Annotated in this window: 74 protein-coding genes and 1 pseudogene (1 of these 75 only partly in view); 67 read left to right on the forward strand and 8 right to left on the reverse strand. The window is 62.9% G+C overall.

Annotation, left to right across the window (positions count from 1 at the left end; genetic code table 11):
• The first annotated feature begins 131 nt into the window (after window positions 1-131).
• The 64 genes and pseudogenes from B5D52_RS06890 to B5D52_RS07195 all read left to right on the forward strand — a co-directional run bounded on the left by B5D52_RS06890 (window position 132) and on the right by B5D52_RS07195 (window position 43,391).
• On the forward strand, window positions 132-491 hold the full coding sequence (locus B5D52_RS06890) for a helix-turn-helix domain-containing protein (RefSeq protein ID WP_016148000.1): 360 nt from the start codon (window positions 132-134) through the stop codon (window positions 489-491).
• Entirely contained in the window at window positions 488-679 is a 192-nt protein-coding gene (locus B5D52_RS06895) for a hypothetical protein (protein WP_016148001.1), read from the forward strand. The genes B5D52_RS06890 and B5D52_RS06895 overlap by 4 nt, the downstream gene beginning before the upstream one ends.
• 13 nt (window positions 680-692) lie before the next feature.
• Complete coding sequence (locus tag B5D52_RS06900; protein WP_016148002.1) at window positions 693-965, forward strand: hypothetical protein; 273 nt, start codon at window positions 693-695, stop codon at window positions 963-965.
• On the forward strand, window positions 953-1,795 hold the full coding sequence (locus tag B5D52_RS06905) for a hypothetical protein (protein ID WP_016148003.1): 843 nt from the start codon (window positions 953-955) through the stop codon (window positions 1,793-1,795). The genes B5D52_RS06900 and B5D52_RS06905 overlap by 13 nt, the downstream gene beginning before the upstream one ends.
• Complete coding sequence (locus tag B5D52_RS16335) at window positions 1,792-1,971, forward strand: hypothetical protein (protein ID WP_016148004.1); 180 nt, start codon at window positions 1,792-1,794, stop codon at window positions 1,969-1,971. The genes B5D52_RS06905 and B5D52_RS16335 overlap by 4 nt, the downstream gene beginning before the upstream one ends.
• A complete protein-coding gene (locus B5D52_RS06915) occupies window positions 1,968-2,666 on the forward strand; it encodes a DUF6273 domain-containing protein (RefSeq protein ID WP_016148005.1) in 699 nt (232 codons plus the stop codon). Before B5D52_RS16335 ends, B5D52_RS06915 begins: the two co-directional genes overlap by 4 nt.
• Window positions 2,659-2,997: a 3'-5' exonuclease gene (locus B5D52_RS16690; protein WP_016148006.1), complete on the forward strand. Its 339-nt coding sequence runs from the start codon at window positions 2,659-2,661 to the stop codon at window positions 2,995-2,997. Before B5D52_RS06915 ends, B5D52_RS16690 begins: the two co-directional genes overlap by 8 nt.
• Entirely contained in the window at window positions 2,972-3,370 is a 399-nt protein-coding gene (locus B5D52_RS16695; protein WP_016148007.1) for a 3'-5' exonuclease, read from the forward strand. Before B5D52_RS16690 ends, B5D52_RS16695 begins: the two co-directional genes overlap by 26 nt.
• Window positions 3,371-3,375: 5 nt before the next feature.
• Entirely contained in the window at window positions 3,376-4,776 is a 1,401-nt protein-coding gene (locus B5D52_RS06925; protein WP_016148008.1) for a DNA cytosine methyltransferase, read from the forward strand.
• Between the two features lie 5 nt (window positions 4,777-4,781).
• Window positions 4,782-5,048, forward strand: coding sequence for a hypothetical protein (locus B5D52_RS06930; protein WP_016148009.1), 267 nt, complete (start codon window positions 4,782-4,784; stop codon window positions 5,046-5,048).
• 12 nt (window positions 5,049-5,060) lie between these two features.
• Complete coding sequence (locus tag B5D52_RS06935) at window positions 5,061-5,735, forward strand: cell wall hydrolase (RefSeq protein WP_016148010.1); 675 nt, start codon at window positions 5,061-5,063, stop codon at window positions 5,733-5,735.
• Window positions 5,732-5,887 (forward strand): hypothetical protein, encoded by a 156-nt coding sequence (locus tag B5D52_RS06940; RefSeq protein WP_016148011.1) that lies wholly within the window; start codon window positions 5,732-5,734, stop codon window positions 5,885-5,887. The genes B5D52_RS06935 and B5D52_RS06940 overlap by 4 nt, the downstream gene beginning before the upstream one ends.
• Complete coding sequence (locus tag B5D52_RS06945; protein WP_016148012.1) at window positions 5,877-6,503, forward strand: host-nuclease inhibitor Gam family protein; 627 nt, start codon at window positions 5,877-5,879, stop codon at window positions 6,501-6,503. Before B5D52_RS06940 ends, B5D52_RS06945 begins: the two co-directional genes overlap by 11 nt.
• 12 nt (window positions 6,504-6,515) lie before the next feature.
• A complete protein-coding gene (locus B5D52_RS06950) occupies window positions 6,516-7,316 on the forward strand; it encodes an ERF family protein (protein WP_016148013.1) in 801 nt (266 codons plus the stop codon).
• Window positions 7,316-7,741, forward strand: coding sequence for a single-stranded DNA-binding protein (locus B5D52_RS06955; protein ID WP_016148014.1), 426 nt, complete (start codon window positions 7,316-7,318; stop codon window positions 7,739-7,741). The genes B5D52_RS06950 and B5D52_RS06955 overlap by 1 nt, the downstream gene beginning before the upstream one ends.
• A 74-nt stretch (window positions 7,742-7,815) precedes the next feature.
• Entirely contained in the window at window positions 7,816-8,673 is an 858-nt protein-coding gene (locus B5D52_RS06960; protein WP_016148015.1) for a hypothetical protein, read from the forward strand.
• A complete protein-coding gene (locus tag B5D52_RS06965) occupies window positions 8,585-9,559 on the forward strand; it encodes an ATP-binding protein (RefSeq protein WP_242825647.1) in 975 nt (324 codons plus the stop codon). Before B5D52_RS06960 ends, B5D52_RS06965 begins: the two co-directional genes overlap by 89 nt.
• 14 nt (window positions 9,560-9,573) lie before the next feature.
• Window positions 9,574-10,095: a DUF7768 domain-containing protein gene (locus B5D52_RS06970; RefSeq protein ID WP_016148017.1), complete on the forward strand. Its 522-nt coding sequence runs from the start codon at window positions 9,574-9,576 to the stop codon at window positions 10,093-10,095.
• A gap of 5 nt (window positions 10,096-10,100) precedes the next feature.
• Window positions 10,101-10,778 (forward strand): Holliday junction resolvase RecU, encoded by a 678-nt coding sequence (locus B5D52_RS06975; protein WP_016148018.1) that lies wholly within the window; start codon window positions 10,101-10,103, stop codon window positions 10,776-10,778.
• A complete protein-coding gene (locus B5D52_RS06980; protein ID WP_016148019.1) occupies window positions 10,775-10,966 on the forward strand; it encodes a hypothetical protein in 192 nt (63 codons plus the stop codon). The genes B5D52_RS06975 and B5D52_RS06980 overlap by 4 nt, the downstream gene beginning before the upstream one ends.
• A pseudogene (locus tag B5D52_RS06985) lies at window positions 10,963-11,572 on the forward strand (MT-A70 family methyltransferase). The gene B5D52_RS06980 and the pseudogene B5D52_RS06985 overlap by 4 nt, the downstream one beginning before the upstream one ends.
• Window positions 11,532-11,906: a hypothetical protein gene (locus tag B5D52_RS06990; RefSeq protein WP_016148022.1), complete on the forward strand. Its 375-nt coding sequence runs from the start codon at window positions 11,532-11,534 to the stop codon at window positions 11,904-11,906. The pseudogene B5D52_RS06985 and the gene B5D52_RS06990 overlap by 41 nt, the downstream one beginning before the upstream one ends.
• A 19-nt stretch (window positions 11,907-11,925) precedes the next feature.
• A complete protein-coding gene (locus B5D52_RS06995) occupies window positions 11,926-12,291 on the forward strand; it encodes a hypothetical protein (RefSeq protein WP_016148023.1) in 366 nt (121 codons plus the stop codon).
• A 35-nt stretch (window positions 12,292-12,326) separates the two neighbouring features.
• Window positions 12,327-13,040, forward strand: a complete 714-nt coding sequence (locus B5D52_RS07000; RefSeq protein WP_016148024.1) for a hypothetical protein — start codon at window positions 12,327-12,329, stop codon at window positions 13,038-13,040.
• A 55-nt stretch (window positions 13,041-13,095) separates the two neighbouring features.
• Entirely contained in the window at window positions 13,096-13,464 is a 369-nt protein-coding gene (locus B5D52_RS15900) for a hypothetical protein (protein WP_016148025.1), read from the forward strand.
• Window positions 13,461-13,862, forward strand: a complete 402-nt coding sequence (locus B5D52_RS07010) for a nucleoside triphosphate pyrophosphohydrolase family protein (RefSeq protein ID WP_016148026.1) — start codon at window positions 13,461-13,463, stop codon at window positions 13,860-13,862. The genes B5D52_RS15900 and B5D52_RS07010 overlap by 4 nt, the downstream gene beginning before the upstream one ends.
• Complete coding sequence (locus tag B5D52_RS07015; protein ID WP_016148027.1) at window positions 13,855-14,118, forward strand: hypothetical protein; 264 nt, start codon at window positions 13,855-13,857, stop codon at window positions 14,116-14,118. Before B5D52_RS07010 ends, B5D52_RS07015 begins: the two co-directional genes overlap by 8 nt.
• Window positions 14,111-14,365, forward strand: coding sequence for a hypothetical protein (locus B5D52_RS07020; protein WP_016148028.1), 255 nt, complete (start codon window positions 14,111-14,113; stop codon window positions 14,363-14,365). The genes B5D52_RS07015 and B5D52_RS07020 overlap by 8 nt, the downstream gene beginning before the upstream one ends.
• Window positions 14,366-14,377: 12 nt before the next feature.
• Entirely contained in the window at window positions 14,378-15,766 is a 1,389-nt protein-coding gene (locus B5D52_RS07025) for a site-specific DNA-methyltransferase (RefSeq protein WP_016148029.1), read from the forward strand.
• A 13-nt stretch (window positions 15,767-15,779) separates the two neighbouring features.
• Complete coding sequence (locus B5D52_RS07030) at window positions 15,780-16,286, forward strand: DUF1492 domain-containing protein (RefSeq protein ID WP_016148030.1); 507 nt, start codon at window positions 15,780-15,782, stop codon at window positions 16,284-16,286.
• Window positions 16,287-16,487: 201 nt separating this feature from the next.
• The gene (locus B5D52_RS07035) at window positions 16,488-17,141 is read left to right on the forward strand and encodes a hypothetical protein (protein WP_016148031.1); all 654 of its coding nucleotides are present in this window, start codon (window positions 16,488-16,490) and stop codon (window positions 17,139-17,141) included.
• Window positions 17,142-17,449: 308 nt separating this feature from the next.
• Entirely contained in the window at window positions 17,450-18,019 is a 570-nt protein-coding gene (locus tag B5D52_RS07040) for a hypothetical protein (protein WP_016148032.1), read from the forward strand.
• A complete protein-coding gene (locus tag B5D52_RS07045) occupies window positions 18,003-19,925 on the forward strand; it encodes a phage terminase large subunit family protein (protein ID WP_016148033.1) in 1,923 nt (640 codons plus the stop codon). Before B5D52_RS07040 ends, B5D52_RS07045 begins: the two co-directional genes overlap by 17 nt.
• A 15-nt stretch (window positions 19,926-19,940) precedes the next feature.
• Window positions 19,941-20,204 carry a hypothetical protein gene (locus B5D52_RS07050; protein WP_016148034.1) on the forward strand — a complete coding sequence of 88 codons (264 nt, stop codon included), beginning with the start codon at window positions 19,941-19,943 and terminating at the stop codon, window positions 20,202-20,204.
• Between the two features lie 156 nt (window positions 20,205-20,360).
• Entirely contained in the window at window positions 20,361-21,965 is a 1,605-nt protein-coding gene (locus B5D52_RS07055) for a phage portal protein (RefSeq protein ID WP_016148035.1), read from the forward strand.
• The gene (locus tag B5D52_RS07060) at window positions 21,952-23,160 is read left to right on the forward strand and encodes a head maturation protease, ClpP-related (protein WP_016148036.1); all 1,209 of its coding nucleotides are present in this window, start codon (window positions 21,952-21,954) and stop codon (window positions 23,158-23,160) included. Before B5D52_RS07055 ends, B5D52_RS07060 begins: the two co-directional genes overlap by 14 nt.
• Complete coding sequence (locus B5D52_RS07065) at window positions 23,160-23,537, forward strand: head decoration protein (RefSeq protein ID WP_016148037.1); 378 nt, start codon at window positions 23,160-23,162, stop codon at window positions 23,535-23,537. Before B5D52_RS07060 ends, B5D52_RS07065 begins: the two co-directional genes overlap by 1 nt.
• A gap of 18 nt (window positions 23,538-23,555) precedes the next feature.
• Window positions 23,556-24,626 carry a major capsid protein gene (locus B5D52_RS07070; protein ID WP_016148038.1) on the forward strand — a complete coding sequence of 357 codons (1,071 nt, stop codon included), beginning with the start codon at window positions 23,556-23,558 and terminating at the stop codon, window positions 24,624-24,626.
• Window positions 24,627-24,699: 73 nt separating this feature from the next.
• Window positions 24,700-25,092, forward strand: a complete 393-nt coding sequence (locus B5D52_RS16090) for a collagen-like protein (protein WP_016148039.1) — start codon at window positions 24,700-24,702, stop codon at window positions 25,090-25,092.
• A 22-nt stretch (window positions 25,093-25,114) separates the two neighbouring features.
• Entirely contained in the window at window positions 25,115-25,540 is a 426-nt protein-coding gene (locus B5D52_RS07080) for a Rho termination factor N-terminal domain-containing protein (RefSeq protein WP_016148040.1), read from the forward strand.
• Complete coding sequence (locus B5D52_RS07085; RefSeq protein WP_016148041.1) at window positions 25,540-25,863, forward strand: head-tail joining protein; 324 nt, start codon at window positions 25,540-25,542, stop codon at window positions 25,861-25,863. The genes B5D52_RS07080 and B5D52_RS07085 overlap by 1 nt, the downstream gene beginning before the upstream one ends.
• Window positions 25,864-25,876: 13 nt before the next feature.
• Entirely contained in the window at window positions 25,877-26,494 is a 618-nt protein-coding gene (locus B5D52_RS07090) for a hypothetical protein (protein ID WP_016148042.1), read from the forward strand.
• A 47-nt stretch (window positions 26,495-26,541) separates the two neighbouring features.
• Window positions 26,542-28,053, forward strand: a complete 1,512-nt coding sequence (locus B5D52_RS07095; protein ID WP_016148043.1) for a hypothetical protein — start codon at window positions 26,542-26,544, stop codon at window positions 28,051-28,053.
• Complete coding sequence (locus tag B5D52_RS07100) at window positions 28,053-28,565, forward strand: phage major tail tube protein (protein ID WP_016148044.1); 513 nt, start codon at window positions 28,053-28,055, stop codon at window positions 28,563-28,565. Before B5D52_RS07095 ends, B5D52_RS07100 begins: the two co-directional genes overlap by 1 nt.
• A 66-nt stretch (window positions 28,566-28,631) precedes the next feature.
• Window positions 28,632-29,039, forward strand: a complete 408-nt coding sequence (locus B5D52_RS07105; RefSeq protein ID WP_016148045.1) for a hypothetical protein — start codon at window positions 28,632-28,634, stop codon at window positions 29,037-29,039.
• A 112-nt stretch (window positions 29,040-29,151) separates the two neighbouring features.
• Window positions 29,152-31,263 (forward strand): phage tail tape measure protein, encoded by a 2,112-nt coding sequence (locus B5D52_RS07110; protein ID WP_016148046.1) that lies wholly within the window; start codon window positions 29,152-29,154, stop codon window positions 31,261-31,263.
• Complete coding sequence (locus B5D52_RS07115) at window positions 31,235-31,459, forward strand: tail protein X (protein ID WP_016148047.1); 225 nt, start codon at window positions 31,235-31,237, stop codon at window positions 31,457-31,459. Before B5D52_RS07110 ends, B5D52_RS07115 begins: the two co-directional genes overlap by 29 nt.
• Window positions 31,460-31,468: 9 nt before the next feature.
• The gene (locus B5D52_RS07120; protein ID WP_016148048.1) at window positions 31,469-32,389 is read left to right on the forward strand and encodes a phage late control D family protein; all 921 of its coding nucleotides are present in this window, start codon (window positions 31,469-31,471) and stop codon (window positions 32,387-32,389) included.
• 2 nt (window positions 32,390-32,391) lie between these two features.
• Window positions 32,392-32,802: a hypothetical protein gene (locus B5D52_RS07125; protein WP_016148049.1), complete on the forward strand. Its 411-nt coding sequence runs from the start codon at window positions 32,392-32,394 to the stop codon at window positions 32,800-32,802.
• An 18-nt stretch (window positions 32,803-32,820) separates the two neighbouring features.
• Window positions 32,821-33,372, forward strand: a complete 552-nt coding sequence (locus B5D52_RS07130) for a hypothetical protein (protein WP_016148050.1) — start codon at window positions 32,821-32,823, stop codon at window positions 33,370-33,372.
• 14 nt (window positions 33,373-33,386) lie between these two features.
• Window positions 33,387-33,662: a hypothetical protein gene (locus tag B5D52_RS07135; protein ID WP_016148051.1), complete on the forward strand. Its 276-nt coding sequence runs from the start codon at window positions 33,387-33,389 to the stop codon at window positions 33,660-33,662.
• A 14-nt stretch (window positions 33,663-33,676) separates the two neighbouring features.
• Entirely contained in the window at window positions 33,677-35,068 is a 1,392-nt protein-coding gene (locus B5D52_RS07140) for a baseplate J/gp47 family protein (RefSeq protein WP_016148052.1), read from the forward strand.
• Window positions 35,069-35,716 (forward strand): phage tail protein I, encoded by a 648-nt coding sequence (locus B5D52_RS07145; protein ID WP_016148053.1) that lies wholly within the window; start codon window positions 35,069-35,071, stop codon window positions 35,714-35,716. It abuts the gene before it with no gap.
• A gap of 15 nt (window positions 35,717-35,731) precedes the next feature.
• Entirely contained in the window at window positions 35,732-36,481 is a 750-nt protein-coding gene (locus tag B5D52_RS07150) for a hypothetical protein (protein ID WP_016148054.1), read from the forward strand.
• Window positions 36,482-36,484: 3 nt separating this feature from the next.
• The gene (locus B5D52_RS07155) at window positions 36,485-36,739 is read left to right on the forward strand and encodes a hypothetical protein (protein WP_016148055.1); all 255 of its coding nucleotides are present in this window, start codon (window positions 36,485-36,487) and stop codon (window positions 36,737-36,739) included.
• A gap of 13 nt (window positions 36,740-36,752) precedes the next feature.
• The gene (locus B5D52_RS07160; protein ID WP_016148056.1) at window positions 36,753-37,151 is read left to right on the forward strand and encodes a four helix bundle protein; all 399 of its coding nucleotides are present in this window, start codon (window positions 36,753-36,755) and stop codon (window positions 37,149-37,151) included.
• A 319-nt stretch (window positions 37,152-37,470) separates the two neighbouring features.
• Complete coding sequence (locus B5D52_RS07165; RefSeq protein WP_143149519.1) at window positions 37,471-38,733, forward strand: reverse transcriptase/maturase family protein; 1,263 nt, start codon at window positions 37,471-37,473, stop codon at window positions 38,731-38,733.
• A gap of 35 nt (window positions 38,734-38,768) precedes the next feature.
• Window positions 38,769-40,310, forward strand: coding sequence for a DUF6273 domain-containing protein (locus B5D52_RS16500; protein WP_413813322.1), 1,542 nt, complete (start codon window positions 38,769-38,771; stop codon window positions 40,308-40,310).
• 33 nt (window positions 40,311-40,343) lie between these two features.
• A complete protein-coding gene (locus B5D52_RS16095) occupies window positions 40,344-40,508 on the forward strand; it encodes a hypothetical protein (RefSeq protein WP_016148059.1) in 165 nt (54 codons plus the stop codon).
• Complete coding sequence (locus B5D52_RS16100) at window positions 40,505-41,257, forward strand: carbohydrate-binding protein (RefSeq protein WP_016148060.1); 753 nt, start codon at window positions 40,505-40,507, stop codon at window positions 41,255-41,257. Before B5D52_RS16095 ends, B5D52_RS16100 begins: the two co-directional genes overlap by 4 nt.
• Window positions 41,254-41,574 (forward strand): hypothetical protein, encoded by a 321-nt coding sequence (locus B5D52_RS07180; RefSeq protein ID WP_016148061.1) that lies wholly within the window; start codon window positions 41,254-41,256, stop codon window positions 41,572-41,574. The genes B5D52_RS16100 and B5D52_RS07180 overlap by 4 nt, the downstream gene beginning before the upstream one ends.
• Before the next feature lie 14 nt (window positions 41,575-41,588).
• Entirely contained in the window at window positions 41,589-41,921 is a 333-nt protein-coding gene (locus B5D52_RS07185) for a hypothetical protein (protein ID WP_016148062.1), read from the forward strand.
• Window positions 41,918-42,232: a phage holin, LLH family gene (locus B5D52_RS07190; protein WP_016148063.1), complete on the forward strand. Its 315-nt coding sequence runs from the start codon at window positions 41,918-41,920 to the stop codon at window positions 42,230-42,232. Before B5D52_RS07185 ends, B5D52_RS07190 begins: the two co-directional genes overlap by 4 nt.
• A 163-nt stretch (window positions 42,233-42,395) precedes the next feature.
• Window positions 42,396-43,391 carry an N-acetylmuramoyl-L-alanine amidase gene (locus tag B5D52_RS07195; protein WP_016148065.1) on the forward strand — a complete coding sequence of 332 codons (996 nt, stop codon included), beginning with the start codon at window positions 42,396-42,398 and terminating at the stop codon, window positions 43,389-43,391.
• A 113-nt stretch (window positions 43,392-43,504) separates the two neighbouring features.
• On the opposite strand, the gene B5D52_RS07200 is transcribed toward B5D52_RS07195, so the two are convergent.
• The gene (locus B5D52_RS07200) at window positions 43,505-44,305 is read right to left on the reverse strand and encodes a hypothetical protein (RefSeq protein ID WP_147535117.1); all 801 of its coding nucleotides are present in this window, start codon (window positions 44,303-44,305) and stop codon (window positions 43,505-43,507) included.
• A 107-nt stretch (window positions 44,306-44,412) separates the two neighbouring features.
• Between B5D52_RS07200 and B5D52_RS07205 the strand changes: the two genes are divergently transcribed.
• The 3 genes from B5D52_RS07205 (at window position 44,413) to B5D52_RS07215 (ending at window position 46,121) form a co-directional block, all read left to right on the forward strand.
• On the forward strand, window positions 44,413-44,655 hold the full coding sequence (locus B5D52_RS07205) for a helix-turn-helix domain-containing protein (protein ID WP_016148067.1): 243 nt from the start codon (window positions 44,413-44,415) through the stop codon (window positions 44,653-44,655).
• Between the two features lie 110 nt (window positions 44,656-44,765).
• Window positions 44,766-45,017, forward strand: a complete 252-nt coding sequence (locus B5D52_RS07210; protein ID WP_016148068.1) for a helix-turn-helix transcriptional regulator — start codon at window positions 44,766-44,768, stop codon at window positions 45,015-45,017.
• 54 nt (window positions 45,018-45,071) lie between these two features.
• On the forward strand, window positions 45,072-46,121 hold the full coding sequence (locus B5D52_RS07215) for an IS30 family transposase (protein WP_016148069.1): 1,050 nt from the start codon (window positions 45,072-45,074) through the stop codon (window positions 46,119-46,121).
• Between the two features lie 119 nt (window positions 46,122-46,240).
• Here B5D52_RS07215 and B5D52_RS07220 read toward each other — a convergent pair whose 3' ends face one another.
• From B5D52_RS07220 to secA, 7 genes are all read right to left on the reverse strand, one after another.
• Window positions 46,241-47,065: a DUF975 family protein gene (locus B5D52_RS07220; RefSeq protein WP_016148070.1), complete on the reverse strand. Its 825-nt coding sequence runs from the start codon at window positions 47,063-47,065 to the stop codon at window positions 46,241-46,243.
• Window positions 47,066-47,089: 24 nt separating this feature from the next.
• Window positions 47,090-49,129: a VanW family protein gene (locus B5D52_RS07225; RefSeq protein WP_016148071.1), complete on the reverse strand. Its 2,040-nt coding sequence runs from the start codon at window positions 49,127-49,129 to the stop codon at window positions 47,090-47,092.
• A gap of 217 nt (window positions 49,130-49,346) precedes the next feature.
• Window positions 49,347-50,450, reverse strand: coding sequence for a redox-regulated ATPase YchF (gene ychF, locus B5D52_RS07230; protein ID WP_016148072.1), 1,104 nt, complete (start codon window positions 50,448-50,450; stop codon window positions 49,347-49,349).
• A 95-nt stretch (window positions 50,451-50,545) separates the two neighbouring features.
• Complete coding sequence (locus B5D52_RS07235; protein ID WP_016148073.1) at window positions 50,546-51,352, reverse strand: sulfite exporter TauE/SafE family protein; 807 nt, start codon at window positions 51,350-51,352, stop codon at window positions 50,546-50,548.
• 29 nt (window positions 51,353-51,381) lie between these two features.
• Window positions 51,382-51,939, reverse strand: coding sequence for a hypothetical protein (locus tag B5D52_RS07240; protein WP_016148074.1), 558 nt, complete (start codon window positions 51,937-51,939; stop codon window positions 51,382-51,384).
• Between the two features lie 71 nt (window positions 51,940-52,010).
• Complete coding sequence (locus tag B5D52_RS07245) at window positions 52,011-53,129, reverse strand: FprA family A-type flavoprotein (RefSeq protein ID WP_016148075.1); 1,119 nt, start codon at window positions 53,127-53,129, stop codon at window positions 52,011-52,013.
• Window positions 53,130-53,228: 99 nt separating this feature from the next.
• Window positions 53,229-54,222 carry the 3' portion of a preprotein translocase subunit SecA gene (gene secA / locus B5D52_RS07250; protein ID WP_016148076.1) on the reverse strand. 1,754 nt of this gene lie beyond the right edge of the window, so only the last 994 of its 2,748 coding nucleotides appear in the window; its start codon lies off the right edge, out of view — the gene reads right to left on this strand; it ends in the stop codon at window positions 53,229-53,231.

Genomic DNA, 54,222 nt, shown 5'->3' on the forward strand with positions numbered 1-54,222 from the left:
GTGCTCCGAGCAGCTTTTCCGGGAGGAGCTGGCCCTCATTCTGGCCCGCTGAAAAATTTTTTAGACTTTTTTAGCATTTACTCTTGACAAACGGCAACGCCCCCATTATTATTAAATGCACAGAGACTCACATGAGTCGCCTGTGCATTTTCTTTTTATATCGACCCCAAAAGACGGAGGTGAGACCGACGGGAAAATACCGCTACCTGACCTTCGAGGACAGGAAAAAGATCGAGGCGTGGTACTTGATCGGAGACCGCCCCGCCGACATCGCGGCCCGCCTCTCCGTTCACTACACAACGATCTACAAAGAGCTCCAGCGCGGCGCGACCGGCGAGCTGGACGCAAACCAGCGCGAGGGGTACAGCGCAGAGCTGGCCGAGAGGCGGCTCCGTGAGAGCTTCAAGCGCAGAGGCAAGAAAGCGGTCGCAAAGCCAAACAGCCAAGGACCCCCGGCACAGCCGGGCCGAAGAAAGGAGTGCTCAGCATGAGAAGCAGAAAGAATAACACGACCCTGACACGAAAGGTGGACAAGTGGAACGCCAGAAAGGTGTGGCTCATTAAACGCTACGCCGACGGCCACTACGCCATCAATCAAGAAGTCGGCGGTCGTGTTTTTTATTCCCGCTTCCAGCGGGCCACCAAGGCACAGATCGCGGCGATCTTCGCCTGCTGCTGAGAGGGGGGTACGCATGAACACCGTGCCAAAGTTCAACACCTCGTTGCTCTGCCGGGCTTCCTTCCCGGCCGAGCTGGAGGACGACGGCGGCCGCTGCATCGTGGAGGTGACGGTCTACCGGCTGAACGCCGTGGCCGTCCACACCTTCCTGCTGGACGGGCCCGATCCGCTGCTGCGGCACCTCGGGCTCCCCGAGACCGACACCTACATCACCAAGCACGACATCGACGACCTCGTCACGGTCGTCCGCATCATCAGAGAGGAGGCACCAGCATGGCAGCATTGAAAGAGATCGCCCGAGATGTCGCCAGTGAGATCCGCGACGGGATCGGCTGGGTGATCGTCTACCGCACCGGCCGCTCGTGGCACAGCGTCACCCTGTATAGCGACCTCGGCAACAACGAGTGGGAGACGGACGACATCAACGACGCCCTCGAGGCCCTGCGCCTCGACCCGAGGGCCGTGGCTCTGAACGGCTACTACCTCGGTCACTTCGGCGACATGACCATCGAGGACATCGCCGCCGGCATCCGCTACCACTACGAGCGCGGCACCAACGCGCTCGCAGATGATGACATCCTCGCACAGGCCCGGGCCGACATCGAGGCGGCCCGGCAGCAGGCCACCGAGGCTGGGCTTCCCTTCAGCGAGCGTCTGGTGGATGGCCCGGAGGACGAGCTCAACCCCTACATATACGACGGCAGCATGACCGCCGAGGACTACAACGCCATGCAGGCGGCCAGAGAAGCGCACACAGCTCTCGCCGAGGTCGTGACAAGCCATTACCCCGACGCCACCGAGGAGGCCATCGAGCGCATCGCAGAGGCCGCCGGGAGCATGAATATCAGCCCGGAGACCATGCAACGGATCCTCGGCGCCTTCGACAAGATCGCGGAAGCCATCAAGGCGATCGGCGAGTGGGCGGCTCGGGCCATCAGAACGCTCGCGGACTTTTTCACCGAGTCGCTCGACGACTTCATGCTGCGCCGTGCCCCGCCTAAGTGGCGCCACTACGCGCTCCACGCAAAGCGGGCAAGAGTCCGCAAGAAGTACAAAGACAGGATCCGGCGCGCCTTCTTTGCCTCGATGGCTTCGGAAGGAGGTGGGAGCTCGTGACAGCCAAGTGCGTCGGCTGCGGCCTTCACTGGAATGTGAGCATATACCAGAAAATCCCCCGCAGCGGCTACATCTGCCCGCATTGTGAGAGCCGGCTGCGCGCCGGCGAAACCTTGCCAAATAAACAGGCCGACCAGAGTGGCCGTCCGCAGAAAATGAAAGGAGCAAAACCATGAAGAAAGCCCTCGAGACTGCCGCCCGCGGCACCGTTTTCCCCTACGCCGGAGAGAAGTGGGTCGCGCTGGAGCACGAGGCCGGCGGCCGGACGCTCTGCCTGCGCCTCGACCTGATCCCGGACAAGCCCTTCGACGAGAACAACCGCAACAACTTCGCCATCTCCAGCAGCAAGGAGTGGATGAACGGCCCCTACCTCGACAACCTGATCGACGCCGTCAAGGGCCCGCACGCCTTCCTCACCACCGAGCTCGACCTGACTGCCGACGACGGCCTGAAGGACTACGGCACCTGCACCGTCACCATCTTCTCGCTGACCGTCGACCAGTACCGGCGCAACCGCGATGTCATCCCCAACGCAGACGACTGGTGGTGGCTCTCGACCGCATACAGCACCGCGGCCAATGGGTACGAGCATAGCGCCCGCTACGTCAGGGTCGATGGCACGCTGAACTGGAACTACGCCTACTACGGCAACTGCGGTCTGCGCCCCGCTTGCTATCTGGACTCCGATCTCCTGATCCCCGTCGACGACGAGGACGCCGGCATCGGCCCGCAGGAGGCCGGCACCATCGTCGCAGAGCTGGTCGAGCAGTTCGGCGGCACCTATGCCACCGGGGAGCAGTTCACGGCCGAAGTCTCCTTCCTGCTCGGGAAGCTGCGGGCGCTGCGGGAAGCGGAGGTGGCCCATGAGTAACCTCTCCAGCCTACTCGACCACTACAAGGCCCTCGTCATCTTCGACACGGAGACCAGTGGCCTCGACCCGGAGGACGACCAGATCATCGAGCTCGCAGCCCTGCGCGTGGAGCGCACCACGGCCGGAGCCCTGCGGATCGCCGGAAAGATGGACACCTTCATCAAACTGCCGGAGGGCGAGCAGCTCCCCGAGAACATCGTCGCCCTCACCGGCATCACCGACCGGCTGCTGGAGACCGAGGGCGTGCAGAGCGGAACGGCCGTCAGCCGCTTCCTCAAGCTGGTCAAGCCCCGGCCCCGTCCTGATGATCGCCCACAATGCACAGTTTGACGCCTGTTTTCTGAGGGAGCTGCTGCGGGGCTTCAAACCCGGCCACCTCGACTGGCTGGACAGCCTCACGGTCTACAAAGACCGGCGCGCCTATCCTCACAAGCTCGCCAACGCGATCATCGCCTACGAGCTGGAGGACAAGGTGCAGAACAGCCACCGGGCCATCGACGATGTGCTCGCCCTGTTTGAGGTACTGAAGGCCATGGACGAGGAACGGGACGACCTCGCCAACTACGTCAACCTGTTCGGCTACAACCCCAAGTACGGCGTCAGCGGCCACCGGATCACCGGCGTGCGCTATGAGCCGCAGGGCTTCAACAAGACCATCACCCGACCGGAGCAGACGCTCCCGGCCCGCACAAGAAGGAAGTGAAATGAATGATAAAGATTTTGATCGGCGGCTCTCCGTGTACCTACTGGAGCGTCGCACAGAAAAAAGGGCGAGAGGTCGAAGCTGAAGGGCTCGGCTGGGAGCTGTTCAGAAACTACCTGATCGCAAAGGAAAAATTCAAGCCCGACTTTTTCCTCTATGAGAACAACAAGAGCGCCGCGCAACCCATTAAAGACCAAATCAGTCACGAGCTCGGCGTGGATCTCATGCACATCAACAGCGCCCTCGTGAGCGCGCAGAACCGTCAACGCTTTTATGCCTTCAACTGGAACGTCGACCAGCCTGCGGATCGCGGCATCATGCTGAAGGACATCCTCGAGACGACCACCTCCGAAAAGGGGTACGAGCTCAGGGCTCCGGCGGTCGGAGTCGGATGCAGGAACAGACGCGAGGACGACGGAAAACTGTACCGACGCTTCGAGACCAGCGGCATCCCCAAAGCCAATGCCCTGACGACCGTGCAGACCGACAGCATGGTTGCCGAGCCCATCAGGATCGGCACCATAGGAGAGGCTCAAGGCGCCGCATGGCGCGGGCGAGACAATGGCTCTGCATACGAGGTAAGAACCGACGGCAAAGCCAACGCCCTCACGGCATCGGGACATCAGAGCAGGCTCGTCGTCACCAACCAAAACGGCGAAGATCTGCCGGTCTATGAGGTGGTCAACGGAGAGATCGAGATCAAGGGGAAAAAGTACCCGATCAAACTGCCGGACGGCTACTACGTCATCAGAAAGTTCACGCCAACAGAGTGCGAGCGTCTCCAAACTCTCCCGGATGGCTATACATCGGCAGTCAGTGCAACTCAAAGATACCGCGGGCTCGGGAATGGCTGGACGGCTGAGGTCATCATCCACATCCTCACGGGAGCTCTGAAGGACGTGCCGAGGGACGAGGAGATCGTCGTCCTCTCCATGTATGACGGCATCGGCACCGGGCGCTACTGCCTCGATAAAATGGGCTTTACGAATGTAACCTACTACGCCTACGAAATCGACAAGCCCGCCATGACCGTCGCGCTCAGCAACTACCCCGACATCATTCAGCTCGGCGACGCCTTCGACCTTCGCCGCGATGACTGGGCGCTCGGCAAACGCTTCGAGCACACCACAGAGCAGAAGGCTGAGACGCCCGAAAACCCTGACCAGACGACAGACCTCTCGGACGCCCCCGAGGAAATCAAGGAGCAGATCATTGAAAATGATCGAGCACTGAAGGAGAAGGACGACACCGCCCTCGCCCTGCTCCCTGACGGCTTCGACGTGGTCGACCAGCTCTCTGAGCTTCTCGCCGAAAGGAAGAAGCTACACATCATCGACGAGGAAAACCTGCGCTACAACTGCGACATCATCGCGCTCGAGTACGCAATAGGCACACTCAGGAGGTGAAGAACATGACCCCGGACATCACCATCACGAGTGAGGAGCTGCGTGAGCGCGTCGAGGAGTACCTCGGCCGCTGGATCCCCGACAGCCTGTGGGAACGCTCTGAGCCATACGCCCGCAGGAAGCTCGACCTCTGCCGGGAACGCAACCCGGAGATCGACTACTACAACGACGAGTACCTCGTCCTGCTGACCGCCGATACCGTAAAGGAGACCGAGTTCAGCGACTACACCCTCGCGGCCTGCGAGGCCATCATGGCGGCCCGGGGCCAGTGAAAGGAGAAAACCATGGAAGCAGCAAAAGAAAGAGCCGCCCGCTGCAACCGGGCGACCCCTGCGAGAACATCCGGCAGCTCTCCAGCGCACGGATCCCGCACCCAAAGTATAGCACACCGCCGGCGCCGTGCCAAGACCCGGATCCGGCAGGCGTCCGTCCTGATGGCGGCCGCCGCCATCGTCGCCGGCATCGTCATGGTCATCTCGAGCGTGACAACAGAAAGGCCGGCGGCTTCGGACGCAGCGCCAGAACGTCCGGCGGCCGTCGTCACGACGCCCGCGGAAAGCGCGCAGACGACAGATCAGACCGAGCCGACCGTCCGCTTCTATCTCAGCGCCAGCGAGCGTGACACCGTCGAGCGCGTCGTCATGGCAGAGGCCGGCGGTGAGAGCTTCGAGGGGCAAATGCTGGTCGCTCAGTGTATTCTCAACGCGGCCGAGAAAGAGGGCGTGCAGCCCTCTGAGGCCGTCGTGATTTACAGCTATACCAGCAACAGACCAGGCCCCACGCAGAGCGTCAAGGACGCCGTCGCGGCCGTATTCGACCGCGGCGAGGTCGCTATCGACGCCCCTGTCATGTACTTCTACAACCCGGCGCTCGTGACGAGCACATGGCACGAGAGCCAGATCTTCGTTGCTGAGGTCGGCGGCCATCGCTTTTTCGCAGAAAGGAGCCCAAACGAATGAGACCCGCAACTGATATGAAGCCGGGCGAGATCCTGCACTTGCGCAACGGCTACACCGTCGAGCTCGAGAGCGTCAAGCCCGTCACCTGCGGCGTCATGCTGACCTTTAAGGCCAGCGCGCCAGACAGAAAGGAGAACCACAATGAGCGATAAGACCACCGCGGCCATCGCCGCAGAGCAGCAGGCGGCCGCCGCAGAGGCCCCGGCCGAGGTGCTGCCAGCCGTCACCCTCGACGAGCTGGAGCAGGTCGACCTCGGCACCGTGCAACAGGGCGAGCGCGCCCCCTTCCGTATCACTGACGACCGCTGCGCCGACTGGGCCATCCGCAAGATCGCCGAGGAGCGCAGCGAGTACAACCGCCTGAAGGAGCTGGCCGACCAGCAGAAGGCGGCCATCGAGGAGAAGGTCGAAGCCGCCCGCCGGCGCATGGAGAACGGCACCGCCTTCCTGACCTCCTGCCTCGCCGACTTCTTCAACACCGTGCCACACAAGACCACCAAGACGACCGAGAAATACCGGCTGCTCTCCGGCACCCTGACCCTCAAGAAGGGCACCGTCAAGGCCACGGTCGACGACGCCAAGCTGGTGCCGTGGCTGCGCGAAAACGGCTACGGCGACCTCGTCAAGGTCGAGGAGTCGGCCAAGTGGGGCGAGCTGAAGAAGCTTCTCGCCTACACCGGCGAGATCGCCACCATCCAGAGCACCGGCGAGATCGTGGAGGGCGTCACGGCCTACGAGACCCCGGCCACCTTCACGGTCGACATCTAAAGGAGGTGCCACATGGCAACTGAGACCAAAAAGCCGGAGGCGGCCGCTGCTGCGGCCCCTCCCATCGAGGCCCGCTGTCTGACGCTCCGGCAGAAGCTCGTCGAAATGCGGAAAGCCTGCCCGGAGATCGTGAAGAAGCAGCACAGCGACGGCGTCAGCTATAAGTACGCCAAGATCTACGATGTGTGGGAGAAGATCACCCCCATCATGAACGAGCTCGGCGTCGACTTCGAGGTCGTCGGCGAGAAGGCCACGCGCTACGCCGAGAACGGCGACCCGGTCTACTGGATCACCATGCAGACCAAGACCTACAAGGGCGACAAGCTCATGTTCCTTTACGAGGCCGACCTGACGATCCGCTGGATCAACCTCGACAACGACGACGAGACGCTGGAGGCCGTCGTCCACGCCCTCGGCTGGAACGACGACCCGGCCAAGGCCAAGGGCGCCGCCCACACCTATGCCCTGAAATACTACCTGTTCGAGAAGTTCAGCATCGACCAAGGCGAGGACGACCCCGACAACAGCGACTTCAGCGCGCAGGGCAAGGGCCCCGGGGGCACCTCTGGCGGCTCCAGACAGGGCCAGCAGCGGCAGGGGCAGGGCTCCGGCCGACTGTCCGACGCGCAGCTCACCCGGCTCTACAAGAAGGCAGAGGCCGCCGGCATGAGCAAGGAGCGCACCAACGCCCGGATCCTCGAGAAGTACAAAAAGCAGGATCCGGCCACACTGAGCCGGCAGGAGTACGACGAGATCTGCAACTCTCTCGACGCCGCTGCCGCGCAGCATAAGCAGCAAGGAGGGCAAGGCTGATGTATAACCACATAGGACTCCAAGGGCGGCTGACGGCCGATCCTGAGCTCAGACACACACCGAGCGGCGTGGCGATCACCAGCTTCCGGCTCGCCAGCGATACCGGCCGAAAGACCAAGGACGGGAAGAAGATCACCAACTTCATCGACTGCGTCGCGTGGCGTGCGCAGGCCGAGTTCGTCGGCAAGTACCTCAGCAAGGGCCGGCTCGTCCTCGTGGAGGGCGAGATCACCAGCCGCAATTATGACGACAAGGACGGCAACCACCGCAAGGCCACCGAGATCACCGTCGACTCTGTCCACTTCTGCGACAGCAAGAAGGACAGCCAGAGCAGCGGAGGTGACTTCGCAGACGCCGGCGGCTACCCGGACAGCTCGGGAGACTTCACCGAGGTGGATGACGATGGCGGGGATCTGCCCTTCTAAGCGACCGCCGGACAACCGGCGTCCGACCAAAACCAAGCCAAAGACACGCGACCGCATAGAAGGAGGTGACGACCGTGGCATGGCTGCAAGTGCATCAGACGCTCAAAGACCACCGCAAGCTCTTTGACGCCGCCGACGAGCTGGAGATCACCCCGCCGCACATGATGGGGCTGCTCGTTTCCTTCTGGCTGTGGGCCCTCGATAACGCCCCCAAGGGAGACCTCGCCGGCATCACTCCCCGCATGATCGCCCGGGCGGCACAATGGGACGGAGACCCCGAAAAGCTGGCCGAAACGCTGATCCGGGCCGGCTGGATCGACGAAAATGAGGACGGCGCGCTCGAGATCCACGACTGGTACGAGTACGCCGGCAAGCTGATTGACCAGCGGCAGGCCGAGAAAGAGCGGTCGGCCCGCCGCCGTGCTGCCGCCGCTTCGTCTGCGGACGACACGCCGGGAGACCCCGCACCGACCGACGAGCGACCGGCGGCCGACCAAAAGGCGACCGGCGGCAAGAGTAGAGTAGACCAGAGTAGAGTAAAGAAAGGGAGTGTGACACCCCCTACCCCCTCTGACGAGGGGAGTGGCGCGGCGAAGAAGTCGGCCATCGAAACCCGGTTTGACGAGTTCTGGAGTGCCTACCCGAAGAAGGTGGGCAAGCAGTACGCCCTCAAGGCGTGGAACAAGATCAGACCAACGGCCGAGCTGCACGAGGCCATCATGCAGGCCATAGGCACGCAGAAGCGCAGCGAACAGTGGCGCCGGGAAAACGGCCGCTTTATTCCCAACCCGGCCACATGGCTGAACGGGGGCTACTGGGAGAACGGCGAGGAGGTGAGCGCGGATGCAGTCGATCAGCGAGATCCTCAGCATGGGCCCGAGACCGGCCGAGACTGGGGCAAGGGCTTCAAGCCGGCAGACGATGACGAGTGACGAGCCTGACGACCGCTGGATCTGGAGCAACGACGAGCGCGTCGCCGGCCTGCCGGACACCCCTGAGCCCGTCCGCTGCGAGTTCTGCGGGGCCATGAGATACCACAAGGGCTTCAAGTTTGGCGACCGCATCATCTGGCCGCCCTACGGCGCCGAGCGTTGCACCTGCCCGCAGGCCGTGAAAGCCTACGAGGAGGAAAAGGCCGCCAAGGCCGCCGAGGAGGAGGAAAAGCAGAAGGCCGAAGCCGAGCGCAAAATGCGGGAGCGCATCAGTCGCATCGTCGGCGAGTCTGGCATGGGCGACCGCTTCCTGCGGCGCACCTTCGACACCTTCCAGATCACCGACGACAACCGGCGCGCAGCCGCAGCGGCCCGCAGGTATGCCGACAGCTTCGACAGCCTGCTCCCCCGGCCCGGGGCTCCCGAGCCCGGCCGCAACGGCCTGTTCATCGCAGGCCCGCCGGGCACCGGCAAGACACACCTCGCCGCAGCCATCGCCAACCACCTGATCGCGCAGGGCCGGCCGGTCGTCTGCATGACCATGATCGACCTGCTGGAGCGCATCAAGCGCACATTCTCCAAGCGCGACACCGACGAGGGCAGCGTGCTGAAGATCTACAAGACCGTCCCGCTCCTCGTCATCGACGACATCGGCAAGGAACCGCCGACCGAGTGGGCGATCTCCACGGTCTACAACATCATCAACGGCCGCTATGAGGCATACCTGCCGACCATAGTGACCACCAACTACGACACCGAGGCCCTGATCGGGCGCATGACCCCGCGGGAGACGCGGGACGACATGACCGCCCGGGCCACCATCGACCGGCTCATGGAGATGTGCAGGGCGATCACCCTCACCGGCCAGAGCTGGCGCCAGAGATAGGAGGACACGACCACATGAAAAAGGTTTACATCTGCTCCCCCTGCCGCGGGGACTACGAGAACAACATCCAGCGGGCCAAGGAGTTCAGCCGGGCCGCCGTGGAGCGCGGCTGCATCCCCATCACCCCGCACATCTACCTCACGCAGTTCATGGACGACACCAACCCGGCCGAGCGCGAGGCCGCCCTCAAAATGGGCCGCGAGCTGGTGCTGATGTGCGACGAGCTGTGGGCCTTCGGCCTCGACTGCCCGACCGCCGGCATGGCCGCCGAGATCGAGCTGGCCCGGGAGCGAGGGATCCCCGTGCTCAACGGCTTCAAGGCCATCAGCGAGATCCCCGAGGCCGAGAAGCGGGACGAGGATCCGCAGGACGCCGGCAGCGTCGTCGTCCGGGTGCCGGCCTTCAGGGCTATGGCTCGCTGCAACGAGCACATGAACCACGGGCCCATCAGCATCGAGCTGGACGGCCGGATCATCTTCGACCTCGCCAAGCACCTGAAGGACAAGCCGGGCAGCCGGATCGAGATCGGCGGGTGATAGCCATGGCAGACAATCCCAAGAAAAACGCCGAGGGCTACAACGACCCGACCCCATACGAGGCAGAGAAGCACATCCGGGCGCAGATCCGAGGCCAGCGCGCCCGGGCTGCCGGCAACTACTTTGAGGCGATGATCTCCGGCTCCTGCGACTACTACCGCGACCGGGGGCTCGCCAAGATCGAAAAGACGCCGGAGCCTATGAAACCCCTCGGGCCGAAAAACCGCAAGGGCCAGTTCCTCGCCTGCTACACCAAGCAGGCCCAGCCGGACTACGGCGGCACACTGAAGGGCGGCCGGAGCGTCTACTTCGAGGCCAAGCACACCGACGACGACCGCATCGAGTTCAACCGGCTGACCAAGGAGCAACGGGACGATCTCGAACACCACCACAAGCTCGGCGCCGTCGCCTTCGTCCTCGTCTCCATGGGCCTGACCGAGTGCTTCCGCGTCCCGTGGCCCGTCTGGCGGGACATGGCCGCCACCTACGGCCGCAAGTACATGACCCGGGACGAGCTGAAGCCCTACAAGGTGCCGGTCGTGGCCGGCTTCGTGAAGTTCCTCGACGGCCTGCCCCCGGATGTGGTCACAGTGAAAAGCCTGAGCCCCGAGGAGCTCGAGCGCCTGAAGCAAGAGCTGCAAAAGCAGCCGTTTATCATCACCGTCAGGGAGGCGCAGCCATGAAGGACACCGTCGACAGCAGGGCCGTGAAGATCGCGGCCACCATCATGCAGGCGGCCGGCCTGTGCCGCTACGACTCCATCGCCAAGTGCCAGCGCATCAGCGTGGACTCCATCACCTGCGAGAGGTGCATCCGGGCATGGCTGCTCTCCAAGGCCAAGAAGGAGCTCGAAAAGGAGGAGACGACATGATCCCGCTCCCCGACAAGAAGTACAGCATCATCTACGCGGATCCCCCGTGGAGCTACCAGAACAGGGGCACCCGGGCCGCAGCTTCCAAGCACTACGACACCATGACCATCGAGGAGCTCAAGAAAATGGGCGTCGGAGCTGCGGGGGGGTATTGCTAACAGCGACTGCACCCTCTTTATGTGGGCGACCTTCCCCATGCTCCGCGAGGCCCTCGATGTGATCGAGGCGTGGGGCTTTACCTACAAGACCATCGCCTTCAACTGGGTGAAACAGAACAAAAACGGCGCCGGCCTGTTTTGGGGGCTCGGCAACTGGACGCGCAGCAACTCGGAGATCTGCCTCCTCGCTGTGAAGGGCAAGCCGAAGCGCGTGAGCGCCAGCGTGCATAGCGTCCTTCTGTCCCCTGCCCGGCAACACAGCCAAAAGCCGGCCGAGATCCGCGACAGGATCGTCGAGCTGATGGGAGACCTGCCTCGGATCGAGCTTTTCGCTCGAGAGGCTGCTCCCGGATGGGACGCATGGGGAAACGAAGCGCCCGCAGCCAGCGCCAGAGAGGAGGAAACCGATGGACAGAACAACCAAAGAGACCCGGCGCCAGAGCTATGACGCTGTGCTCCCCAAGAGGGAGAAGCGCTGCCGGCTGATCCTCGAGACCCTCGGCGGCCGGCAGATGACCGCCAGCGAGATCACCGAGGAGCTCGTCGCCTCGGGCCAGATCCCCTACTTCAACCGCAACTATGTGGCCCCGCGCCTCACCGAGATGAAGCAGATGGGGATCCTCGAGACGGTCGGCCGCAGGAAGGCCACCCGCTCGGACGCCACCGAGGCCGTGTGGGCCCGGGCGCAGCAAGTCAAGGAAGCAGACCGGCAGGCGGCCGCGCCGGCCGACAACCCCGCCACCGGGCCGGAGCAGATGACGCTCCTCGGCCCCGGGGCCTGACAGGAAGGAGAGAAACAAGATGAACGAAAACCGCGACAGCATCATGCGCATGGCCCGCGGCGCCTTCGAGGAGCGCGTCGACTACGAGATGGACAAGGTGATCCAGAACATCCTCGACCCCAACACCAAGGCCACCGCCAAGCGCAAGATCACCCTCACCATCGAGCTGACGCCGGACGACGAGCGCCGGCAGATCCAAGTCTCGGTGACGGCCAAGAGCACCCTCGCGGCCACCAACCCGGTCGCCACCTCGCTCTATGTCACCGGCGACGCCAACGGCGAGCTCGTCGTGGCCGAGATGGTGCCGCAGGTGCCCGGGCAGCTCAACATGGACGGCACGCAGCAGGAGCAGCCGAAGCTCCTCAAGCTCGTCAGCCACGCATAAGCGCATAAATATTCATTCACAAGGAGGACAACACCATGCTCGCCAAAATGATCGACAAAATCGTCAGCCTGAAGGAGACCAAGACCTTCGAGATCGGCGGTCAGACCTACACCGACGGCCACCTCACCCGCATCCCGCCCCATGTCGACCGGCCCGAGGCCATCAGCGTCAGCGGTCTGGACGGCATCTGCAAGCTGATCCGCACCGAGCTGGGGAAAGTCGGCACGACCATCATGGTGCAGGCCAAGAGCTACAAGAGCGTCGAGGTCATGACCACCTACCTGCCGGACTTCTCCCGCAACATCCTCTACCGCGCCGAGGCCGACGCCCCGGGCCTCTATACCGGCTTCCGCAGCCGTGAGGTCGCCCTGATCGAGCTGCGCAGCCTGTTCATCCCCAACGAGGGCACGGCCTACCTGCTCGACCTGCTGAGCCGGATGACGGACGAGAACAGCGTCAGCACCAAGGACAACGGCGTCACGCAGACCGTGGAGGCCCGGCAGGGCGTGGCCCTCAATGCTCTGGTCGATGTGAAGCCCCGCGTCCTGCTGCGGCCCTTCCGCACTTTCCTCGAGGTGGAGCAGCCCGAGAGCGAGTTCCTGCTGCGCGTGCACCCCGAGGAGGGCATCGGCTTTTTCGAGGCCGACGGCGGGATCTGGAAGCTCGAGGCCAAGAAGAACATCGCCGACTACTTCAACACCAACCTCGCCGACCTGATCGAGGCCGGAAAGGTCGTCATCATGCAGTAAGGACACCGGCCGGGCGGGCTGCGGCCCGCTCGGCCATTAAGAGAGGAGCAGCACAATGAACAACAACAGCAACAACAACGGTAGCGCCGGCGGCGGGATCGGCTTCTGCGGCCTGCTGACCATCGCCTTCATCGTCCTGAAGCTCACCGGCGTCATCTCATGGAGCTGGCTGTGGGTACTGGCCCCCATCTGGATCCCCGCGGCCATCGTCCTCGCCGTGCTGCTGGTCGTCCTGATCGTCGTCCTCGTGAAGGAGGGCGTCCAGCAGACCGAGGAGAAGCAGCGCCGGCAGGAGCGCAGCCTCGGCATCGACGAGCAGGCCCGCCACTACGGCCTCGAGCGCCAGCCCGGGGAGACCGACCTCGAGCTGAAGAAGCGCATCGCCTTCCTCAAGCAGGCCGAAAGGAGGGTCGGGAACAGATGATGGACGAAAGAGAACGCCGTGACATTATGCTGCGGGCCATTCGTCGCTACGGAGAAGCCGCTCAGATCGACATGGCCGTCGAGGAGATGGCCGAGCTGACCAAGGCCCTCTGCAAGGTCAAACGGGCGACGCCCGGGGCCACCACCACCGCAGCCATCGTCAACGTCATCGAGGAGATCGCGGATGTCCAGATCATGCTCGACCAGCTCCGGCTCATATTTGCCCGCAGCACCGACGAGGTCGAGGAGGACAAGCTGCGCCGGCTGCTCGGACGGCTCAACAGCTACGCGGAGTCCAACCTACACGACTGGCTGAACAAGCAGCCCGAGCCGGGGATCTGGTGCCGCACGGTCGGCTCCGGGGCTCAGCCCCGTGAAGGAGGTGCCCCGGATGAATAAGGCAACCTGCCGCGGCTGCGGCGCCCCTATCGTGTGGATTAAGACGCCCGCCGGGAAGGCCATGCCCTGCGACCCGGCGCCGGTCTATTACAAGGCCACGCCAGACGGCAAGGATAAGGTCGTCACCACCCGGGGCGAGGTAGTGAGCTGCGAGATCGTACCCGGGGCCAACGCCACCGACGCCGGCTACCGGCCACACTGGGCCACCTGCCCGCAGGCCGACCGCTTCAAGAGAGGAGGCCGCCACCATGAATAGAGACAAGGCCCGCGAGCTGCTGGAGAAAGAGCTGCGGATCCGGCCGACCGTGAAGGCGAGCGCGATCTTCACCGGCAAGCATGGGAGCATGGGCTTCCACGCAGGCCGCTTCTATGCCGTCACCGTTGTAAAGCGCAAGGGCGAGGTCGTGCTGATCGCTCCAGACGACGGCCTCAAGTGCCCCTACTCGTCCCTCGACGCCATGCTCCGAAACTGGCATATACTCCTTGTAATATTCAACAGGTAAAGGAGGAAACCGATGGGAAAAGAGAAACCCCAACCGCAGGCCGGCCCCGAGCTGGCCGAGTATGTCACCACCGCGAAGCCTAAAGCCTACGCCGACGGCGTCCCCGTGTTCTGCGCCCACGACGCCATCGTCCCGCTGAAGGATCTGCGACCCAACCCGAAAAACCCGAACCAGCACCCGCCGGAGCAGATCAAGCTCCTCGCGTCGATTATAAGGGCCACCGGCTGGCGCGGCCCCATCACCGTCAGCAAGCGCAGCGGCTTCATCGTTAAGGGCCACGGCCGCATGATGGCCGCCGAGCTGGGCGACATGGCCGAGGCGCCGGTCGACTATCAGGACTACGCCAGCGAGGCCGAGGAGCTGGCCGACCTGACGGCCGACAACCGCATCGCGGAGCTCGCCACCACCAACAACAAGCTCCTCGCGGAAGTGTTCGCCGACCTCGACACCGGCGAGATCCCGTTCATGCTCTCCGGCTACACCGAGGAGGACTACGGGAACATCGTGACGGCCCTGTCCGAGGCGCTGCACACTGAGGAGCCCAAGGGCGACCCCGACGCCGAGATCCCGCCACCGGCCGAGCCCGTCACCAAGTACGGCGACCTGTGGATCCTCGGCCGGCACCGCGTCCTCTGTGGGGACTGCACACACCCCGAGGATCGCGCCCTGCTGCTGGACGGGGCCAAGCCAGAGATCCTGCTGACCGACCCGCCCTACTGCTCCGGCGGCCAAAAGGAGGCGCAGAAGTCGACCGGCAGCATCGGCACCGAGCGCAAAGACGGCAAGGCCCCGAAGATCGCCAACGACATCCTCAGCACCCGGGGCTACCAAAACCTGATACGGGCGGCCCTCACCGACATCCCGTGCCTCTATGCCTACATCTTCACCGACTGGAGAATGTGGGTGTACCTGTTCGACCTCGTCGAGGCTGCCGGCTTCGGCGTCAAGTCGGAGCTCGTATGGGACAAGGGCACGCCGGGCATGGGCGTCGGCTGGCGCTCACAGCATGAGCTTATACTGTTCGCCGCCCGGGCCGCCACACACTTCGACGGCCACAAGGGGTACGGCAACGTCCTGAGCGTCTCCCGCTCCGGGAATGAGCTGCACCCAACGCAGAAGCCGGTCGAGCTACTGGAGAAGCTCGTCGACAACACGGACTTCGCCCGGGGCGTCTACGACCCCTTCGGCGGCTCCGGCACCACGCTGGCCGCCTGCGAGGCATACGGCCAGCCATCCTACATCATGGAGCTGACGCCGGCCTTCACGGATGTCATCGTCAAGCGATACATCAGAATAACAGGAAAACAGAATGTGCGCTGCGTCCGTCAAGGCCGGGAGCTCTCGCGTGAGGAGATCGCCGGGATCTTCGACCCTGACGAGGAAGGAGGTGGACAGGAGTGACGCCCTGACCTGAATGAGCGACAAGCCGATCACTCACGACATCAAGGAGCGGCTCGGGAAATACACCCGCCTGCTCCGTGAAATAGATAACCAGTACGAGCGCCTCGGTCGCATGGAGATCTCCATGGCCGCGCCGCCCGGCCCTGACATGACGGGTATGCCACGGGGCTCCGGCACACCGACCGACCGCACCGGGATGATGGTGCTGCGGAAGATGGAGCTCGAGGAGCAGATCAAGGAGCGCCTCGCCGAGGAGCGCGAGGAACGCGCCGCCCTCGAGGCGATGATCCGGCAGGTGGAAAACCCTGACGAGCGCGCCGTGCTGCGGCTGCGCTACTTCGACCGGGCAGACTGGGACGGGATCTGCGCCGTCCTGTTCAGTGATCGGCAGGACTACCTCGAGAGGATAGACAGCTACCAGAACAGGACATACAAGGCCCACGGCCGCGCTCTGCTGCGGATGGCCGAGATCCTGAAGGAAACAGAGGCCCCGGCAGTAAAGGGAAGTAAAAGGCGGTAAAGGGAAGTAAAATCCATTGAACGGCAGTAGCGCCCTGTGCTACACTGTACCATGTCGAAAGACCGCCGGACACCCGGACAACGCCGGGGAGCCGTCCGACGGACACCCGCCCAACAACCGAACAACGACAGCGAGAAAGCCGTCGGGCAACCACAAGAAGCCCGGCGGCTTTTTTCTTTTCCCCTGAAGGAGGTGACGACCATGGCGGGCGGCAGCATATCCATCCAGATCGAAAACCTGCGGCAGCTCGTCGCAGACGTGCAGGCCATTGAGGCCGGCGGCCGCAAGGCCATCAGCAGCACCGTGAAGGACGTGAAGGCCCGGGCCCCAGGCTGGATAGCACAGGAGGTCACGGCAGTCTACAACATCAAGAAGGGCGAGATCACGCCGTCCAGTGGAGGCAAGCCGAAGAAGATGGCGGGCAGCATCCGCATCACAGGCGAGACCATCGAGGAGCTCACCCTCGTCTACAAGGGCCGACTCCTGACCCCTGTGCACTTCGGCATGACGCCCAAGGCCCCGCCGGCTGGCAGGAGCTACACCCTGAAGGCACAGATCCTCAAGGGCAGCAAGAAGGTCATCGGCCGCTACAAGAACACCCGCACCAAGGGCGGGCCATACTCGCAGCGGTCTCACTGGATCCTCATGGGGACAGGCAACACCAAAGCCGACGGCACGAGCTGGATCCCATTCCAGCGCATGAGCAAGACCCGCACCGACATCCAGAAGATGACCACCATCTCGGTGCCGCAGATGATAACCAGCGACCGCACCAACGAGGCCATCATGCTGAGGCTCAACACCGAGACGGCCAAGCGCCTCGACCACCACATGAAGCGAGCCCTCGGCCTGTGACCCACGGGCCGCCGCCACGGCCAGCAGGACGCCCGCCAAGGCGGCCGGGCACGCGAGGGCAAGCCCAACACACACGCGCAGGAAAACGCGCCGCAAAGGGCACACAGAGGCCCCACACGGCCACGCAGAGCGGCCGAAGGTACTGTGACGCACCCCTAACGCCTGCGGTGCTGGCGAGCCCAAAAAACGCGCAGACTCCAAAAAGTTTTTCCGGGCCGTTTCGCTTCGCCCGGGGCCTGCGCCGATCATTTTCCTGACCTCACGAAAATGGTGGGGGCACGGCAGCACGACAGAAAGGAGGGGACGCCATGCCGAACACCAACACCAAGCTCGTCGACAGCAAGACCATCGCAGCCCTGTTCGAGTTGACTCCCCGCCGCATCCAGCAGCTCACCAAGGAGGGCATCATCACGGCCACCAAGGAGGGCAACGCCAACCGCTACGACCTGCTGCCGACGATCCAGAAGTACATCAGATACCTGACGGCCAAGGCCAACGGCCGGGAGCCGTCCAAAAAGGACGCCGAGATCGAAGGGCGCCGGCTCGAGGCCGAGGCCGACCTCAAGCGCAGCAAGGCAGACATCGCCGCGCTCCAGCTCAAGGAGCTCGAGGGCACCATGCACCGCAGCGAGGATGTCGAGGCCGTCATGACCGATCTCGTGTATAGCATCAGGTCAATGCTCGTGGCTCTGCCCGGGCGTCTGGCCGTGGATGTCTCCAGCGCGGCCACCGCTGCGGAAGCGTCCGACATCATCCGCGCCGAGGTCTACAAGATCCTCGAGGAGCTGGCCGGCTACAAATACGATCCCGAGGTCTATGCGCGGCGGGTAAGGGATCGGGAGGGATGGAGCGAGCTCTCCGATGACGCGGACGACTAAGAAGGCCGCCGCGAAGCTCAACGCCGCCATCTCGGGGGCGATCAAACGCTTCGCCCCGCCCGAGAGCCTGACCGTGGACGAGTGGGCCGACAAGCACCGCCGCCTCTCCCCTGAAAGCTCGGCCGAGGCAGGCCCGTGGCGCACCAAGCGCACCCCGTACCTCGAGGAGCCCATGCGGGCCTTCACGGATCCGAAGGTGCACAAGATCGTCATGGTCGCCGCGTCGCAGGTCGGCAAGTCGGAGCTCGAGCTCAACATCATCGGCTACATCATCGACCAAGACCCCGGCAGCATCCTCTATGTGCACCCTACCATCGACGACGCCCGGAAGTTCAGCCGGCTGCGTGTCGCTCCCATGATCCGGGACAGCAAGCCCCTGAAGGCAAAGGTGCACGATGTCAAAGCCAAAGACAGCGGCAACACCATCCTCCAGAAGTCTTTCCCGGGCGGTATGCTCACGCTGACCGGCTCCAACAGCGCCTCGGCGCTGGCATCCACCCCCGCCCGCTACATCATCGGCGACGAGCGTGACCGCTGGGCCACGAGCGCCGGCACCGAGGGCGACCCGTGGGCGCTGGCCGAGGCCCGTCAGGCGACCTTCTACAACGCCAAGGCCGTCGAGGTCTCGACCCCGACCATCAAGGGCGCCAGCAACATCGAGACCAGCTTCTACCAAGGCACACAGGAACGCTGGTGCCACCGCTGCCCCGAGTGCGGGGAGTACAGCGAGATCGTGTTCGACGCCATCCACTTTGAGCCCGAGGCCAAGCGCGTGCGCGGCAAAAAGGTCTGGAGCCTGAAGGGCGGCGTCTCGTGGGCCTGTCCCGCCTGCGGCTGCCTGATCCCCGAGGAGACCATGCGCCGGCAGCCGGCCAAGTGGATCGCAGAAAATCCCGACGCCTACAAGAAGGGCGTCCGCTCGTTCTGGCTCAACGCCTTCAGCTCACCGTGGACACCATGGGAGAAGATCGTCCTCAAGTTCCTCGACGCCAAGAACGACCCGCAGCGGCTCAAGGTGGTCTACAACACCCTGCTCGGCCAGCTATGGGAGGATCGCGGCGACCTCGAGGACGAGGACACCATGCTCGCCCGCCGTGAGGACTACGGCACACGCCCGGACGGCACCCCCGTGGAGCTGCCCGACGGCGTGCTGGTGCTCACCTGCGGCGTGGACACACAGGACAACCGGCTCGAGTACGAGGTCGTCGGCCACGGCAAGTACGGCGAAAACTGGGGCATCGTCAAGGGCTACATCATGGGCCGGCCGGACACCCCCGAGGTCTGGCAGCGGCTCGACGATGTCGTCGACCATGTCTACAAGTTCAAGAACGGCCGGGGCCTGAAGATCTCCATCACCTGCGTCGACTCCGGCGGCCACTTCACCCAAGAGGTGTATGAGGCGTGCCGGGCCCGACAGGGCAAGCGCGTGTTTGCCATCAAGGGCAAGGGCGGCGACGGGATCCCCTACGTCTCCCCGCCGACTAAGGTGCCGATCCGGGACAACAAGAAGATCACCTGCTGGCTCTACACCATCGGCGTCGACGCCGGCAAGGCTGCCATCATGGCCGGCCTGAAGGTGCAGGAGCCCGGCCCAAAATATTCCCATTTCAACCGGCACCCCGACGCCGGCTACGACCTCAACTACTTCAACGGCCTGCTCTCCGAGAAGCTGGTGCTCACCAGCACCCGGAGGGGCGACCGCTGGGCGTGGGAGAAGCTGCCCGGCCACAACCGCAACGAGGCCCTCGACTGCCGGGACTATGCCAACGCCGGCCTCAAGATCATCAACCCCGACATGGACGCAGTCGAGCGCCGCCTGCGCGGCCTCGAGGAGCAGCCAAAACCGGCGCCGCAGCGACGGGCGCGCACCAAGCGCAGCAGCTCCAGCGCCTTCGACGACTGGTAAGGAGGACACGACCACATGAAAACGCGCAAGACCATCGAGATCGAGCTCACCGGCAAGCGGGAGCGGCTCGAGCTCTACCTGAAGCGGGAGGCCGAAATGCTGAGCGGCGGCGTGCAGAGCTATGGCATCGGATCCCGCAACCTGTCCCGCTACAACACCGACCTCGCCGCCATCCGGGCGGCCATCAAGGAGCTCGAGGACGACATCGCAGCCCTCGAGGCCCTGCTCAACGGGCAGCGCCCCCGCAAAGCCGTGGGCGTCGTCCCCCGTGACTGGTGAAAGAAGCCCCGAAAGGGGCTTTTTTCATAGGCTGACGCCGGGAGTTTTCGCTCCTTTTCTCCCGGCGCCGGCCATTTTTACCCGAAGGAGGTGAGCACCATCAGCAGACGAAAGAACAGAAGCCGACCGCAGAGCGGCCGGCAGAGCCCCCGCCCCGTGAACAAGGGCTACGGCGACGCCGGCGCGAGCTGGCACAAGAGGTCGACCAAGGGCTTCAGGGCCTTCAGCGGCAGCCCCAAGGAGGACATCGACGCCCACAACTGGACACTCCGGCAGAGAGCCCGGATGCTCTACATGGCCGCACCCATCGCCACCTCGGCCATCCGCACTAACCGCACAAACGTGGTCGGCATCGGGCTCCAGCTCAAGAGCCGGATCGACCGGGAGGCGCTCGGCATGACGCAGGAGGCCGCAGACGCATGGCAGGCGCAGGCCGAGCGCGAGTTCAGCCTGTGGGCCAACAATAAAAGGGCGTGCGACGCCACTGGCGTCAATAACTTCGCGGCCATGCAGCAGCTCGCCCTCGCCTCGTGGCTGGTCAGCGGCGACGTGTTCGCGGTCGTCAAGCAGTACGACCCGACGCCCCTCATGCCCTACTCGCTGCGCATCCACCTGATCGAGGCCGACCGCGTGGCAACCCCGACGAGCTCCGGCATCGTCACCCCCATGCTGCTGACCACCGGCAAGGCGGCCAACGGCAACACCATCTACGACGGCGTCGAGGTGGACAGCAACGGCCAGATCGTCGCCTACCACATCCGCAGCACCTACCCCTTCGAGCTGGGTGCAGCGGCGACCAAGTGGGCCCGCGTGGAAGCATACGGCCGGCGCACAGGGCTCCCGAACATCCTGCACATCATGGAGAGCGAGCGCCCGGATCAGTACAGAGGCGTCAGCTACCTCGCGCAGGTCATCGAGCCCCTGCTTCAGCTCCGGCGCTACACCGAGAGCGAGCTGACCGCGGCCGTCGTGGAGAGCTTTTTCACGGCCTTCATCAAGACCGAGGCCGGCGCCGGCGACAACCCGTTCAACGAGGTGGGGAGCAGCCTGCCGGAAGTGACCCGGGATCCCAACGAGTACGAGATGGGCCCGGGACAGATCAACATCATGGAGCCCGGCGAGGATGTCACCTTTGCCGACCCCAAGCGACCGGCCAGCGGCTTCGACAGCTTCCTGCGCGCCATCTGCGAGCAGGTGGGCGCAGCCCTCGAGATCCCGGCCGACCTGCTCCTCAAGGCGTTCAACAGCTCGTACAGCGCCAGCCGCGCCGCCCTGCTGGAGGCGTGGAAAGCCTTCCGCATGAGGCGCAAGTGGTTTGTCGATGACTTCTGCACCCCCATCTATGAGATCTTCATCGCCGAGGCCGTGGCCCGCGGACGCATCAGCGCCCCGGGCTTTTTCGCTGACCCGGCAACCCGGGCGGCCTACCTCGGCGCCGAGTGGATCGGCCCCTCGCAGGGGCAGCTCGACCCGACTAAGGAGATCACGGCCGAGATCCTCGCCATCGGCGAGGGCATCACCACCCGCGAGCAGGCCACGATCCGGCTCAACGGCGGCCAGTGGGACGCCAACATCGACCAGCTCGCCCGGGAAAACGAGAAGCTGCGGGCGGCTCAGGGAGACACCGGCAGCACCGGCGACTCCGGCGGCACATCAGTGGCCGGCGCATCCCTCTCGGCTGCCGTGCGGCGCGCTGCCATCGTCGCCGAGGTGGAAAAGACCATCAAGGAAGGAGACAAGGACAAGCATGAAAACGAGTAACACCCCGCGCCTGTGCGCCGGGCCGCAGGTCGTCCAGCAGACGCCGACGAAGTTCTGGAACATCGCCAGCGTCGGCGAGGACTCGGGCGAGATCGTCCTCTATGGCGATGTCGTCGCCCGTCAGCCTGTGGACTGGTGGACGGGTGAGCCCGAGCCCGGCCTCTATATCGCTCCCGAGAGCTTCATGGAGGATCTCGCGGCCGTCAAGGGCAAGAGCAACATCACCATCAAGATCAACAGCACCGGCGGCGACCTCTACACCGGCATCGCCATCCACAACGCCATCAAGGGCCTGAGCGGCCACAAGGTCGTCATCGTGGAGGGCATCGCAGCCAGCGCGGCCAGCGTCATCGCCTGCGCCGGCGACGAGGTGCAGGTCTACCCCGGCAGCATGGTCATGATCCACGGCGTCGCGGGCCTGCTGATGGACTACTACACCCTCGCAGACCTGAAGAAGCTCCAGAAGGACTTCGACGCCAGCGAGCGGGCCATCGCGGAGATCTACCACGCCAAGACCGGGATCGCGGTCGAACAGCTCCGCACCATGATGACCCGCGAGACATGGATGGTCGGGCAGGAAGCCATCGACAACGGCTTCGCCGACACCCTGCTCGAGGGCGACGGCCCTGATGTCAGTGTGAGCGCCGACAAGCAGGTGCTCCTCGTGGCCGGCATCCGGCACAACATCAAGGGGCTGCATAATGTCCCGAGCACGATCCGCATCAACAGCATCCACGCCGCCCCGGCGGCTGGAAATAAGCCGACCGGGAACGGCGGCGAAAACAGAAAGGAAGATGAGCCCATGACTCTCGAGGAAATGAGAGCACAGCACCCCGACCTCGTCGCTCAGATCGAGCAGCAGGCCGTCGCAAATGCCATCGCGCAGGAGCGGGCCCGCATCGAGGCCATCGACAGCATCGCCGCCAGCGTGGGCGACGCTCAGCTCGTCAGGGACGCCAAGTACGGCGAGAGCACCTGCACCGCTGAGCAGCTCGCGCTCAAGGCTATGCAGAAGCAGGCGGCCCTCGGCGCCAAGCACCTGAAGGACGCCGCCAACGACAACGCCGAGTCCGGCGCCGCCGATGTCGGAGCCGCCCCCAACGGAGGCGAGGAAGGCAGCGAGGCCGACGACAAGGCCAAGGTCGACGCCATCGTCGGCATCTACAACACCACCAAGAACGGAGGTAAGAAGTAATGAGCAAGAGACTGGATGAAAACCTCGGCACCGTCGGCTATGACGGGCTGATCGTCACAAATGAGCCTGTTGCGGACGTTGTGACCGTGACCCTCGCCGCATCTCAGGGCGTACTCGCTCGCGGCACTGTCATCACCGGCACCGCCGGCGGTGAGATGTCCGCGGCTGCGGCCGCACTTGCGGCGACCAAGGCGGTCTATATTCTCGCAGACGAGACCGACACCGGCACCGGCGCCGCTGTCACCGCCACGGCATACCGCACCGGGCACTTCGCCCGGAACAAGCTGTCCACCGACGGCTCCTACACCCTCGTCGCAGCCGACGAGGAGATCATGCGCAACGCCGGCATCCTGCTGAGCGACGCGCTGGACTACTAAGAGAAGGAGGACAAGATCATGCCTTTTAACTTCTACGACACCCACACGCTGCTCATGGCCGTCCAGCAGCTCATCCCTGCGACGACCTTCCTGCGTGACAGATACTTCCCGACCAACGACGCGACCGACATCTTCGCCACCGAGGATGTGCTGGTGGAGTACCGCGACGGCACCCGCAAGCTCGCCCCCTTCGTGGCCCCCCGCAAGGGAGGCGTCACCATCCTGCGCAAGGGCTACACCATGGAGCGTTATACCCCGCCCTTCGTGGCTCCCCGTCGCACCCTGACCCTCGACGAGCTGCGCAAGCGCGGCTTTGGTGAGGCCCTGTACTCTCAGCTCACCCCTGAGCAGCGCCAGCAGGTGCTCATCATGCGTGACGCTGACGAGCTGGGCGACCTCATTACCAACCGTGAGGAGGCCATGGCCGCCGAGACCATGCTGACCAACGGCTGCATCATGAAGCACATCGCCGACGACGCCGACAAGAGCGACGAGATGGAGATCCGCTTCTACTCCGAGGGCACCAACCCCGCCACCTACACCCCGACGATCAAGTGGGACGCAGAAGGCGCCAAGATCCGCGCCGACCTCGGCGCGATGGCCCGTATGCTGACCAGACGCGGCCTGCGTGCTGCTGACCTCGTGTGCTCCCCGGACGTGGCCGACGCCATCGTCGAGGATCCCGACATCAAGGAAATGCTCGACAACCGCCGCTATGAGCTGGGCTCCGTCGCCCCCGAGGAGCTGGCGCCCGGCGCGTCCATCATGGCCCGCCTGAACATCAACGGCCGCATCATCAGCGTGATCTCCTACGACGAGACCTACACCGACGACGACGGCAACGATCAGCTCTACATCCCGAGCGGCAAGTGCATCCTCACCGCCCCCGCTGCTGGCCGTACCTGTTACGGCGCCGTCTCTCAGGTGGAGCAGGCCGACGGAGAGTTCCACACCTACGCCGGCCGCCGCGTGCCGAAGTATGTGTCCAGCGCCGAGGGCAACACCCGCACGCTGACCATCTCCAGCCGCCCGCTGCTGATCCCCAACAACAAAAACCCGTGGATCGTTGCCGACGTACTGGGGGAATAACGCCCCCTGTTGACACCGCTGCGGTCGGCAGGGGGACGGTCGGCGCAGCCATTGTGGGAAAGGAGTGAAAAACATGGCTTATACACCTACCGTGTGGAAGGATGGCGACATCATCACTGCCGAAAGGCTGAACAAGCTCGAGGCCGGCGTACAAAATGAGCAGGTCGGGCCGCAGGGCCCGAAGGGAGACACCGGGGAAACTGGCCCTCAAGGCCCCAAGGGAGACACCGGAGAAACCGGCCCGCAGGGCCCCAAGGGGGACACCGGCGAAACTGGCCCGCAGGGCCCCGCCGGAGCGGGCGGCGCCAAGGGCGATACCGGCGCAACCGGGCCCGCTGGAGCAGACGGGAAGTCTGTTAAGAGCATCACCCTCACCGCAGACGGCACCGGGAAAGTGACCGGCGGTACGGCCACGCTGACGGACGACTCCACCGTGCCGATCACCGTGACAACCGCCACCGCCTAAGACCAAGGAAAGGAGCACGAATATGATCCAGATCATCGCGGGCACCTTCGGCTATTACAACGGCCGCAAGGTCGTCCCCATCACTAACGCGGACGGGCCTCAGAAGTTCGACCCCGAGCTCGAGGCCCGTCTGGTCAAGAAAGGCGTCGCCAAGTATGTCGACGAGCAGCCCGTGGCCCCTGCCCCGGCCGCAAAGCCGGAGCAGGAGCCCGAGACTGTACCCGAGACCGGCGACGCGCCCGCCGCTCCTGAGTACGACGAGGACATGAAGCTCGACGAGCTGAAGGAAGTGGCGGCCGCCTACGGCGTGGACGCCTCTGCCATGCGCAAGAAGGCCGATGTCATCGCCGCCATCGAGGAGGCGAAGGCGGCGGCCAACGAGGCCGACGACGACCAGACCGGCGACAATGAGGAGCCCCCTCAGATCGGCGCCGCGGATCCCGTCTAATGGCCTTCGACTTCAAGAAAATGGTCGCTGACGACCGCCGCCTCGTGTTCCTCAACCTCGCCGAGTTCGGCGAGGAGCACAAAGTCGACGGAAAGACCATCACCGTCGTGCTGGATGACAACGCCCTGAAAGAACGCCAAGGGGGGCAAGAGCTGGGCGTGGCAGAGTCGTCCCTCATGCTGTATGCAGCAGTCGAGGATCTGCCGCCCCGGCGCCCGGCGGGAGAAGGGCTCAACATCGACGGCCGCGAGTATATCGTCAACGACTGGAGCGAGGACATGGGCGTCGCCACCATCGCGCTCGGCCAGACCGTGACCATGTAAAGGAGGTGCAGCCGTGTCCATAGTCAACAGCATCGAGACCGTCCGGGAGTGGCTGGGCTCCACCGTCTGCCCGATGGTGCAGCTCAAGCTCCCCGACGACAGCGCGACCGACGCCTCCTACCCCTACAAGCTGGTCAACCCGACCGCGTTCTCGCTTTTCGTCCCGTCGAAGGACAGATTGCCCCCGAAGGTGCCGGCCCCCATCCCATCGGTCTGCGTGCAGATCGTGGAGGGCACCGACAGCCTGACCATGAGCTCGAGGAGCATCAAGATCCGGCTCTGCTTCTCTGCGTGGGATCCCGGCTACCACGGGCGCGACATCTTCAAACCGAAAAACGACGGCAGCGGCGCATACGTCCAGTGGCAAAACGAGGAGGCCGCGGCCTTCTTCGAGAAAAACGGCGAGGGCTGGCGCGACGCATGGAATTTTGTGGACACGGCCCTCCGCATGATCGAGAACGCCGAGTACATCGGCCCGCTGCGCGTCATGAAGGAGGACGGCATCACCTTCGGCCCTGTGTCTGAGCAGGACGCCGTCCCGGACTTCTACCCCTACTGGTTCGCGTGGGTGGAGTTCGCCGTCGAGGAGATCCTGACACGCACGCCGAAGGACTACCAACACCTGCTTTAAGGGCAGCCAGCCGGCTGCTCTAATTTTATGCAAAGGAGGAAAAGCAGATGGCAAACGAATACCTCTACGGCGCATACGGCCACATCGGCGAGACTGTGGCACAGAGCGCCGTGCAGGCGGGCACCACGCCGGTCTACATCGGCACGGCACCCGTCAACCTCGTGCGCGGCTTCGCAGACGCCGGCGTCATCAATGAGCCCATCAAGCTCAGCAACATGATCGACGCGCAGCGAAAGCTCGGCTATGCGGCCGACTGGGGCACCTTTACGCTCTGCGAGGTCATGAACGCGCACTTCAACAACACCCTCGGGAACATCGGCCCCATCTACGTCATCAACGTCCTCGACCCGTCTGCGGGCAAGCACCGCAAGGCGACCGAGACCACCAAGCAGCTCTCTTTCACCGGCGGCCGGGCTGAGTTTGCAAGCTCCACCATCATTCTCGACACCCTGACCATCGCAATGAGCGAGGGCGGCGACTACGCCGAGGGCACCGACTACGCCGTGGACTACAACTTCACCAAGGGCACCGTCATCATCACCAGCCTGATCGAGGACTCCCCGCTCACCGGCACCCTGACGGCCAGCTTCTACGAGGTGGACGACAGCACCATCGAGGACGACGACATCATCGGCGGCGTGACGGCCGGCGGCGAGTACAGCGGCCTGAGCTCCATCGCGCTGCTCTACCCTGAGCAGTTCGCGGTCTGCAACCTGATCGCCGCCCCTGGCTGGAGCCAGAGCCCGGCGGTCTACAACGCCATGCTCACCGCCAGCCAGAAGATCAACGGCCACTGGGACGCCTTCGTCGTCGCCGACCTGCCTCTCGTGGATGGCAGCGCGCAGGCGGTTGACACCATCACCAAGGCCATCGCGTGGAAGAAGAACAACGCCTTCACCGGCGAGCGGTCGAAGGTCTACTGGCCGCAGGGCATCGACAACCTCGGCAACATCTACCACCTGAGCACGCTGGCTGTGGTCGAGCTCATGCGGGCCGACTTCAGCCACAACAGCGTGCCGATGGAGACCTGCGGCAACAAGGCGATCCCCATCATCAAGCAGTATTTTGGGGCCAACGCCACCAACCGCGGCTTCAGCCAGCAGGAAGGCAAGGAGCTGACGCAGAACGGCATCAGCACGGCCGTCGCATGGGGCGGCGAGTGGGTGCTGTGGGGCGACCACACCGCCGCCTACACCTACGGCGCCGACGTGGATCCCCGGGCGATCTTCGACGTGTCCATGCGTATGCTCATGCACATCACCAACGACTTCCAGAGGGAGTGGAGCCCGCGTATCGACGAGCCCATGACCCGGGCGCTCAAGGACGAGATCATCAACCGCGAGCAGGAGAAGCTCGACGGGTATGTCAGCATGGGCGCGCTGCTGGGCGAGCCGCAGATCGTGTTCCTCGAGAGCGAGAACAGCACCACCGACATCATGAACGGCGACTTCCGCTGGGACATCGCCGTCACCCCGACCCCGCCCCTCAAGTCTGCGAGCGTGTACGTCGCATACACCGACGCCGGCTTCTCTGTCTACTACGAAGGAGGTGACGAGTAATGGCAAATCTGTGGCTTGACCTGAAGGGCCCCATCCTCGCCGACACCGTGTACATCAACGGCGTCCTCGTCGCCAAGGACGTGACCATCACCCTGCCGGCCGTCACCCATGTGACCGCCGATTATAAGGCGATGGGCACCTACACCGCACCCATGACCGGCCAGATCGAAGGCATGGAGGCCGCCATCACCAAGATCGGCATCGACAAGGGGCTGCGCTCCATGGTGCAGCTCGAGAGCAAGACGCTGGAGGTCAGATGGGCGCAGGATGTCAAGTACGCCGACGGCTCCACCAAGACCGAAGGCTGCAAGGCGTTCATGCGCTGCGTCCCGAAGCTGATCCCGGGCCTGTCCGTGGATCCGGGCAACCCTTCGGAGAACGAGGTCACGCTGGCCGTGAGCCGCTATCAGGTTTTCGTCGCCGGCGAGGAGTTCTGCCTGATCGACCAGCTCAACACTATCATGCGCATCGGCGGCGTGGACTACGTCAAAGACCTGCGCAGCGTGCTGTAACAACAGATGGGCGCCGCCCGAGGTGGGCGGCGTCCCTCTTTTTATCAACGAAAGGAGACAACGACCATGGAAAAGCTGACACTCAGCAACCCCATCACCATCAACGGCAAGAAGGTCAAGACCCTGACCTATGACACCGGCGCGATCACCGTGGGAATGTTCGCCGAGGCCGAGGCGCTGAAGCTGCGCGCCACCACCCACAAGGCCGGCGGCAGCGCCGGCGCCACCGAGCTCGACTACTCCATGCACCTCTACCTCGCTATGATGGCGATCACCGCCGTCAACCCCGACATCGACATCGCTGACCTCGAGCGCATCAGCGGGCCCGATGTCATGGAGCTGGTGAGGATCGGCCGAAATTTTACCACAACGAGGTCGGGGGCACCCTCCGAGCAAAACGACTCGGAGAGCTCGTCCGAGACTACTCCCGAGCCTTCCACATCTCAGTCGGAGAGCTCCGACGGGAACGCCTGACCGACTTCCTGCTCGAATACTACGAAGCGGCCGAGGAGGCGAAAAAGCAGCGGGCAAAGATCCCGAAGCCGAGGATCCCCCACATCCGGCCGCATAGGAGGAGGTGACGCCAGTGGCCAAAAATAAAATGCTGCAAGCCGTCGTGAGTCTCGCCGGCACCATTGACCCGTCACTCGGCAAGGCGCTGGACGATGTCACCGGCAAGCTGGAAAACGTCAACTGGAAGGCCGTGGCCGTCGGCGGCGCTGTGGGCGGCATCGCAGTCGCAACAGGCAAGGCGGTCGTGGAGGCCGGGAAGTATCTGGCCGACCTCGGCAACGAGTACAACACGGCCATCAATCAGCTCTCGGCAGCAACCGGGGCGACTGGCGACGAGCTGGACGCGCTCGGTGAAAGCGTCAAGAACATCTACGCCCAAGGGCTCGGCGATGACTTCGCCGACGTGGCTGACGGTCTGGCTGCAACGCAGCAGGCCAGCGACCTGACCGGCGAACCTCTGGAGCGGGCAACCGCCGCCGGCTTCAACCTGCGGGACGTGTTCGACTACGATGTCAGCGAGAGCGCCCGGGCAGCGTCGGCCCTGATGAAAAACTTCGGCATCGACGCCGAGGAAGCCTACGGCCTGATCGCCGTGGGCGCGCAGAACGGCGCAGACAAAAACGGCGACCTGCTGGACACCCTGAACGAGTACAGCCCGCAGTTTGCGGCTCTCGGCCTCAGCGCCGACCAGTTCATCGGCACCCTCGTGGAGGGCGCTGACGCCGGCCTGTTCTCCATCGACAAGGTCGGCGACGCCGTCAAGGAGTTCAACATCAGAGCGAAGGACGGCAGCGACACGAGCCGGGAAGCCTTCGAGAGCCTCGGCCTCAACGCCGACAAAATGTTCGCGGCCTTCGCCGCAGGTGGAGACACCGCAGAGGCCGCGTTCTTCGACACCGTCGAAGCCCTCAACAGCATGGACGACCCCCTCGCCCGCAACGCGGCCGGCGTGGCCCTGTTCGGCACACAGTTCGAGGATCTGGAGGCCGGCGTGCTGCCGGTGCTGGCGAGTATCGAGACCGCAGCCTACGACGGCGCGGCAGCTCTCCAGCAGATCAACGACGTGAAGTACAACGACCTCGGCAGCGCCTTCGAGGCGATCAAGAGGTCGGCCGAGGTCTCGCTGCTGCCGATGGCGTCCATGATCGCTAACACCCTGACGGCTCTGGCGCCGATCCTGCGGGAAACCTTCGAGGCCATCGCCCCCGTCATCACGGAAACGCTCAACGCTTGTATGCCGTTTGTGCAGCAATTCCTCATGGGAATGGGGCAGGCCCTCCAGACCGTGCTCCCCATGGTCTCGCAACTGGCCGCCGGGCTGCTTCCGCTGCTCTCGCAGCTGATCTCGGCCTTCCTGCCGCCGCTCCTCGAGCTGGCGCAGCAGCTACTCCCGCCGCTGATGCAGATCGTGCAGGCCATCCTCCCGCCCATCGTGAGCATCCTGACCTCGATCCTGCCAATGCTGACGCAGATCATCTCGACGATCCTGCCCGTCCTGACCAGCCTGATCTCGGCCCTGCTGCCTGTCATCACACCGCTGCTCGAGGTCGCGCTTCAGATCGTCAACAGCGTCATCATGCCCCTCGTGCCCCCTCTCATGCAGATCGTCGAGGCGCTGCTGCCGCCCCTGATGTCGCTGCTCAATGCCATCATGCCGATCCTGAGCCCCCTGCTGGGGCTGCTTCAGCCCATCGCGTCGGTGCTCGGCACCATCGCCAGCGTCATCGGCAAGATCGTGAGCTTCGGCGCAGGCGTCATCAACAGCATCGCCGGCCTGTTCGGCGGCGGCGGGGGCGGCGGGGCTTCCGGCTTCGCAACCGGCGGCTTCACGAGCGGCCCGTCCATCGCGGGCGAGGATCCGCGCTACCCGACCGAGGCCGTCATCAGCTTCAACCCTGCATATAGGGCGCAAAACCTGTCCTACTGGGCCCGCGCCGGCGAAATGCTCGGCGCTATGGACGAGGGCAGCTATGAGCCCATCAGCTCCGGCTCGGGCACGTCCGTGGTCTATGACCTGAGCGGCCTGTCCTTCAGCCCCACGATCAAGGTCGACGGAAACACCGACGAGGACGCCCTGATCCGAAAGCTGCGGGATCTGGAGCCGGAGTTCATCGACTTCATCCTCGAAGCACTCGCAAGAAGGGAGGGCGGCGCCTATGTCACAGCGGATAGTCGGCTATATTGATTACACCGCGCAGGGCGGCGACACCTTCGACAGCATCGCGCTGGCAGCCTATAACGAGGAGCGGATGGCGAGCACCATCATCGACGCCAACCGCGACCTCTGCGACGTGCTGATCTTCGAGGGCGGCGAGGCCGTGCGGATCCCAATCGTCGAGACTGTGGAGACGCCCGACACCCTGCCGCCGTGGAGGAGGTGAGCCTGCCCTGTGAAAATCATCTACGAGGGGACGGACATCTACCCCGAAATCAGCGTCCACCGCTGCTACCACGATATGTACGCAGACAAGCAGAGCGACGAGCTGCTGCTCAAGCTCAACGACACCCGGGAGCTGTGGGACAGGTGGAGCCCCAAGAAGGGCGACACCATCGCCGTCGAGGACGGCGCCGCCAAGACGGGCAAGATGTTCGTCGAGAGCGTCGTCCCCGAGTCCGGCCTCATAACCCTGCGGGCCTACTCGGCCCCACAATCCACCAAGGACAAGAGGAGCAAGTCGTGGGAAAGGGTCAAGTTCCTGCAACTGATCCAAGAGATCGCCGGCCGGCACGGCCTCACGGTCGAGACCTACGGCATCACCGACCAGACCTACGACTACGTCGAGCAGAACAACCTCCCCGACTTCGCTTTTCTTCAGGCACGCTGCACCCTCGAGGGCGCGGCTTTTTTAGTCTATGACGGCAAGCTGGTCGTCTACGACGAGGCATACATGGAGGGCCAGCAGCCCGTCGACACCATCACCATCACGCCGGCCAACGACTTCGAGTACCGGGACGAGGGCGCCTACGCCTACGGCTCGGCCGAGGCCGTCAACGGCGGCCTGACCGGCACCTTCTCGGCGCCGGCCGGGGGCGACAAGGTGCTGCGCAAGATCCTCCCCTTCCGCATGACTGACCAAGCAGAGGCCGACCGCTTCGCCAAGGGCCTGCTCCGGGACGCCAACAAAGAGGCAACCGTCGCAACGCTCTGGACGGGGACGCTGCTGCGCGAGTACGCAGCGGGCTCCGTGGTGACGCTCTCCACCGAGGGCGTCGCCTCGTGGGACGGCACGGCCTTCGTGAGCCGGATCCGGCACGACTACGTCAAGACCCGGAGCAAGCTCTATCTGCGCAAGCCTCTGGAGGGATATTGACCATGCCAAACAGCAACACCCAAATGATCCAAAAGGGCAAGATCTCGAGCATCGAGGGCGAGCCCGACAGAAACGGCGACAAGACCACGGCCCGGGTGCTCCCGAGCACCGCCGACAGCCTCGTCACGAGGCCGCTGACGATCCCGTGGTATCTGCGCGGGGACATGGGAAACCTGAGCCCCGGCGTCGAAGTCGCCTACGCTATGTTCGAGGACGGCACCGGCCTGATCCTCTCCCGCATGGACGGGGAGTGGCCCGGCATCGTCCCCGGCGACATCACCATCAAGAAGGGCGCGCTCACCGTGCAGGACAAGGGCGTCAGCGTACCGTCGGCCGATGTCACGGCCAGCGGCATCAGTCTGACCAGTCACACCCACACCGCACCACACGGAGAGACAACCGGCCCGCACTAAGGAAGGAGGCCGAGCATCATGTCCGTCATGGCATCGTGGAACGGCAAGACATGGGGCGTCTCCCCCGAGCGGATCGCCGCCCTGAATGGCGTCTCGGCCAGCGTGGAGCTGGACACCGAGAACAGCGACGACAAGGCGGGATCCCCGGCCACCAAGACCAAGGCGCTCAAGCTCCAGAGCATGAGCTTCGACTTCGATCTCGGCGTCGCCGTGGGCTGCGATGTCCGCGGCGAGTACGAGTCGTGGACGGCGCTGGTGGGCCAGTACGCCCCCTTCTACCTCGGCGGAACGCGCTTCGGCCCGGCCAACCTTCAGCTCACTGGCGTGAGCCTCGGCGACACGACGGTCGACAACTTCGGCCGGATCCTCAAGGGAAAGATCACCATCAACCTGACCGAGTTCGCAGAGGAGGCCAGCAGCAAGAAGGCGACCGCCGGCAGCTCCAACGGGGGCAGCTCGTCCCCGGCCGGAGTCTCCACCGGCGTCGGCCCGCGCCTGAGCGCCATCACCGTCGGCGCATCCAGCAGCGACAAAGCTGCAAAGAAACCCAACAACACCCAACTGACCTAAAGCGAGGTGATCCCATGAAAGCAAGCGGCAACGCAGCGCCCGAGACCTGCGTGCAAAACCTCCTAAAGACCATCCGCGGCGAGGTGCCATACGAGCGCACCAAGGGGATCGACCGCACCCTGATCGACAAACCGAGCGGGACGGCTGCCAACGATCTGGCCGCCGACGTGGAGTTCGTCGTGGAAACCTACGAGCCCCGCGTGCGCCTGAGCTCGTCCGATCTGGTCGCTCTGGTCGCGCAGACCGGCGACTTCGAGCTGCGGGCCAGCATTGACAACAACACACTCTGAAGGAGGTGAACAGCATGAGCGACGAGACCAACACCTACGGCGACGACATCCACCTCACCACCACCGACGCGACGACCATCTACAACACCCTGATCGCTGCGCTCGAAAAGGGCGCCGGCGAGCCTCTGTACCCCGGCGACGAGCGCCGGATCTTCGGCGAGGGGCTCGTGGCCGTGTTCGTCGCCCTCTACAACAGCCTCGACGACACCGGGCGGCAGACCCTTCTCCGCTATGCGCGGGGCGAGGTGCTGGACGCCATCGGAGAGCGGCTGGATGTCCACCGGCTGGAAGGATCCCCGGCAAAGACGACCATGCGCTTCTCTGTGAGTACGCCGCAGCCTAACAACATCATCATCCCGAAGTGGACGAAGGTGACGCCGGACAGCGACCACTACTTTGCCACCGACGAGATCGCCGTCCTTCAGGCCGGCGCCTACTCCGTGGAGATCCCGACCTCGGCCGTCAGCAACGGCACCGAGTACAACGGGTACGCCCCGGGCACCATCACCACCCTCGTCGACCTGATCCCCTACATCGAGAGCGTCACCAACATCACGGCGACGGCCGGCGGCGACGACGGCGAGCCCTACACCGAGGAAGGCGACAACCGGCTGCGCGAGCGCATCCGACTGGCGCCGGCGTCCCGGTCTACGGCCGGGCCGGAACAGGCTTACATCTACTGGGCCATGACGGCCGACAGCTCCATCATCGACGCCCGGGCCGTCAGCGAGACGGAAACCATCAGCCGCACCCTCACGGTCTACGACGGCCACGCCTTCATCGGCGGCGGCCGGCTGCTGCCGGACACCCTGATCGTCAAGGAGCACGGGGAGAGCACGGCCGGCGTGGAGGACACCGACTACACTGTGGACTACACCGACGACCTGCTGACCATCGAGCTCAAGGGCGCCCTTGCGGACGCCACGAGCCTCGACATCACCATCACCCACACCCTCGAGGGCTGCGTCAAGATCGTCCCCCTGCTGGAGGGCGGCGCCGTCCCCGACGAGAGCATCCTCGAGAAGGTGCTGGAGGCGTGCAACGCCTCGGACATCCGGCCGCTCACCGACGTGGTCACGGCCGTGGCGCCCGAGGTCATCACCTACGACATCGAGATCGTCTACTACACCACCCCCGAGACGGAGGCCGAGGTCATCGCCAATGTGGAAGGCACCGGCGGCGCCATCGACCGCTACAACGAGTGGCAGGTGGGCGCGCTGGGCCGGGACATCAACCCCGACCAGCTCCGCAAGCGGATCCTCTGCCCGTCGTGGGGCGAAAACCTGACCGGCGCCTTCCGCGTGGACGTGACCAAGCCGGTCTACACACCCGTCAGCGACACGCAGGTCGCCAAGTTCAGCGGGCACCTGACTGTCAGCCATAAGGCAGAGAGCGAGGTGGTCTAAATGCGACTCAGCGAAGTCGAGATGATCAAGCTCCTGCCCTCGTGGATGGCACAGGACGGCGCCGACCGCGGGCTGGCCGCCGGCTGCGACACCCTATCCCGGGACGCCTTCGCCCGTCTGAAGCTGCTGAGCAGGTGGGACAAGATCGACCAGCTCAGCGAAGCCGAGCTGGACGAGATGGCGTGGGAGCTGAACATCCAGTGGTATGACAGCACCGCGCCCATCGAGACCAAGCGGGCCGTCATCCGAAACAGCGACCGCGTCTATGCCAAGCTCGGCACCCCCTACGCCGTGGCGCAGATCATCGCCGACTACTTCGGCACCGGCGAGGTCAGGGAGTGGTATCAGTACGGCGGCAAGCCCTATCACTTCAAAGTGCTGAGCGACAACCCGGGGCTCGTCAACGAAAACCTCGACCTGTTCCTCTCGCTGCTGCGCACCGTGAAGCGGCGCAGCGCATGGCTCGACGCGATCCTGATCTGCCTGACCGGCGAGATGTTCCTTTATGCCGGGATGGCCGTGCGAGAGCACGGCGAGGAGCGGCACGTCATGGGGACGGACGAGATCCACCTCTACCACGGGGCCGTCGTCCACGACAACAACCGGGAGACCGTCACCATCGGCACCAGCGTCCTCGCTTCAGACTAAGGAAAGGAGAAAAACATGGCCGCATTTATCAACAACGACATCACCGCCGCGGGCCTTCTCGTTCTGGCGAAGGGCGTGGCGGGCAAGCAGATCAACTACACCAAGATCGTCCTCGGCGACGGCTACCTCGAGGAGGGCCAGACGCCCCGCTCCCTCACCGGCGTGGTCAGCCCGAAGGCGACCATCGACATCACCAAATGCGTCGTGAACGGCGACGGCACCGTCACCGTGGGCGGCGTGTTCACCAACGACCAGACCAACGACGGCTTTTACTACCGCGAGCTCGGCCTTTATGCGGACGATCCCGACGAGGACGTGGGCGAGGTGCTGTACTGCTACGGCAACTGCGGCGACCTCGCCGAGTGGATCCCGCCGACCGGCGGCGCCACCATCGTCGAGAAAACCATCGACATCGTCACCGCCATCGGCACGGCCACCAACGTGACCGCCTACATCCCCGCGGACGCCTACGCCACCAAGGAGGACTACGAAAACTACAAGGCCATCGCCCTCGCCGCGCAGGCCACAGCCAACCAAGCCATCGCCCTCGCGCAGCAGGCCGTCGAGATCGCGCAGCAGGCGGCCGCCTCTGTGGTCGACCTGAGCAACGCCGTCCAGCAGAACACCAGCAAGATCACGACCCTGTGGGACGCCGTATTCGGCGACATCACGACCAACCCCTTCCAGATCACCTTCGCAAATCTGGACGGCATCACCCTCACCTCTGGCGTCTGGAACGCTACGCTTCAGCGCCTCGAGTGCTAAGCCGTGGACGGCTACAACTACACGCCGATCCCGCCCGAGGAGGCGTCCTGCGTCATCGCGCACCTGTTTGTCGAGCTGGCCCTGCCCTGCTCGTGCTGCAAGCGCGAGGACGGCGTGATCGTCATACAGGGCACCGCCTACGACGGCACCGGCGCGAGGATCACCATCAAAGGCGAGGAGGTGAGATACTACGGCAAGCAACGGACACTCGCGGCCATACGAGCGGGCCAATGTAGGCCGCCCGCCATTCGGCCGTGAAAAGCTGCCGGAAATGCAGGTCATCAGCGACGCCAAGGAGCTCGAAAAGCACACCTACATCAAGACGCGCAACCCGAACATCTTCCCCAAGAAGGAACGGCTCGGGCTGGCGCAACGGATGATGAACGAGGCCAGCGACCTCGTCGCCGACCTGATGGAAGCCAACGACCTGCTCCTGACCGACCCGCAGGAGCGGGAGCTGCGATACCGGGCGCAACGCTCGGCCCTGCGCAACTGCCGGAAGCTGATCCGCCACATCGAGCTCGCCCACGAAATCCTCAGCGGGCTCGGCGACGACGCCTTTGCGCACTGGTCGCGGATGGCGGCCGGCGTCAAAAACCAGACCGCTAAATGGTACAAATCCGATAAAGAAAGGGCCGCCAAGATGGACGCGCAGGCGCGTCATCAATAGGCAGCCCGTGGGGTACGCCTTGTTTTTTCGTGCCGGGTCGGCCAACAACGCCCGCAACGTCAGGAACGATGGCACGCTGAACAGGAACAACGCCTACAACGGCAACAACGGCCTGCGCCCCGCTTCGATGGATAGCCCGACTTATTAACCGGCCGGAGACGGTCGGCGAACACTGTGCACCATCATCCAAGGAAGGCGTATCCCTCCCGCACCCGGCGCCGTATGACCGGCCCGGCCATGGGTAAACACAGGACTGCCGATGCTCCCGGCGGCGCACGCAAAGCGTGGCCGGAGCTGCCGACGGCAGGGATTTTTTCACATGGAGAACATCGTCAACAGCTTCAACTCGCTATACAAAGCATACCGCAAGACCCGCTGCGGGAAGCGGGACAACCCCACGGCCATGCGCTACCGCATGGAGGCCATCGAGCGCACGGCCGACCTCTCTGACCGCCTCCAGCGGCGCGAGTACACCTTCGGGCCCTACTATCCCTTCAAGGTGTACGAGCCCAAGGAGCGGCTCGTCCTTGCCATAGACTTCGAGGGCAAAGTCGTCCAGCACTCGCTCTGCGACAACGTCCTCGAGCCCGTATTCTCCCGGCGCTTTATCCGGGACAACTATGCGGGGCAGATCGGCAAAGGCACCCACGACGGCCTCGACCGTCTGGCCGGCGCCATGCGCCACTACTTTTTCAGCCGGAAGGCAGCAGACGAGGAGGCCCGGCGGGCCGCCGGCCTGCCATACCGGCCGATGGAGGAGTGGGACTACGCCGAGGGCTGGGTGCTGAAAGGTGACTTTTCCAAGTTCTTTTACACCCTGCTGCACGCCGTCTGCTTCGAGAAGGCCCGCAAGGCTCTGGCCTTCCTGTCTGACGAGGAGCTGATCGACTTCGTCGAGTGGCTGCTCTGGATCGTCATCGACAGCACGCCAGACCCCGGGATCCCCATCGGCAACCAGTCGAGCCAACTGCTCGCCCTGCTCTATCTGGACGACTTCGACCACTGGCTGCGGGATGACCTCGGCCTCGTCTATGGCCGTTACATGGACGACTTCTACATCATCAGCAGCGACAAGCTGCTGCTCCGGGAGATCCTCAAGCGGATCGAGGCGTACATCAAGCCGCTGGGCCTGCGCCTGAACGGCAAGACGCAGATCTTCCCGCTCAAGAACGGCATCGACTTCCTCGGCTTCCACACCTACCTCACGAGCACCGGCAAGGTGGTCAGGAAGGTGAGGGCCAAGAGCATCGACAACATGAAGCGGAAGATCCGCAAGTTCCGCGGCCTCGTGGACAGGGGCAAGATGACGCTCGAGAGCGTGAGCCAATCCTACGCAAGCTGGACGGGCCACATCTCGCACGGCAACACCTACCACCTGCGGCAGAACATGGACGCCTATTTCTTCGCATACTTCCCGGAGCTAAAACCTACCGAAAGGAGACAAGACTCATGCCTCAAACCCTCGGAAGCCTTGCCAACAAGGCAAAAATCAAGTTCGGCAGCCTCTACGGCGCGCCGATCATCTGGATCAAGGCCGACAAAAACCACGCCGGCTACCCTTCCAACAGCGTCACCCTCGTGACCAACCAGATCATCAAGCTGCTGTGCTTCGACGCGATGGAGCCGGCCAACGGCAACAGCGACCGCCGAAACTACGGCAACAACCGCTACATCTACTCCAACCTGCGCCAGTGGCTCAACAGTGACGCCGCCGCGGGCCAGTGGTACACCGCGCAGCACTCGGCGGATCAGGCTCCCGACTCGTCCCACGTCTGGAACGGCTACAACCCCTACAACACCATCGCCGGCTTCCTCAATGGCTTCACGGCCAACGAGCGGGCCGCCCTGCTCTCCACCACCATCACGGTCGGTAAGAGCTCCACGGACGGCGGCGGGACTGAGACTTGCGTGGACAAGATCTTCCCGCTGTCCTGCACAGAGGTGAACCTCTCCGGTGACCATGTGTGCGGCAGCAAGCTGGCGATCTTCAGCGACAACTCCAGCCGCATCGCTACCGTGACGGCGTCCTGCGTCGCCAATTCCAACTACGGCAGCAACCCGTCGGCAAATCAGGCGTGGTACTACTGGCTGCGGGACGCCTATGCCGGGTCGGCCTTCAGCGCCCGCTACGTCGGGGACGATGGCACGCTGAGCGGGTACGGCGCCTACAACGGCCGCCACGGCCTGCGCCCCGCTTGTAATCTGTCCTCTGATCTCCTGGTCTCCGACACCACCGACTCGGACGGCTGCTACACAATCGTCTACAACCAGCCGCCCACGGCCCCCGGCACCATCACCGTCCCGAGCGAGGTCATCGGCGGCGAAAACCTGAGCATCTCGTGGGGACAGTCGACCGATCCCGACGGCAACCTCGCCGGCTACAAGCTGGAGCGCAAGGTGGACGACGGCACATGGGCGCAGATTTACAGCGGCAGCTCCCGGAGCTACACCGACTCCATCACCTACGGATGGACAAGCGTGCAGTACCGCGTCAAGGCATACGACACCGCCGGGGCCGAGAGCGCCTACACCACCAGCGCCGTGCGCACCGTCACCAACAACCGGCCGCCCGTCATCAGCGGCAGCGACACCGACCTCGGCAGCTTCACCGCCACGCCGCCCTCCTATGAGTACACCGTCACCGACGCCGACGGCCATCAGGTCACGGTCGTGGAGAAGCTGGACACCACCACGCTGCGCACCTACACGGCCACCCTCGGCGACACCAACGAGCTCGAGATCACGGCCGACCAGTGGCTCAAGCTGCTGAACGGCGACCACACCCTGACCATCACCGCCACCGACGCCAAGAACGAGAGCACCGTGCGCACCCTGTCCTTCGACAAGGCCATGCACTCGGTTGAGTTCGAGCAGACCGTGGCGATGGCGGCCGACGATATGCCGACCAAGGCCCTCGTCAATATTCAGGGCAGCTTCCCGACCGGCAGCACCCTTCAGGTCTGGATCTGCAACAACGGCAACGACGCCGAGCCCACATGGGAGGACATCACCACCAAGGCCCTGACCAGTCAGAAGCACTTTTTCACCAACCAGACCAAGACCGCCGCGAGCTGGGGCGTGAAGATCAAGGTCAAGCTCCTGCGCGGCTCGGCCGAGGGCGACTGCTACATCCAGTCGGTCGGCGGCAACTTCGCATAAACCAACACCCCAAGACCAGAAAGGAGGAGCAGCATGGTCTACTTCATGGAACACAGCATCAAAGCCATCCACGAGAAGGAGCAGGCCGCCGCCGGCGGCGGGGGCGGCACCTCTCCCGAGGACAAGGAGCGGATCACCAAGCTCGAGGACGAGCTCGAGGATCTGTCTGGCGCCATTGAAAGGGGGCTGACCACATGAGCGACAAGTACAGCGGCCTCGAGGCCGCCCTGCGCAGCGCCCGCATGACCTTCGTGAGCGAGGCCAACGCCGGCGACCGTACCGGCACCGAGATCATCGCCTGCGAGGATCTGCTGCCGGCGTGGACGAAGGCCGGCCCCAAGGGGGACGGCAGCCACGAGGTCGGCGAAGCCTGCACCCACGACGGGCAGAGCTGGCGCTGCTGCCAAGCCCACAACACCAACAACAACCCGGACATCGAGCCGGGCAAGAGCCCCGCACAGTGGGCCCCGTATCATACCACCGACCCGACCAAGGCCAAGGCGTTCATCCAGCCAACGGGCGCCCACGACGCCTACATGAAGGGCGAGTGCTGCCTGTGGACGGATGGCAAGGTCTACCGCTCCATCATGGAAACGGCCAACGCATACAGCCCGGCGGCCTACCCGCAAGGCTGGGAGGAAGTGACCGCCGCAGGTGATCCCGGCACGACCCCGGAACCGGGCACAGAGCCGGAACCAGAAACACCCACGGAGCCTGGCACAGAGCAGGAACCGGGGCAAGATCCTGAAACCGGCGGCGAGGAGACGGGAGAAACCGTCCCGGCCTTCGTCCAGCCTACCGGCGCGCATGACGCCTACCAAACCGGCGACCGCGTGACCTACAACGGCCAGATCTACGAGAGCACCATCGACAACAACGTCTGGTCGCCGGACACCTACCCGCAGGGCTGGGAGGTCGTCGAGGTCGAGGATGGAGGTGCAGCATGATCCAGCTTGACATCGGGCAGCTCGTGGCCCTCATGGGGATCCCGTCGGCCATCACGGGCCTGTGCTTCTGGATGATCCAGAGGCAGCTCTCCAAGAGGGACGCAGAGCTCGACCGGCGCGACGCCGCCCGGGAGAGAAACGAGGTGCTGCTCGTGCGCAGCGTGGGGGCCGCCATCGCACTCGGCGAGGCCACGGCCACCGCACTGAAGAACGGCCACGCCAACGGAGAGACCGAGGCGGCCCTCCAGTACGCGCAGAAGATCAAACACGAGCAGAAGGACTTCCTCACCGAGCAGGGCATCCACGCGATCTACTGAGGGAGGTGACACCCATGGGAAGATACCGGCGCAAGCGGGAGGCCAAGGCCCGACGCAGGCCGTGGGAGTTCTCGAAGAAGCTGGCGGCGTGGGCCGTCCTCGTCGCAACTGCCGCGGCCGTGGCGTCCTATGTGCTGGCCTTCCGCGATCAGCAGACCGCCAGCGATGTCACGACCACCATCTTCACGGCCTGCATCGGCTACCTCGTGAGCTATGCGGCCAAGTCGGCCACCGAGAAGATCAGCCGCAACCGGCACGGCCTCGACGCTGATGGCAACCCCATCAGCGGGGCCGGCGTCGGAGAGTACACCACCACAACCACATCAGACAAGGAGGCAAAAGGATGAACATGATCGACATCACCCCCATCGTCAACGCCGTCATCGCGCTGCTCGCCGCAGGCGTCAGCGTGTTCCTGATCCCGTGGATCAAGAGCAAGACCACCGACGCGCAGCGCAAGGAGCTGCTCGAGTGGGTGAAGATCGGCGTCGCCGCAGCCGAGCAGCTCTATGAGGGGCAGGGTCGCGGCGAGGAGAAGAAGAAGTACGTCCTCGAGTTCCTCGCGTCCATGGGCTTCACCGTGGACGAGGAGGCCGTCAATGCGGCCATCGAGGCGGCAGTCAACCAGCTTAACGGCGGCAACCTGCCGTTAGAATAATCAACGCAGAGGGCGGGCCGGCTGGCCCGCCCTTTATTCTGCAAGAAGGAGGAACACATCATGACCAACACCAAGGACATCGACGGCATCGCCCTGAAGCCGGGCGAGGAGCTGACCGAGGAGACCCTCGACGAGCTCAGCAACGGGAAGGGGGACGACGACCATGAGTAACAGCGCCCTGATCTCCTACACCAAGCTCAGCCCCAACCACTCGGGCAAGCGCACCAAGAAGATCGACACCATCACGATCCACTGTATGGCCGGCCAGCTCTCCGTCGAGAGCTGCGGCGCCCTGTTCGCTCAGAGCAGCCGGCAGGCGTCCAGCAACTACGGCATCGGCAACGACGGCCGCATCGCCCTCTATGTGGACGAGGGCAACCGCTCGTGGTGCACATCGTCCAACGCCAACGACCAGCGCGCCGTCACCATCGAGGTCGCCAGCGACGCCACTCACCCCTATGCGGTGAACAGCAAGGCATACGACGCGCTGCTGGATCTCGTGACCGACATCTGCAAGCGCAACGGGATCGCCAAGCTCGTCTGGTCGACCAACAAAAACGAGCGCATGAACCACCTGAACGGCTGCAACATGACCGTGCACCGGGACTATGCGAACAAAGCCTGCCCGGGCGACTGGCTCTACAACCGCCACGGGGAGATCGCAGCCGAGGTCAACCGCCGGCTCGGATCCGGCAGCAGCACCCCCTCCACCGGGGAGACCACCGGCAGCACGGCCGACATCAAGATCGGCGACGTGGTGGAGTTCGCCGGCTCCAAGCACTACGTCAGCGCCACGGCCAAGACCGCGTCGAGCTGCAAGCCCGGCAAAGCCAAGGTCACGGCCATCGCCAAGGGCAAGGCGCACCCCTACCACCTGATCGCCGTCTCCGGCGCAGGCTCCACCGTGTACGGGTGGACGGACGCGGCCGACATCAAGACCAGCGCGGCCGCCACGGCCACCTCGTACCTCGTGAAGGCGACGACCGACGTGCTGAACATCCGCAAGGGCCCCGGCACCAACTACGGCACCAACGGGGACATCCGCGACAAGGGCGTCTACACCATCGTCGCCGAGAGCGACGGGCCCGGAGCCTCCAAGTGGGGCAAGCTGAAATCCGGGGCCGGCTGGATCTCGCTGGACTACACCAAGAAGGTCTAATTGTGCAGTTTGCCACCGGCGTGGCGCGGATCGGTGCCGGCCGGAAGCCCTGAAACCGTCAGAACACACAAAAAGAGCCCGCTCGGGAGTGATCCCGGGCGGGCTTTTTCTGTTTATCGGATGGCCCCGCCATCTCTGAGAATAGAGGCGGTCGCCTTGTATATCTTCGTCCCCCTGTTCGGCCCGAACAGGTCGGAGCTGTCACGATCCCCGAGCGACTTCATGAGGGCCGGATCGCCGGCCACCTGCTCAGCGCATCGCAACAGGACAGGAAACGCGGGGAGCTTGCGCGGATCCGAAAAGCGGCCGCCGTTTTCCTGAAGGTACACCGCATAAGCGTAAAGCGTGGCTTTTCCCACGCCTGCCATCTGGAACATCATGCAGCCGAGCAGGGCCTGCGCCCCTATAAACCGGGAAAAACGGACGCCGCTCTCGTGCGCCCACAAGGAGAGGCCGGGATCCGGCGCATCCTCGTCCTCGTCGGTGATCCGGCTGATGATGGCGCTGACATCTTCCTTGCAAGCCCCCTCTGGAAGCGTGGCCTCAAGATCCAGCGCATAGGCCACCTGCCGCTCGCTGGGGACGTCCATCTGCTCGGCCGAGATCTCCATAGGGTCGGCCAATCCATCGGCAGCAGCAAGAGCCCGGGCTTCCTTTTCGCTCTGCGCTTCATATTTTCGCGTGTTCTTCCTGCCTGTTTCCCGATTGACTCCAACGACACAAAAACGGCCATAATTTACAAAACCGCCGGACGGGCTCTCATACTCGCCGACATAGGCAAGCGGGAGCTCGCCCGGCGTGCGCTGTCTCACCTCGACCTCGGACGTTTTAGCCTCTACATTTACAGAAACCGGGAGTTTTTCCGGCTTTTTCTTCAAAAAGCTGAACAATCCCACGATCTTCTCCCCCTCCACTTTGCGTTTTTTAGCCTTTAGTCATCTTTGGGATAATATTAACATGGGAGTCGTGTTATTGTCAACTTGCTATACCCATCTTTGGCATAAAAGGAGGCGGCGCGTATTTGAAAATATACAGGCCAGAAGGCCGGTGCAATATCTCAGGCGAGCGCGTCCGCGCAGCCAGAGAGCGGGCCGGCATCTCGCAGGAGCGCCTCGCGTACAAGATCCAGATCGCGGGGCTCGACATCACGCAGAAGGCCATCAGCAGGATCGAGACCGGCGACCGCATTGTCGCCGACTATGAGCTCGAGTACCTCGCCGACGCCATCGGCGTGACCATCTACTACCTGCTCGGAAAAGAATGAAAGCAGCGCAGCCAGAGCGGCCGCGCTGCTTTTCTCTTGTCTCCCTCTTGACTTTATACAACAAATGTTGTATAGTAAAGACACACGAAACAAAAGGGGAGGCGCTCAACATGGAAACGATCACCACCGGGAAACGCCTGAAGGCGCTGCGAGAGGATCGCGGCCTGTCTCAGTCGCAGCTCGCCAAGAAGGCCGACATCAACAGCCGAGTGCTCCAGACCTACGAGCAAGACGACCGAGACATCGCGGGGGCGAAGCTGAAAACGCTCCTCAAGGTCTGCGTCGCTCTGGAGTGCCGGCTCGAGGACATCGTCACAGACGACGAGACGCTGGCGCTGATCGCGGCATACAACAGGCGATGACAACGAAGGGCGGCCAGCCGGCCGCCCTTTTTTCTATTTCACGGAGGGATCACCATGGGGAAACACTTCAGCCACCTGACACCAACGCAGCGCACGCAGATCGACGCCTTCAGGCGCGCCGGCATGAAGGTCGTGGACATCGCCAAGGAGGTCGGCGTCCATTACACCACCATCTACCGGGAGCTCAAGCGGTGCACCTATGAACACCTGAACAGCGACTACACGACCGAGATCCGATACAACCCCGACGGGGCGCAGGCTCGGTATGAGGCCAACCTGCGGGCGAAGGGCCCGGAGCTGAAGATCGGCAACGACTACGAGCTCGCCGACTACCTGATCGGCAAGATCCGGGACGAGAAGTACAGCCCCGAGGCAGCCATCGGAGAGGCCGAGGTCATGGGCTGGCCCTTCCGGGTGCACATCTGCGCAAGTACGGCCTACAACTACATCAGGGGCGAGATCTTCGGCGACGATCTCACTGTGGAAATGTTACCGCAGCACGGGAAGCGCCGCAGGAAGCCGGAGCGGCCAGAGGGCGCCATCCCGAGAAAGCCGGCAGGAAAGAGCATAGAAAAGCGGCCGGAGATCGTGAACACGCGCACGACCTTCGGCCACTGGGAAATGGACAGTCTCGAGAGTGGCAAGGGCTACAAGCGGACGTGGCTCATGCTGACCGAGCGAAAGACCCGCCGGGAGATCATCGTCTCCATGAAGGACAAGACGAGCGAGAGCGTCGTCCGGGCCCTCAACGGCATCGAGCGGAAACTGGGCGCTCTATTCCCGCGGATCTTCCTCTCCATCACCTGCGACAACGGCACCGAGTTCTCGGACGCCGAAGGCATCGAAAACAAGCGCCGAGGGAAAGGAAAACGCACCACCGTCTACTACTGCCACCCATACACGCCGAGCGAGCGCGGCACCAACGAAAACCAAAACGGCCTGATCCGGCGACTCGTCCCGAAGGGGACAGACCTCGGCACCCTCTCTCCCCAAGAGGTGAAGGCCGCCGAGGCATGGCTCAACAGCTACCCCCGCAAAATGTTCGGTTTTCTGTGCTCCGAGCAGCTTTTCCGGGAGGAGCTGGCCCTCATTCTGGCCCGCTGAAAAATTTTTTAGACTTTTTTAGCATTTACTCTTGACAAACGGCCAAATTCCTCAAAAATACAGGCAGAAAAACCGCCGCTCGCGGTGCACAGATGTGCAGAGCAAGCGACGGCCATGATTTATTCTTGTTTTTGTTCCGGAATGCTCTCGGACTGCTGGTTTTCACCGCCGTCCGGGTGCTCCAGATACCAGAAATACATGAGCAGGGCGCTGAGCAGATAGCCCCAGTAAAACAGGGTGCCGATGCCCATGGTCCACATGCCCACCAGCTGCCAGCCGAAGAAGCTGACGACCAGCACGATCAGATGCAGGTTATGTCCCTTGAACGCACGCGCCGCCTGACGGGTCGCCTGCCATGCTCCCAGCGATCGATCACGCATGATCATCGGATAGGCGATGAAATAGCGCAGAATGCGTGCCAGGAACGGGATCATAATCACCAGATACAGGCCGCTCATCTGCAAAATCAGCTGGTACAGCTTTTCAGCGTTCTCCAAAATCGCCGGGTCGCGCAGCATCATAAAATAGCAGTATCCAGCGGTTGCCGCAATCGGAATAATCATCCAGAGCACAATATGGACAAAGATGCACAGTCCCAGCTTGACGCTGCGCAGATAGTTTTCCACACCGGCCAGACCGTCAAATACGCACAAGAGCGGCGGACGCTCGCCGGTCAGCACGCGCATGAGAAAGCCCATAAGACCGTACACAAGCGGCATGATGAGCAGAACCACAGCGGCGACAAACAGCACAATGGGAAAAAGCAGCTGTCCGGTCGAATAGATATAGGTCTGAATCGGGCCGGCAATCAGAATAATCGGCAGAACACAGATCAGCACGGCTTCCATGACCGGCAGCAGACAGCGCATCACGCGCTGTTTTGCCACGATCTTGGCACGGCGCCGGATACTGACCCGGTTTGTGTGGGGTTGTTTTTGCTGCAAATTGACTTTCTTCCTTTCTGATGATCAGCTTTCCGGATCGGACGTACTCGAGGACGAACTACCGCTGCTGGACGACGATGCAGACGAAGAACTGCTCGTACTGCCGGACGACGAAGAAGAATTCGTCGTGCTGGAGCTGCTGGCGGGTTCGCTTGTCGCCTCCGGGCCGACCAGAACAATCTTATCGCGCTTGCGATAGCTCGAACGGTTTGCAACTTCCTTGGTCGTCTCACCGTTGACCGTCACGTACTTATAAGTGATGGTCTTATAGCCGGTTACCGCGCTCTGCTGCACCTCGGTCTCGCCCGGTTTGAGCGAAGAATCGGTCTTTTTGATGGTCTCCGGGGTCAGAGTCTCCAAAATTTCGGTCTCCAGACGGACGGTCTTGTCGTCCACCTTGGTGCCCATGATCGTGACCTTCATCTGACTGCCCTCACGCACGGTAACGAGCTTAATGGGATAATCGGTATTATTTTTGAACTTAAAGTCCAGACTGCCGTAGCTGACCGTTGCATCCTCTCCGAGCGGCGTGTAGGAAACGGTCATCGAGTGGTTGGTGCGCTCGGTCACTTCCAGATCGGCGCGCAGTACCGCCATATACAGGGTCGAAGACGGCTGACATACACCGCCGCCGACCTCGTCGATCAACTGGCCGTTGGAATATGCGCCTGCTGCCTTGAATCCGCGCTCAGGAGTACGCTGACCAACGACTCCGTTGTAAGAAAACTCCTCGCCGGGATTCAAGATTGTGCCGTTCATATACTTGGCCGCCAGTGTGACGTTGTTGGTACGATCGACATTACCAGTATTGAGGCTGGTAGATGCCGACGAGAGAACGTCACGGAACAGCGCACGATCGAGCACTTCCTTGGTGACCTTGGCCGGCGTGACCGTAACCGGAATGGTATAAGTCGCCTCGGTACCGTCTCCAATGATCTCGCGTGCCTTGTCGGCATCCATCACGATGCCGTTCTTCTCCGGGATGATGGTCTTGCCGTCGCTCTTGTCGACGATCGCGTTGGTCGGCTCACAGTCGACCTGCGTCTTGAGTTCATCCACATCCAGCGGTTCGGGATCGGTCAGCTGGGTCTCTACCTCGTAAGGCGTGAAATCCATGGTCTCAATCTTGGTCTTGACCTCGTCGCGCACCTTGTCGCGGTCAAAGCTAACACCCGGCTTGGGCATGGTCAAAATGAGATTGGTGCCGGAAAGCTCCCAAGTTGCACCAGTCGGTTCGGTCAGCGCTTCGGATGCAATCTCATCCAGTCGCTGGTCAAGCGCGGCATCATCGACCGTAATCACCAGCTCGGCCGTCTTGCCGCCGAACAGTGCGCCGAATGCACCTGCAACGCGCTCACCCACACCGCCGGTATGACCGATATCGTACGCCGCCTGCGCGCTCGCTGCGGCATCCAGTCCGGTCGTGACGTCCTGAATGGCGATGGGATACTCGGTGTCATAGATCTTGACCTGAATGCTGCCGGTTTCAACCACCGGTCCAACCTCGGTCTGAATCTTATTCTGTGCCTCGGCCACGCTCAGTCCCCCAACTTCAACCGTGCCCGCTGTGACACCGCGGAAAACCGTATCTGTGGCGTATGTATAGCCCAGAGCCGTTCCCGCACCTGCGACCAGCAGCAGCAAAATAACAAGCGCTGCCGCTCTGCCGTGTCTCTTTTTCTTCTTTTTCGGCTTGCGTCCGGCATTGTCCCGCGCGTCATAGTCCTCGGGTACATGATGACCGTACACGCGCGGCTGCTCTTCCCGATTCGGTGTTACCGTGCGCGAAGCGCTGCTGCTCTTACGGCTCTTGCCAGTCTTTGCCGGTTTGTGTTTTTTCTTGGAACGACTATACCGCTCACTTTTTCCCCCGTGTGCAGTATTTTGTCGTACCTCGATCTTTTGTGTCTCCTGCGGCATCGCCGGCTGATGTGCCGGACGCCAAACCTGGTCGCCGTCCGCCTCAACAGTCGTCTGCGGACGTACGGGCGCGGGTTCATCGTCCATAGCTGCATACTCCCGCAGGATATCATCGACAGAGATATTTTTATTTTGTTCGTCCATCGTGGTCTCCTCTCCCCTGTCTGCCTCGGTTACTTCTCAATACAACAGACAATTTTATTCTATGCCAAATCCATGCCGATTACAATAACCAATCGGTCATCATTTCGACAAAAAGCAAGGGGACGCGCAGCGCCCCCTGTAAACTCATTCACAAAAAACGTGTCTTTCCCCTTCGGAAGTCCGGCGTTCCAAACCCCAGCCGGTGCTCCCTCTTTTTTTACACGTTGAATCGGAACAGAACGACATCGCCGTCCTGCATGACGTACTCCTTGCCCTCCGAGCGTACCAGGCCCTTTTCACGCGCCGCTGCCAGCGAGCCGCATGCCATCAGGTCATCGTACGATACGACCTCAGCACGAATGAAGCCGCGCTCAAAGTCGGTATGAATCTTACCGGCTGCCTGCGGTGCCTTGGTGCCCTTGGTGATCGTCCATGCGCGAACCTCCTGCTCGCCTGCGGTCAGATAGCTCATCAGACCCAGCAGATCGTAGCAGACACGGATCAGACGATCCAGACCGGACTCGGTCAGGCCCAGATCGGACAGGAACATTTCCTTTTCTTCGGGCTCGAGGCTGGTGATGTCCTCTTCGAGCTTGGCACAGATGGGCAGTACCATTGCGCCTTCCTCGTCTGCAATCTTCTGTACGGCTGCCAGACGGGCGTTCTCAGTCTGGTCGCCGGTGAAGCCGCCCTCGTCCATGTTGGCCGCATAGATGACCTTCTTTGCGGTCAGCAGGTCGGACTCGGCCATAACGCGCTGTACGTCCTCGTCATCTGCAAGGCCGGGGAAGGTGCGGGCGGTCTTGCCCTCTTCCAGATGCGCCTTGAGCTTTTCCAGAATGTCAACATCGACCAGCAGCTTCTTATCTGCCTTGGCAGACTTGCGCACACGCTCCAGGCGGCGGTCGATGTGCTCCATATCGGACAGGATCAGCTCGAGGTTAATGGTCTCGATATCACGCGCCGGATCAACCGAACCGTCTACGTGCACAATGTTGTCGTTGTCAAAGCAGCGTACGACATGGACAATCGCGTCTACCTCACGGATGTGAGACAGGAACTTATTGCCCAGACCCTCGCCCTTGGATGCGCCGCGCACCAGACCGGCAATGTCCACGAACTCAACGACCGCCGGGGTGGTCTTCTTGGCGTGGTACAGATCGGTCAGCGGCTGGAGACGGTAGTCGGGCACGGCAACCATGCCCACGTTGGGGTCGATGGTGCAGAACGGATAGTTCGCGCTCTCCGCGCCTGCGTTGGTGATGGCGTTGAACAGGGTCGATTTGCCGACGTTCGGCAGGCCCACGATGCCTAACTTCATAAATATCTTCCTCCGAAAACGGTTTTTTCTCTAAATGAGATTATAACAGGCTGGACGGCAAAATGCAACGCCGTTCGCCCCAGTATATCCGGTTTTTAACCGCCGAATGCTGCACTGATCTGCGGCGAAAGCATGGTATAACCGGTTTTGACGATCATCAGACCGAGCACGACGAAGATCAGGCCGCGCACGACCTTACCGCCGCCCTTGAGTGCCATATTAGCACCCACCTGATAACCGCAGATGGCGCAGATCAGCGCCGGGATGCCCACGGCGAAGAGCACCTGTCCGTGAATGAGGTAGACGACGAGCGCGGCAATGTTGGACGCGAAGTTTACCACCTTGGCGCTGCCCGACGAGGACAGGAGTGGGATGCCGAGTACCGCGGTAAAGGCCAGAATCAGGAAGGTTCCGGTGCCCGGGCCGACCAGTCCGTCGTATCCGCCGATGAGCAGACCAATGAGGAAGGACTGTACTGCGATCTTTCCGCTGAACGGTGCAAGTTCTGTCTGATTGTCCGCACCCAAATCCCGACGAAAGACCATAAACACAGCAACGCACGGCAGGATAATGAGCATCATCTTGTTGAGCAGATCGTCCGAAATGAACATCTGAATCTGGGTGCCGATGGGCGAGCCGATCAGTGCACCGATTGCCGCAATCAGGCTGATTTTCAGATGCACCTGACCGGACTTTAAAAATCGGAGCAGCGAAGACAGCGTGCCGAAGCTGGCTGCAAATTTATTGGTCGCTGCCGCGACATGCGGCGGCAGTACCATCATATAGGCGGGCAGGGTGATAAGTCCGCCGCCGCCCGCGACCGAGTCCACAATCGCGCCCAGAAAGACCAGCGGCAGTGCCACCAGCCAGATATGGGCATATTGTGCGATAAATTCTATCATATTCTATCTTTTCCCCTACTTTGTTTTGATTACAGCAGACGCGCACAGGTCGGTGTCCATCCCTGTGCGGTCAAATTCCCTTTCAGTTCCCACAGCATCTGTTCGGGCAGGTCTTCCCGTCCGCGGATGAGCTGTCCGTCGCTTGCGACATAGTGTACTGCCTGTGCACTCAGGGTCACGATCAGCGCACCGGTCTCCCGCTCGTATGCGCTCACCACTGCTTCGTGCACGGTTGGACGCTCAAAGCGTTCGCGCTGTCCCTTTTGGGTCTGCTTTGCAATTTCGTCGGCAAGCTGCGCGCTGAGTGCCTTGGCCTCGCCCGTGAGCTTCGTCTCATCCCGGCTGTTGATCGCCTGCATCCAAGCCGTCAGCACGGCGCAGGCCTGTGCAGCAATGGCCGCCGTGTCTGCGTCCAGTTCAACCGCTGGCGGCAGCGTTTTGTGTGTGCATGAAGCCTCGATTTCCTCGGGTGTCGGTTCGGGCGGTGCGGCAAAGACCGTGCGGGCGCAGCCGCGCACCACCTGACGCACAACCAGTGCAATCACCAGAATCGTGACCACGCCTGCGGCAAGCAATGTGGTTTCCATGCGCCTTTCCCCTTTCCTTGACTTGGAAAAAAACGCGCGGCACTTACGCCGCGCGTTTGCTCAAAATCCGATTATCCGCGGTACAGCTGCTTGCGGATGGGCAGGACTTCCCAGCCCATGCCTTCCATCACTGCTGCAACTTCCTTGGTCGCCTCACCGCTCCAGCCGTAGGAACCGTAAGCCAGACCAACACGGTTCTTGGGCTTGAGACCCTTGAGGTAGGTCAGGAATGCTGCAACCGTGGGCATCATGGTGTTGTTGAGGGTGGACGCACCGATGCAGATGGTCTTGGCCTCGACGATATCACCCATAACAGCCGAATAGTGCTCATCGGCCAAGCAGTGTACATGTACCTGCTTGCCCTCTGCCTCGAACTCGGCGCAGATCTTACGGGTCATCTCAGCGGTCGAACCCCACATGGAGTCGTAAACCATAACCACCTTGTTCGGGTCGGTCTCGTTCTTCGCCCACTTTGCATAGCTCTCAACCATCTTGCCGATGTAAGTACGCAGCATGACGCCGTGCGACGGGCAAACCAGCTCGATGTCCAGCGCGGACGCTGCCTTGAGCAGATTGGTAACCTGCATACCGAAGGGCAGAACGATGTTGCCGTAGTAGTCCACAGCGCGCTCCATCAGGCGCTCCTCGCCCAGCTCGTCGTCATAGTTGACCGGCGGGCAGATGTGCTGACCGAATGCATCGTTCGAGAACAGAATCTTCTCCTCTGCCAGGTAGGTCAGCATGGAGTCCGGCCAGTGTACCATCGGCGCCGGGATGAAGTGGAAGGTGTAAGAGCCGGTGTTCAGGGTCTCGCCCATCTTCACGACATGGCAGGCGCCTTCCCAACCGTAGTATGCCTTGAGGCCCTTCTGTGCACCGGCGGTGCAGTAAACCTCAAGATTCGGGCAGCGCTCCAGGAGTGCCGGGAAGGAGCCCGAATGATCGGGCTCGATATGGTTCTGGATCAGAATATCCAGCGACTCTACCGGACAAATCTCCTCGATATTACGGAAGAACTCCTCGGTGAACGCAGCCTTTACATTGTCCACCAGGATCTTCTTATCGCCGTCCAGAATCAGATAGCAGTTATAGGTCGCGCCAAACGGGGTTGCATAACCGTGGAAAATACGCACCTCCGGGTCACGCGCACCTACCGCGTAAATATTGTCACGGATCTTAATCGCAGACATGTTTTTCGCTCCTTCTTTATTCTATCTTATCTGACAGACAGCTTAGCACAAAGTTCTCACTCTGTCTGTTGGATTTCTAACAAAAGTCAAGAACTTTTCTTATTCTTCGTTCTTACCACAGCACTTCTTGTACTTCAGACCGCTGCCGCACGGGCAGGGATCGTTGCGGCCAACCTTAGCCTCTGCGCGGTGCGGAGTCGGCTTGACTTCGCTGCCGTCATCTGCACCCTGTGCGCTGGTCTCGTGTGCAACCTGCTCACGCTTGGGTTCTTCCTGACGGCGAATCTGTGCCAGGAAGATCATGCGGACGGTATCCTCACGGATGGCATCGATCATTGCGTCGAACATATCGAAGCCCTCGCGCTTGTACTCGATAACCGGGTCATGCTGGCCGTAAGCACGCAGGCCGATACCGTTACGCAGTTCGGTCATCGCGTCGATGTGCTCCATCCACTTGGAGTCTACATTGCGCAGCAGAATGACGCGCTCGAGCTCACGCATGATGGGAGAACCGACGTTTTCTTCCTTCTCCTTGTATGCCTTGTGTGCCAGGTCCTTGAGCTCGTTGACCAGACCCTCTGCATGCAGATCGTCCAGCTCTTCGTCGGTGTAGGTGAAGTCCTCGGGACCGATGAAGATGCCCTGGAAGCGGTGACGCAGGGTGTCGATCATCTCCTGGGTGATGACCTGATGCTCACCAACGGCTGCATGGACAGCGTTCTCGATGGTGGTATCGATCATGGACAGGATATTGCCGCTGACATCCTCACCCGACAGTACCTTCAGGCGCTGCGAGTAGATGGTTTCACGCTGGGTGTTCATAACGTCGTCGTACTCGAGGACGTGCTTACGGATGGAGAAGTTACGACCCTCGATCTTCTTCTGTGCGTTCTCAATCGCACCGGACAGGATCTTCTGGTCGATGGGCTCGTCGTCTGCGATGCCCAGATTTTCCATCATCTTCTGGATACGCTCGGAACCGAACAGACGCATCAGGTCGTCTTCCATCGAGATATAGAACGAAGACTCACCCGGGTCGCCCTGACGGCCGGCACGGCCGCGCAGCTGGTTGTCGATACGGCGGGACTCGTGG

Source organism: Butyricicoccus pullicaecorum DSM 23266 (assembly GCF_900167005.1).
Taxonomy (GTDB): Bacteria; Bacillota; Clostridia; order Oscillospirales; family Butyricicoccaceae; genus Butyricicoccus; species Butyricicoccus pullicaecorum.

Bases quoted from the DNA above. Each gene is read 5' to 3' on its own strand.
- B5D52_RS07215 (WP_016148069.1), top strand. From the start codon at position 45,072: ATGGGGAAACACTTCAGCCACCTGACACCAACGCAGCGCACGCAGATC.
- B5D52_RS07150 (WP_016148054.1), top strand. From the start codon at position 35,732: ATGGCCGCATTTATCAACAACGACATCACCGCCGCGGGCCTTCTCGTT.
- B5D52_RS06975 (WP_016148018.1), top strand. From the start codon at position 10,101: ATGGCAGACAATCCCAAGAAAAACGCCGAGGGCTACAACGACCCGACC.
- B5D52_RS07180 (WP_016148061.1), top strand. From the start codon at position 41,254: ATGATCCAGCTTGACATCGGGCAGCTCGTGGCCCTCATGGGGATCCCG.
- B5D52_RS07010 (WP_016148026.1), top strand. From the start codon at position 13,461: ATGATGGACGAAAGAGAACGCCGTGACATTATGCTGCGGGCCATTCGT.
- B5D52_RS07060 (WP_016148036.1), top strand. From the start codon at position 21,952: ATGAAAACGAGTAACACCCCGCGCCTGTGCGCCGGGCCGCAGGTCGTC.
- B5D52_RS06935 (WP_016148010.1), top strand. From the start codon at position 5,061: ATGGAAGCAGCAAAAGAAAGAGCCGCCCGCTGCAACCGGGCGACCCCT.
- B5D52_RS16095 (WP_016148059.1), top strand. From the start codon at position 40,344: ATGGTCTACTTCATGGAACACAGCATCAAAGCCATCCACGAGAAGGAG.
- B5D52_RS07095 (WP_016148043.1), top strand. From the start codon at position 26,542: ATGGCAAACGAATACCTCTACGGCGCATACGGCCACATCGGCGAGACT.
- B5D52_RS06950 (WP_016148013.1), top strand. From the start codon at position 6,516: ATGGCAACTGAGACCAAAAAGCCGGAGGCGGCCGCTGCTGCGGCCCCT.
- B5D52_RS07045 (WP_016148033.1), top strand. From the start codon at position 18,003: ATGACGCGGACGACTAAGAAGGCCGCCGCGAAGCTCAACGCCGCCATC.
- B5D52_RS07070 (WP_016148038.1), top strand. From the start codon at position 23,556: ATGCCTTTTAACTTCTACGACACCCACACGCTGCTCATGGCCGTCCAG.
- B5D52_RS07105 (WP_016148045.1), top strand. From the start codon at position 28,632: ATGGAAAAGCTGACACTCAGCAACCCCATCACCATCAACGGCAAGAAG.
- B5D52_RS07025 (WP_016148029.1), top strand. From the start codon at position 14,378: ATGGGAAAAGAGAAACCCCAACCGCAGGCCGGCCCCGAGCTGGCCGAG.
- B5D52_RS07210 (WP_016148068.1), top strand. From the start codon at position 44,766: ATGGAAACGATCACCACCGGGAAACGCCTGAAGGCGCTGCGAGAGGAT.
- B5D52_RS07130 (WP_016148050.1), top strand. From the start codon at position 32,821: ATGTCCGTCATGGCATCGTGGAACGGCAAGACATGGGGCGTCTCCCCC.
- B5D52_RS07065 (WP_016148037.1), top strand. From the start codon at position 23,160: ATGAGCAAGAGACTGGATGAAAACCTCGGCACCGTCGGCTATGACGGG.
- B5D52_RS06995 (WP_016148023.1), top strand. From the start codon at position 11,926: ATGAACGAAAACCGCGACAGCATCATGCGCATGGCCCGCGGCGCCTTC.
- B5D52_RS07235 (WP_016148073.1), bottom strand. From the start codon at position 51,352: ATGATAGAATTTATCGCACAATATGCCCATATCTGGCTGGTGGCACTG.
- B5D52_RS06930 (WP_016148009.1), top strand. From the start codon at position 4,782: ATGACCCCGGACATCACCATCACGAGTGAGGAGCTGCGTGAGCGCGTC.
- B5D52_RS07145 (WP_016148053.1), top strand. From the start codon at position 35,069: ATGCGACTCAGCGAAGTCGAGATGATCAAGCTCCTGCCCTCGTGGATG.
- B5D52_RS07165 (WP_143149519.1), top strand. From the start codon at position 37,471: ATGGAGAACATCGTCAACAGCTTCAACTCGCTATACAAAGCATACCGC.
- B5D52_RS16500 (WP_413813322.1), top strand. From the start codon at position 38,769: ATGGAGCCGGCCAACGGCAACAGCGACCGCCGAAACTACGGCAACAAC.
- B5D52_RS06900 (WP_016148002.1), top strand. From the start codon at position 693: ATGAACACCGTGCCAAAGTTCAACACCTCGTTGCTCTGCCGGGCTTCC.
- B5D52_RS07020 (WP_016148028.1), top strand. From the start codon at position 14,111: ATGAATAGAGACAAGGCCCGCGAGCTGCTGGAGAAAGAGCTGCGGATC.
- B5D52_RS16690 (WP_016148006.1), top strand. From the start codon at position 2,659: ATGAGTAACCTCTCCAGCCTACTCGACCACTACAAGGCCCTCGTCATC.
- B5D52_RS16695 (WP_016148007.1), top strand. From the start codon at position 2,972: ATGATCGCCCACAATGCACAGTTTGACGCCTGTTTTCTGAGGGAGCTG.
- ychF (WP_016148072.1), bottom strand. From the start codon at position 50,450: ATGAAGTTAGGCATCGTGGGCCTGCCGAACGTCGGCAAATCGACCCTG.
- B5D52_RS07100 (WP_016148044.1), top strand. From the start codon at position 28,053: ATGGCAAATCTGTGGCTTGACCTGAAGGGCCCCATCCTCGCCGACACC.
- B5D52_RS07080 (WP_016148040.1), top strand. From the start codon at position 25,115: ATGATCCAGATCATCGCGGGCACCTTCGGCTATTACAACGGCCGCAAG.
- B5D52_RS07140 (WP_016148052.1), top strand. From the start codon at position 33,677: ATGAGCGACGAGACCAACACCTACGGCGACGACATCCACCTCACCACC.
- B5D52_RS16100 (WP_016148060.1), top strand. From the start codon at position 40,505: ATGAGCGACAAGTACAGCGGCCTCGAGGCCGCCCTGCGCAGCGCCCGC.
- B5D52_RS06905 (WP_016148003.1), top strand. From the start codon at position 953: ATGGCAGCATTGAAAGAGATCGCCCGAGATGTCGCCAGTGAGATCCGC.
- B5D52_RS06990 (WP_016148022.1), top strand. From the start codon at position 11,532: ATGGACAGAACAACCAAAGAGACCCGGCGCCAGAGCTATGACGCTGTG.
- B5D52_RS07160 (WP_016148056.1), top strand. From the start codon at position 36,753: ATGCAGGTCATCAGCGACGCCAAGGAGCTCGAAAAGCACACCTACATC.
- B5D52_RS07050 (WP_016148034.1), top strand. From the start codon at position 19,941: ATGAAAACGCGCAAGACCATCGAGATCGAGCTCACCGGCAAGCGGGAG.
- B5D52_RS06895 (WP_016148001.1), top strand. From the start codon at position 488: ATGAGAAGCAGAAAGAATAACACGACCCTGACACGAAAGGTGGACAAG.
- B5D52_RS06980 (WP_016148019.1), top strand. From the start codon at position 10,775: ATGAAGGACACCGTCGACAGCAGGGCCGTGAAGATCGCGGCCACCATC.
- B5D52_RS07125 (WP_016148049.1), top strand. From the start codon at position 32,392: ATGCCAAACAGCAACACCCAAATGATCCAAAAGGGCAAGATCTCGAGC.
- B5D52_RS07085 (WP_016148041.1), top strand. From the start codon at position 25,540: ATGGCCTTCGACTTCAAGAAAATGGTCGCTGACGACCGCCGCCTCGTG.
- B5D52_RS07185 (WP_016148062.1), top strand. From the start codon at position 41,589: ATGGGAAGATACCGGCGCAAGCGGGAGGCCAAGGCCCGACGCAGGCCG.
- B5D52_RS06940 (WP_016148011.1), top strand. From the start codon at position 5,732: ATGAGACCCGCAACTGATATGAAGCCGGGCGAGATCCTGCACTTGCGC.
- B5D52_RS07245 (WP_016148075.1), bottom strand. From the start codon at position 53,129: ATGTCTGCGATTAAGATCCGTGACAATATTTACGCGGTAGGTGCGCGT.
- B5D52_RS06915 (WP_016148005.1), top strand. From the start codon at position 1,968: ATGAAGAAAGCCCTCGAGACTGCCGCCCGCGGCACCGTTTTCCCCTAC.
- B5D52_RS16090 (WP_016148039.1), top strand. From the start codon at position 24,700: ATGGCTTATACACCTACCGTGTGGAAGGATGGCGACATCATCACTGCC.
- B5D52_RS06955 (WP_016148014.1), top strand. From the start codon at position 7,316: ATGTATAACCACATAGGACTCCAAGGGCGGCTGACGGCCGATCCTGAG.
- B5D52_RS07040 (WP_016148032.1), top strand. From the start codon at position 17,450: ATGCCGAACACCAACACCAAGCTCGTCGACAGCAAGACCATCGCAGCC.
- B5D52_RS06925 (WP_016148008.1), top strand. From the start codon at position 3,376: ATGATAAAGATTTTGATCGGCGGCTCTCCGTGTACCTACTGGAGCGTC.
- B5D52_RS07030 (WP_016148030.1), top strand. From the start codon at position 15,780: ATGAGCGACAAGCCGATCACTCACGACATCAAGGAGCGGCTCGGGAAA.
- B5D52_RS06890 (WP_016148000.1), top strand. From the start codon at position 132: ATGAGTCGCCTGTGCATTTTCTTTTTATATCGACCCCAAAAGACGGAG.
- B5D52_RS06970 (WP_016148017.1), top strand. From the start codon at position 9,574: ATGAAAAAGGTTTACATCTGCTCCCCCTGCCGCGGGGACTACGAGAAC.
- B5D52_RS15900 (WP_016148025.1), top strand. From the start codon at position 13,096: ATGAACAACAACAGCAACAACAACGGTAGCGCCGGCGGCGGGATCGGC.
- B5D52_RS07015 (WP_016148027.1), top strand. From the start codon at position 13,855: ATGAATAAGGCAACCTGCCGCGGCTGCGGCGCCCCTATCGTGTGGATT.
- B5D52_RS07115 (WP_016148047.1), top strand. From the start codon at position 31,235: ATGTCACAGCGGATAGTCGGCTATATTGATTACACCGCGCAGGGCGGC.
- B5D52_RS06965 (WP_242825647.1), top strand. From the start codon at position 8,585: ATGCAGTCGATCAGCGAGATCCTCAGCATGGGCCCGAGACCGGCCGAG.
- B5D52_RS07000 (WP_016148024.1), top strand. From the start codon at position 12,327: ATGCTCGCCAAAATGATCGACAAAATCGTCAGCCTGAAGGAGACCAAG.
- B5D52_RS06945 (WP_016148012.1), top strand. From the start codon at position 5,877: ATGAGCGATAAGACCACCGCGGCCATCGCCGCAGAGCAGCAGGCGGCC.
- B5D52_RS07225 (WP_016148071.1), bottom strand. From the start codon at position 49,129: ATGGACGAACAAAATAAAAATATCTCTGTCGATGATATCCTGCGGGAG.
- B5D52_RS07035 (WP_016148031.1), top strand. From the start codon at position 16,488: ATGGCGGGCGGCAGCATATCCATCCAGATCGAAAACCTGCGGCAGCTC.
- B5D52_RS07135 (WP_016148051.1), top strand. From the start codon at position 33,387: ATGAAAGCAAGCGGCAACGCAGCGCCCGAGACCTGCGTGCAAAACCTC.
- B5D52_RS07195 (WP_016148065.1), top strand. From the start codon at position 42,396: ATGAGTAACAGCGCCCTGATCTCCTACACCAAGCTCAGCCCCAACCAC.
- B5D52_RS07190 (WP_016148063.1), top strand. From the start codon at position 41,918: ATGAACATGATCGACATCACCCCCATCGTCAACGCCGTCATCGCGCTG.
- B5D52_RS07240 (WP_016148074.1), bottom strand. From the start codon at position 51,939: ATGGAAACCACATTGCTTGCCGCAGGCGTGGTCACGATTCTGGTGATT.